Consider the following 54,511-nt stretch of genomic DNA (forward strand, 5'->3'; position numbering starts at 1 on the left):
GGCTCCGCGGGCGGGTCGAATCCTCCCTGTCGCCAAGCCGGGCGAAACCCGCCGTCGTCGCCTTGCTCGTCCTCTCGACGGTCGTCTTCGGTGGCGTAACCGCGGCGGTGGCGACGTCGCCGTACCGGGCGAACGCGACCGTCACCGACCAGTATCGCGCGGCGTACTCGCCCGTCGAGAACCGGTCGTTCGACGACGCGCTCGTCTTCGTGCCGACGACGTACGGAAACTGGCTGAACCACCCGTTCCAGGCGTTCCGCAACGACCCGGACTTCGGCGGCCCCGTCGTCTACGCGCTCGACGGTCCGAACCGCTTCGACGTCGTGGACGCGTACCCGAACCGCACGCTGTACCGATACGTCTATCGCGGGCAGTGGGCACCCGACGGCGGCGAAGCGGTCGAGCCGCGACTCCAACGAGTCCGGGAGGTTCGCGGGGGGTCGGTGTCGCTGACGACGACCGCCGGACTTCCGCGGTCGGTCGGGTCGGCGTCGATTCGCCTCGCGTCCGACTCGGGAAGCGGCTACTACGTCGTCGAGGGCGACCGCTCGGCCCGCTTCCGACTCGTCGTTTCGGACGGACGCGCACGGCTGGTCGGGGCGAACGTCAGCGCCGTCGGCGACGGCGCGGCGGTTCCGGTCGGCGAAACCGATACCGTCGCGGTCGAGATGTACGTGGAAAACGCCGAAGGAACCGGCTTCTCCTATCTCCTTCGACTACCGGTCGAACGACGCGACGGGTCGGTTCGGGCGCTGACTCCGTACGAAGGAGTCTGTCGCGTGGCACGAACCTGCGGCGGCGAGGGGACCGCGTACCTCCCGAACGAGACGGCACCCGGCGTCTCGCTCGAAACGCGGTTGCGCGGGACCGAATAACGGCCCTCGTGGCACGTCGAAATCGCACCGTTCGAACCGATTTTCCTATTTATTTCGAGTCCCCTCCGGAAAGTTATAGGACGAATAAGAACGTACTTTCGACAGAGATGGAGTTCGCACCGAAAGTCACCGTTCTCGCGGTCATTCTCGCGCTCGTCGTCGCCATCATCGCCGACGAGGCGTCCCACAGCGTGCCGCTTGCGATGCTCGTTTTGCTCGCGGTCGGGCTCTTCCTCCCGCTTTTCGTCGCCGAGCGTCTCAAACGAGGCGGGGGATGAACGACCGCTCGTCCAGACACACTTCGACGATGGATTTCGCTATCTCCGCGCCGCCCGATAGCGGGTCGAGTTTCGTTTCCCCCAATCGCTCGTCGTAGTCGATGGGGAGTTCGTGGATCCGATAGCCGCGCATCAGGGGACGGATGAGCAGTTCGGCGGAGAGCCCCGTGTTTTCGGTCCACTCGATTTCTCCGATCACGTCGCGCCGGTAGGCGCGCATCCCCGTCGTCGTATCGTGAACGCGCCTGCCCATCAGAACCGAGGCGAGCGCCGCGAACGCGCGGTTCCCCCAGCGGTTCACCGTCGGCATCTCCGCCGCGCCGTGGTAGAGTCGGTCGCCGCTCACCACGTCGTAGCCCTCGTTGATAAGAGAGAGAAATTCCGGCAGTTGCTCCATGGGATAGGTGCCGTCACAGTCGGTCGTAACGACGACCGGCCGGTCCGGCGCGAGCAAGGCGGCCCTCACCGCGACGCCGTATCCTCGCGGTCGCTGTCGAATGACGCGAGCGCCGTGCTCCTCGGCGATCTCCGGCGTTCGGTCGGACGACCCATCGACGCACACGACCTCCGCCTTCCCGTACGTCGCGCGCTCGATGTCGGAAAGCACCGACCCGACGGCGGCCTCCTCGTTGTACGTCCCCATGACGACGCTCACGTCCTCGAAGGTGAAGCCGTCGTTCCGCGATTCGCGTTGCATCTACGTCCCGCTAAACGGGGGTCGAACTTGAGTTTTTAGGTTTGCCAAAATATCGGGGTCGTCCGAACGTTCGGTTCGGCGAAAACGTATAAACCTCGGTACACCGGTTGTGCGCGTATGGTCGACGTCAGCGGTCACTTGGCGATGGCACTGTTGTTCGCCGCCCCTGCGTGGCTTCTCTGGGGTCGGCGGGGAAGTCTCACGTTCGCCGGGTTTACGCTCGTGACCGCGATGCTCCCCGACACCGACCTCGTGCTTCGGCGCGTGTTCCCGACAGTGCACCACCACGGCGTGACGCACACGATACTCTTCATCACCGTCGCCAGCGTCGTCACCGGTGCACTCGCGGCACGGTTGCTCACCGACCACTTCGAAGCCAATCGATGGGTGCGAAGCGACACCATCCGGGAGGAAACCGTGTTCGTGTTCGCGACAGCCGGATTTCTGACGGGCGGGATGAGTCACATCTTCGCCGACCTCCTCTCGGCACCGGACATCGCCCCACCGCTAACGCCGCTCTGGCCGCTGTACGCCGAGCCGATTATCGTCGACGTCATCTACTACGACTCGGTGGTGTGGAACTTCGGACTGCTGGCTGTCGCGCTCGCCGTCCACTTCGCGCTTTTTCGCTCCGAGCGCTCGCCCATCGAGACGGCCTATAGAATCGGCGACGCGTAGAGACGAACGGTCGAATTCCGTTGACTGGCGACGGGGGCACCCGCACGGTTATGTCCCTCGCTACCGTCCCTTCCTGTGGTATGGATGGCAAGAAACTGCTGATGATAGTCGGCGATTTCGGCGAGGATTACGAGATAATGGTACCGTTTCAAGCCCTGCAGGCGGTCGGCCACGAGGTCGATGCGGTGTGTCCCAAAAAGGAAGAGGGAGACACGGTAAAGACGGCCGTTCACGACTTCCGCGGCGACCAGACCTACATGGAGAGTCGCGGCCACAACTTCGCGCTCACGGCGTCGTTCGACGACATCGACCCGACGGAGTACGACGGACTCGTCCTACCGGGCGGTCGAGCGCCGGAGTACCTCAGGACGTACGACGAGGTTCTCGAAGCGGTTCGACACTTCACCGACGAGGACAAGCCCATCGCCGCCATCTGCCACGCGGCCCAGATTCTCGCGGCGGCGGACGTCATCGAAGGGCGGACGTGTGCCGCGTACTCCGCGCTGGAAGCCGACGTCGAGGGCGCGGGTGGCGAGTACTACGACGGCGTGACGACCGACGGTAACCTCGTTTCTGGGCGCGATTGGGGCGACCACGTGGAGTGGTTGTCACAGTTCCTCGACGTCCTCGGAACGAACGTCGAGCACGGCGAACCGGTCACAGCCGACGACTGAAGTCACGACTGGCGGTTCTCTTCGCAAAAATTCGACAAGTGGTCGATTTTCGTAACGCTCGTACTGAAAAATGGCGATTCGTGGGAGAGGAGCTTATGACGATGAGTTGCCGCCGCCGGTCGTCGTCGTCCCTCCACCACCACCACTACCTCCGAGGTTAGTGCTGAGCAGGTTGAGCGTGCTGCTGAAGACGGACGCGCCACCACTGAGTCGGCGCGTGTCGCCTTGGCTCAGCGAGAGTCCATCTCCGAAGAGGAAGGTGGTGATCTGTGCGTCGCTTCCGCCGTCCTGCCCGAGCAGGTAGCGGATGACGTAGCCGTTGTAGTTGTCCGGCTGACTGATTTCCGGCACGTTGCCACCGCCTGGGCGTTGGAGCAACCGAACCGTCGTCGCCTTCTCCAGTGAGTTCTCGACCCGGAACTGGACGTTCGGGTGGTAATCGTAAGTGTAGACCAACACGTTCTGGTTCTGTGCCGCGGCGGTCCCGGCACTCCCCAATCCCAGCGCGAGCGCACCTGTCGCGAGTGCGCCTTTCTTCATGAACGAGCGTCGGTCTTCCGATTCGACGTGTTCTTGTGTGTCACTTTCGGTCATCTCTACCTCGCATCCAGTCTATGCCGGACTCGCTGATAAAGGGCAGAGACGTTTCAGTTTGCCAATCATATCCTACTGGCCGCCTGTCGGTGAGGTTCTACGTTATCGCGGCGATAGTGTAGGTTACGGGGCGTTTGGGAGGCCCTGAATCGAGTCTCGCTCGGTGGCGACCGGCGGAAAGTGACGAGAAAGAGAGGGATTCGGACGTCGAACGCTCGGGCCGTAACTGGTCGTGTCGATTCACGTAGCCAGCAGGCCTAAGTGAAATCTCGTGATACGCGTATGGGGTGTGTTATTCAATGTGTCGTCGCACTATTCGCCATAAGGAAACGGCCGTAGAGGACCACAGTTCGGGGGACGTATGAGCACCGACCCCATCTGGGAGAACTCACGCGACGAGGGCGGACCGGACCTTCCGCTGAACGAGTACATCGAGACGGGGACGGCGAACGACCCGGACGTCGGTTCGGCCGACCGCGCCGCCATCACCGTCGATGGCGAGACGGTGACGGTCGAGGAAGGGGCGACGCTGCTCGATGCGGTCGAAGCGGCCGAGACGGACGGCTACGTCCCGGCGCTCTGTTCCTACGACGAGGACGAACGAATCGGACCGCGTTCGGAATGCCGAACGTGCGTAGTCGAGACGGACGAACACGGCGTCGTTCCGTCCTGTAGTTTCCCCGCGGAGGACGGCCTGACGGTCCGAACCGACGCCGAGGAAGCGGCGAACGCCCGCGACGTCAACCTCGATTTGGTGCTCTCGGACCACAACCTCCGCTGTACGACCTGCGGGAAGAACGGTCGCTGTGACCTGCAAGACGTCTCCATCGAGAACGACGTGGTGGAACCCCGCTACGGCGTGTTCGACGACCGCGACCAGTACGAACCCATCGACGAATCCTCGCCGTTCATCCAGATAGACCGGAACAAGTGTATCCTCTGTAACCGCTGTGTCGAGGCCTGCAACGACGTGCAGGTCGAGGGCGTCCTCCGCATGGAGGGCAACGCAGGCGAGACGCGAATCGGCTTCCAGAACGGGGCCGAGACGATGATGGAATCCACGTGCGTCTCCTGTGGCCACTGCGCCACCGTCTGCCCGACGGGAGCGCTCGTCGAACAGGACATGACCGACATCGCCACGATTCCGGTGCCCGGGTTCAACCAGCACAACAGCATCGGCAAGAGCGTCGGCGGGGACTACGAGCACCAACCTCGGCAGATGACGCCGATGAAGGAGGAACGAAAGGGGCGCAAAGGAGGTGCGGAATCCGACGATGACTAACGAAACACCGGGAACGAAAGGCGCGGAGGACGACACCGAAAAGGAAGGCGTCGCGGGCTTCATGGCCCGAGCGAAAGAACAGGCCCAAACCGCGGGGGAGAAGATGGGTAAAAGCGACGCGTTCGAACCGCTCGAACACGTCGCCGAGAGTTTCGCCGCGAACACCATGTCGGAGGGTCGGCTGTTCGACATGGCCGACGCGTTGAGCGACTACCGCCTGAACGAGGTGGACGTCACCGACACGACGTGTGGCTACTGCGCCGTCGGCTGTCGGTTCGACATCTACTCGAAGGACGGCGAAGTGCTCGGCGTGCGTCCGAACCCCGAGAAAGCGCCGATAAACGGCATCTCGACGTGCGTGAAGGGCAAGTTCGGATACAAGTACGCCGACAGCGAGGACAGGCTGACGCAACCCCTCGTCAAGGAGGACGGCGGGTTCCGGGAAGCGTCGTGGGAGGAAGCGCTCGACCGGGTGGCGGACGGGCTGAAGGAGATTCAGGACGAGCACGGGCGAAACGGACTGAGCCTCGTCTCGTCGTCGAAGACGACGAACGAGGCGAACTACCTGATGCAGAAGTTCGCCCGGCAGGTGCTCCGGACGAACAACATCGACAACTGCAACCGGCTCTGTCACTCCCCGACCGTCTCGGGCCTGTCGCAAACGGTCGGGTTCGGTGCCGGGTCGGTCGGTACCGACGCCTTCGAAAACACGGACTGCTATCTCATCACAGGGTCGAACACGACGGAGGCCCACCCCGTATTGGCGACCCGCATCAAGCAGAACGTCAGGGACAACGACGCGGACATGTTCGTCTTCGACCCGCGCAAAATCCAGATGGCGCAGTTCGCCACGCAGTACACCCGAATCAAACCGGGCTACGATACCGTCTGGATAAACGGGCTGATCCGACACATCATCGAGAACGACCTCCACGACGAGGAATTCATCGAGGAGCGAACTGTCGGGTTCGCGGAGGTCAAGGAGGGCGTCGAGAAGTTCACGCCCGAGTACGTCGAGGAGAAAGCGGGCGTCCCGCCCGAGGAACTGAAACGCGCGGCCGAAACCATCGCCGAGGCGGATTCGTGTACGTTCTGCTGGACGCTCGGCCTGACCGAGCACAGCCACGGCACGGAGAACATCATCTCGATGGCGAACCTCGCGCTCGTGACCGGTCACGTCGGAACCGAAAAGTCCGGCCTCGCGCCGTTCCGCGGCCAGAACAACGTGCAGGGCGGCGGCGGCGACATGGGACCGGTTCCCGGGAACTTCCCGGGGTATCAGAAGGTGACGAACGACGACGCGCGCGAGAAGTTCGAGGAAGCCTACGGAGTGGACCACCTCCCCGATCACGAGGGGCACACCATAACCGAACAGTTCCTCGCCGCCGACCGCGGCGAGATTCGGGGGATGTTCATCCAAGGCGAGAACGTGGTGTACTCGGAACCGAACGTCAGCCACGCGGGGGAAATCCTCGACGACTTGGAGTTCCTCGCAGTCCAAGACATCTTCCTCACGGACTCCGCGAAGCACGCGGACGTCGTGTTGCCCGCGAACTCCCCGGTCGAAACGAACGGGACGTACACGAGTTCGACGCGCCACGTCCAACTCGTCAAGCGGGCCATCGATCCGCCCGGAAACGCGAAACCCGACTGGGTTATCACGCAGGAACTCGCCGAGCGGTTCGGCTACGAGTGGGGCTTTCGCAACCCGAGCGAGATAATGGACGAAATCAACGACCTGACACCGATTTACGGCGGCATCACGCACGAGCGCCTCGAAACCGAGGGGAGCATCCCGTGGCCGTGCTGGGACGAGGACCATCCCGGGACGCCCCACCTGTACATGGAGGAGTTCAACACCGACGACGGGAAGGCCCACATGTTCCCGACCGATTCATCGGGACCGGTCGAGTCGGACATGGAGGACGAGGCGTTCCCGCTGGCAATGACGACCGGCCGCGTCCTCTACCAGTATCACACCGGGACGATGACCAACCGGGAGTCCGGAATCCGGTCGTACACGGACGAGTTGTTCGTCGAAATCCACCCCGATACCGCGGACGAACTCGGCATCTCGGACGGACAGGAGGTCGAAGTCACGTCCCGGAAGGGGTCGATAACCGCCCTCGCACAGGTCACGGAGCGAACCGGCGGCGACGTCGTTTTCGTTCCGATGCACTACTTCGGCAAGGGCGACGTCGCGAACGAACTCACCGACGAGGAGCACCTCGACCCGCAAGCCCACGTGCCGGAGTACAAGGTTACCGACGTTCGGGTGTCACCGACGGGCGAGGGTGAACGAACGGAGGCGCAGAAAGCCGCGGCGGAAGGGGACGACTGACCGAAACGACGACAACCAACACACCATGCCAGACAATCCAACCGCGACCGACCACGAGTGCCAGTTCTGTCACGAAACGTTCGACAGCGAGAGAGAGCTCCGCGAACACATCAGCGAACACCATTCCACGACATGAAACGCTCGTACACCGTCAAACGGCTGCTCGGCATCGACAACGGTCTCGTCGGGGTCGAAAACGACCGCGAACACGACGTTCACGAGTGTACCGTCTGCGGGGCGCAGTTCGAGACGACTGCGCTCAGGTGTCCGGAGTGTGGCAGTCACCTCTTCCGGACGAAAACCGTCGTTCCGAACGCGCTGGTCACCCTGCTCGTCATCGTGGCGCTCGCGGGAGTGGGTGCCGCGTACAACGTCCTCGAAGGCGACGTCCCGAAGGGATGAGCGGAACGGACCCCGAGGAGACGGTCGAGAGCGTCTGTCCGTGCTGTTCGGTCGGCTGTCGCGTCCGATACAGCGACCGGCGGGACGGCGCTGTGGGGTGCGACGGCGCGCCCGTCAACGAGGAGGGGCGGCTCTGTCGAAACGGAATCGACGCCTTCGACGGGCTGAACGCCGACGACCGACTTACCGACCCGCTGGTTCGAGAGGGGGGAACACTCGTATCCGCGACGTGGGAGGAGGCGTTCGACCGAATCGAAGCCGAGTTCGAAACCGTTCTCGACGACCGCGGACCGGACGCGCTCGCGTTCTTCGGCGCGCCGCGCTGTACCAACGAGGAGAACTACCTCCTCCAGAAACTCGCTCGCGTCCTCGGCACGAACAACGTCGATAACCGGGCGCGAATCTGCCACGGGTCGGTGGTCTCGGCGATGGTCGAGCGGTTGGGGTCGCCGGGCATGACCAACACGCTCTCGGATTTGACCGAGGCGGACCTGTTCCTCGTCGTCGGCGCGAACCCGGCCGCCCAGCAACCCATCGCCTTCAACTCGTATCTTCGCCCGGCGGTCAACGACGGCGCGACGTTGATTCACGTCGAACCGGACGCCAACGAGACGACGCGACTCGCCGACGCGCACGTCGCGCCGACCCCCGGTACCGATGCGCTGTTCGTGAACGCCGTCACCGCCGAACTCCTCGGCCGGGGGTTACAAGACGAGGCGTTCATCGCCGAGCGGACGACGAACTTCGAGTCGTTCGCCGAATCGCTGGCGTCGCTCTCTCCCGACGAGTGCGCCGAGCGAACCGGCGTCGATGCCGAGCGGATTCGCCACATCGCGGAACGATTCGGCCGCGCCGACCGCGCCGCCGTCCTCGTCGGAACGGGAGCGGAGGAAGACGACCACGAGGGAACCGAGACGGCGGATGCGCTCATCGACCTCCTCCTCGTGACGGGCAACATCGGCAGGCGCGGGACGGGGATGAACCCCCTGCGCGGCCTCACCAACGAACAGGGGGCGAACGACGTCGGCTGTCGTCCCTCGACGCTTCCGGGCTTTCGTCCCGTGACCGACGCCGACGCGCGGTCGGCGGTGGCCGAGGAGTGGGGCGCGGCCCCACCCTTGCGTCCCGGCCGCTCGGAACTCGACGCGGTTCGCGCGTTCGGCGACGCGATTCGCGGCGCGTACGTCGTCGGCGAGAATCCCGCCGTGAGCAAACGGGCCACGCAGTCGGTCGCCCGGTCGCTCGAGTCGCTCGACTTCCTGCTCGTGCAGGAGGCGTTCCCGACCGAGACGGCCGAACACGCGGACGTCGTGCTTCCGGCGAGCCTCTGGGCCGAAAAGGGCGGAACGGTGACGAACCTCGACCGGCAGGTACAGCGGATGCGTCCGATGACCGCGCCGCCGGAGGGCGTTCGACGCGACCTCGACATCCTCCTCGAAATCGGCCGACGGCTGACAGACGTTCGGTTCGACTACGACGACCGAGAGGAGGTGTTCGACGAACTCACGCGCGTCAATCCACTGTACGCGGGGATGTCGTACGAGGGAATCGGTCACGAAAGTCAGCGCTGGCCGTTACCCGACGATGCGGAGGAAGGGACCGGGATTCTGCACGAGGAGCGGTTTCGAACGGGCGAGCGGCGAACGGCGTTCGTGCCGGTCGAAGCCGTCCCGACTCGCGTCTCCGCGCACCGCGACTGACGACCGGTTACGCCCGTTTTCGTTCCCGCCACTCCTCGCGGAGGAGACCGTACTGAACGATGTCGCGGTGCTCGCCGTCGACGAATATGTACTTGCGCTGGCGGCCCTCCTCGGTGAACCCGAGCGACTCCAGTAGACCGCGGGAAGCGTCGTTGAAAGGGTACGCACCCGCACCGACGGCGGGAGTGGCGTAGGTCCGAAACACGTAGTCGATGACCAGCGAGACGGCCGCTTTGCCGTAGCCGTTGCCGTGCGCCTCCGGGACGAGCCAGTAGACGAGTTCCGGGCGTTTCCAGTCGGCGTCCTCCACGCCCACGCACCCGATTCGTCGGACCGCTCCTTCCTCGGGAGTCCCCGGACCCGCGTCGTCACCGTCGAGGCAGACGAGAAACCGGTCGGCGTGTTCCTCCTCCAGATGCGCTTCGACTTCCGCGCGGGTCCTGAGCTGTTTCCCCATCGGATAGCGGATTTCGGGGTTCGTTGCCTCGCGCTGGACGAACGGAACGTCCTCTTCTTCGACCGTCCTGAGCGTGATTCGTTCGTCGCCGTTGATACGTGCGCCGGGCATTGGACCAGCGTTTTCGAAGCGAGGTAATATGTTTTCCGTGATGTATTTTCGAGGTGAACGGATGCCATCGGTGCGGGCGACGATTCCTCGCCTTCGAATCCCTCACGGTGAATCGAGATTCGGACAAGGAAGTTGTCGCACGACAACCTTGTCGTGCGACAACCGAATTCGTATTTCACTCCCGTTCGGAGTATCGCCCACAGTGAGCGATACCGTTTCCCCCTCCGAACACCTGTGGCGTTGGTGGACGAGTCTCGAAAACGACTGGCAGGCGGTTTGTCTCGGGCTTCTACTACTGGTCGCCGTCTCTCTCGGCGTCTCGATTCCATGGTGACGATGCGACGGACCGTTCCGGGATTGGCGGTCCTCCTCGCGGTCGGCCTCCTCGCTCGTCTCGTCGCGTCGGCCGTTCCCGGTCTCAACTACCTCATCGTGACGATACTCCTCGGCCTGCTCGTCGGTAATCTCTACGGAATCCCCGACTGGGCGCGCCCCGGCGTCCAAACCCACAAGGTCTGGCTCGAAGCCGGAATCGTCGTCATGGGCGCGAGCGTCGCGCTCGACCGGGTCATCGCCGCCGGGCCGACGATACTGTTCCTCGTCGTCGCTACCGTCACGACCACGATTCTGGTGGTCGAACTGCTCGCCCGGGCGGTCTTCTCGATTCACGAGGAGACGGGCTCCTTGCTGGCCGCCGGGTCGGGCATCTGCGGCGTGTCTGCCGTCGTCGCCATCGCCGAGAGCATCGACGTGGACGAGACGCGAATCGCGTACGCGGCGGCGACGGTTCTCCTGTTCGACTCGACGACTCTCTTCGTCTACCCGGTCGTCGGCCACGCGCTCGGGCTTTCGAGCACCGTCTTCGGAATCTGGGCCGGGCTGACCATGTTCAGCACCGGTCCCGTGACGGCCGCCGGGTTCGCGTTCTCGGAGACCGCCGGACAGTGGGCGCTCCTCGTGAAGCTCACTCGGAACTCGATGATAGGCCTCGCCGCCATCGCGTACGCGGTGTACTACGCTCGCCGTACCGACGGCGACGCGCACCGCGGCGACGACGCCCACCGTAACCGTACCGACGGCGGTTCGAATCACGAATCCGCCGACGGCGTGCCCGGCGGGTGGCGGTTCCTCTGGAACACGTTTCCGAAGTTCGTGTTCGGGTTTCTGGTCGTCCTCCTCGTCGCCAATCTCGGATTCCTCTCTGAGGCGCAGATCACCTCCCTCTCGAACGCCTCCGATTGGGCGTTCCTCCTCGCGTTCGCCGGGTTGGGACTCGAAACGCGACTCGACGAACTCCGCTCGACGGGATACAAGCCGATACTCGTCGTCCTCCTCGCCCTGCTCGTCGTCGCCACGGCGATGCTGGCCGTCGTGCAGGCGCTGTTCTGACCCGCTTCGCCAATGAGAGTCTTTTTCCCCGCCCGACGACCTCATCGAGGTGAATGCGGGAGTTCACGTTTGCCATCGAGTACGAGGTCGGTTCGGACCCCATCATGGACGTCTTCATCGACCATCCGTCCGTCGTGGCCCACTCGCTAGATGGATTCGTGACCGAAGACCGGTTCTGGCGAATCGAACGAATTTCGGGGCCGCGGTCCGCGCTCGACCGCATCGAGGAGATTCGGTTCGACGATACGCGTTGCGGCGAGTCGGTCACCGAGCGAGATTGCGATGCGACCCGATTTCACGACGTGCTCGAACGGTCCTCGAACGAACTCGTCCTGTACACGTATCTGACCGACATTCGCGGCTGCGAATCCGTCCACACCCTCGCCGGAAAGCACCTCCCGAGGGGATTGATATTCGAAACCCGCCGCCGCGAATCGACCCACTGGTGGCGGATTCTGATGCGCTCGGACGAGAAGGTCGGCGTCTTCTACGACGCCCTCGGCGCGCGGCTCGCCGCGGGCCTCACGTTTCGAATGGGCCACCTCCGCGACGCGAGGGGGTGGCGACAGGATTCGCTGGCGACCGTCGCAATGCCGGAAGAACAGGAGGTTGCGCTCCGCGCCGCGCTCGAAGCGGGGTACTACGAGACGCCGCGCGAGGCGACGCTGGACGAAATCGCCGCGGAACTCTCGATACCTCGTTCGACGCTTTCCTATCGGCTTCGACAGGCAGAAGCCCAACTCGCCCGGCGCTACGCGGGCGGCGACGAGGGCAACCGATGGCTCGAATGAGTCTACCGCGGACGGCGGGGTATTAATGCGACTCCCCCCACAAGGTTCAGCAATGACCAGCGATACCACCGACGCACTGGTTTCCGTCGGCTGGGTGGTCGACCGACTCGACGAGTTCCAACGCGACGACCCCTCGTTTCGGCTGTTGGAGGTCGATATCGACCCGAGCAACTACGACGAAGCGCACGTTCCGGGCGCGACGAAAGTGGACTGGCGGACCGAACTGCAGGATTCGACGACGTTCGACGTGCCGACGAAGGACGACTTCGAGGCCTTGCTCGGGGGACACGGCATAACGGAAGATTCGACGGTCGTCCTGTACGGCGACATGATGAACTGGTTCGCCGCCTACGCCTACTGGCTTCTCACGTACTACGGTCACTCCGACGTGCGGTTGCTGAACGGCGGCCGCGACAGCTGGTTGGGCCGCGACGCGCCGGTCACGGACGAGGTTCCGGGGTTCACGGCGCGCTCGTACAGCGCGGCGGAACCGAACGCGGACGTTCGCGCCGACCAACCGGACGTGCTGGACGCGATACCGCGGGAAACCTCTCTCATCGACGTTCGAACGCCGGAGGAGTACCGTGGCGAAATCCTCGCGCCGCCGGGATGGAACGAGGGCGTCCAGCGCGGCGGTCACATCCCCGGCGCGGTCAACATCCCGTGGAGTCAAGTCGTCGATGGCGAAGGCCGTTTCAAATCCGAGGACGAACTTCGAGCCATCTACGAGGCGGCGGGCATCGACGAAACGGGCGAAATCATCACCTACTGTCGTATCGGAGAGCGTTCCGCCCTGACGTGGTTCGTCCTCCACGAACTGCTGGGCTTCGAGGACGTGCGAAACTACTACGGGTCGTGGGTGGAGTGGGGCAACACGGTCGGCGCGCCGATAGAGAAGGGACAGCGCGCGGAAATTCGACGGGAGTGACGGTGGTCGAAATCCAGGCGTGGAGCCGAGAAAATCTCTGCGGAAGTGGAAAATCGTTCTAGCTGTGCACCGAACCCTCAAAAGATTCTATATAGCGAAATAGAATTCATGGCTCCAAAACGGGACACCCATACCACCGATAAATAGAATAGTTCTGTCATTTTTGGCGGTTCAAATCACTCACACCCAACTCACGAATCGGTCCGCGAGCGAGTGTGGAAGGGACAGCCGACCGCTTCTCCAAGAAGTCACGAACCTATCGACTCACGATGGTCAGCGTCGTTTGGTCGGCGGCGACTCGAATCCGTTCCCAACGACAGTTCGCGCCCGTAGTACCTCGACAAACGAGAGACCCGACTCACAGCAGCGAGTAGATGTTCGCCTCGTACACTTCTCGCACCCTGTCCCCCCAGTTGTGCGTGTAGGTGTCGATGATGTCGCTCGCCACGTCGCCGCGGAGGTACTTCACGATACCGCGGTCTCCGGTTCGGTCGCGGAGATGCGTGGTGAAGAAGTGCCGGAAGTAGTGGGGCGTGACGTTTTCTTCCGCACCGCCGCCGGTTCGGTGCCACCCCGCATCGCGGGCGTGGCGTTCGACCACGTTCCGAATCATCTTCGGCGTGAGCCGTCGCCCCCAGTCGCCGCTCGTGCTGACGAACAGCGGCTCCGCGGGCGACGGCGAATCCGGCCGAATCGCCAGCCATCGGACGAGCACCCGCCGGAGTTCGTCATCCACGGGAACGACGGTGTCGCGCTTTCGCTTGTTCGAGGCGGTGCGTTCCTCGCCGTTGACGACCTGCCCGCGAACCGCGTCGGTGCCGACGAAAATCGAGTCGGGTCGGCCGTCGAGTCGCGGACGCGCTCCGAGGGTGTAGGCCGACCGAACGTCCTCGTCGGCGAGGTTCACGTCCCGCAAATCGAGGTTACTCACTTCGCCGACACGCATCCCTGTCTTCAACAGCGTGCAGACGACGGCGCGCTCCAACGGGTGACCGATTCCGGCGACGAATTCGCGCATCGCTTCGACGGAAATCTCGCGGCGGGTCGGGTCCTTGTCGATGGACTCGTGCATCTCCTCGACCACGAGCGCCATCGGATTGGATTCGAACGCGCCGACTTGCGTCATGTAGGCGTAAAACCGGTGAAGATAGGACGCGTAGGTTGCTATCGTACTTTCGGCGTTGTTTCCACGAAGCGTGTGAATCCACGCCATGCAGTCCCGTTGGGTCGCCTCCCCCGGCGTGACGCTTCGACCCGACGGGTTTCGGTCGGGGTCGGAAAGAAATCCCTCGAACCGTCGCAACACGCGTTCGTAGGCGTCACGAGTGCGCTCGCTCTTCCCGTGATAGAGCAGGTCCTGGAGGAAGTATCCCACCGGGTCGTCCGGGTTCGGATTGGCGGGACTACTCGTCGCCATCGACACCCTCGACGAGGACGTACCCGCCGTGACGCCCGCTGTACTGGACGCGGTTTTTCGCCTGCAGTTCGTTCAACACCTCGTCGAGTCGGTCCTCGAAGTTACCGGCGAGCCGTTCGACCAGTTCGTCCCACGACATGTTGTCCTCTCTGGCGAGCGATTCGAGCACCCGTGTTTCGAGGTCGTTATCCCCGGGGTTCGACCCCTCAGGATGGTCCTCCACCGGATTCATCTCGAACCCCCGTCGTCCGGCCTGCACCATGGTCCTGACGAACTCGCTCTGGCTCATATCGAGTTTGTCGGCGTGCACCTGCCACTCCTCTTTCTGATATTTCGGAATGTACGTCTTTACGACAGTTCGTTCCGTCCCGTCATCGGCCATGGTTTCCCGTCTCACCCTGAGTACATTAAGTTGACCCACAAAGAGTGATAAGCGAACTTATCTGTGAATATAGGTCCCCAAATCCCGGCCCAATAGAAGAATATCTCGCCAGAAGGACCCTCACCAGCACCCATTTTGGGTACACAAATGTCGATATTATTTTGAGCGGCGACATCGGAAAGTCATTGATTAACCGATAAATTCCAATGGCGCGGGCAGAACACCCAGTAGTATATTCAGAACGATTGCCACGATCGTCGTTTCGTAGCCATTTCCTACTATAGACGAAGACAACTTCCGACGGAAATCGTGGTGGTCTCGGAGGGAGTTTCCATCTCGAAGGAAGCAAAAAAGAGAGATTATTCACAGTTTGTGTTCGGTGGCGCGGTCGAAAAACACCCTTCGATTTCGCGACTTCGGCATCCATTCGATGCCCCTCGAATATCGTTCCGGAAGAAATTGCATCGGTTCTCGTCCCGGTTTTGTGAAGAGTCACGATATCTGGATGATGCCGTGCTCGTTTGCCTGTATGGAGTCAACGTCGGCGACGTTCGTGTTGACTAACACACCAATAAATCGTATGTCGCGATATTATCTAGAGGAATACAGCAGGCACGGGGAGGCAAAAACACGGGAATCGAAACGATGGGTCGATTCCTCGCGTCGTCGATATCACACCCGTCGAAACGCGGTTCCAGCCCTCCGGGCCGTTTCCGCGTCGCTGTCCGAATCGCCGACGAACAGGGTACGTTCCGGCGTCGCACCGAGTTCCTGCAGGACCGTGAGCAGCGGTTGGGGATGGGGTTTCCGTTCCGGGACGGAATCCCTGCCGACGATGACGTCGGTCGCGTTCGGGACGCCGTGGGCGTCCAGGGCGAGGCGACACGCGGCCTCGCAGTTGAGCGAACAGATGCCGACCGGACCGTCGGCGTCGGCCAACTCGTCCAACAGCGGAAGCCGCTCCGAGTCGCGGGCACCCGCACGCTCGGCCGCCGCGAGGTGCGGTTCGACCCGCTCGGCGAGGCCCATCGATTCCGCGACCGGTAACAAATCGAGCGCGTCATCCGCGTCCGCGTCAGCGCCGTGGTCCCGTAGAATCGGTTTGATGGGGTCCGCGGCGGCGGCCCAATCCACGGCGAGTCGAACGAGCGTTCCGTCGAGGTCGTACACGACCGCATCGTAGTCGTCGGTCACTTCGTACGATGCGACGTTCGGGGAGATAAACGCTCTCCCTCGGTCGGGATTGCGACGAGCGTGACCGCCCTCGTCGCCGACGTGCCCGCCTCGTCGTTCAACTGTCCGCCGCCGTGTTCCGCGCCGTGACTCACATGAAGCCGAGGGACGACGCAACCGCGTCCATCGCTTCGTCCGCCGCGGTCACCTCGCCGGTGAGACTCAAAAAGCCGTGGGCCATGCCGGGATAGTGGTCGTGCCCGACTGATACGCCGTCCTCCACGAGTCGCTCGGCGTACGCGATGCCCTCGTCTCGAAGCGGGTCGTGGCCGCACGTGACGACGGTCGCTGGCGGGAGGTCGGCAAGGTCGCGCGCGCGAAGCGGTGACGCGAAGGGATTCCGGCCATCGACCGGGCTCCGGAGGTAGTGGTTCCAGAACCACCCCATGTCGGCACGGGTGAGCAGCGGTCCGTCACCGTTCTCCTCGTAGGAATCCGTATCGAAGGCGTGGTTCGTGATGGGATAGAGGAGGCTCTGGTGGGAGAGCGTCGGCCCACCGAATTCGCGGGCGTAGAGCGCGGTCACGGCCGCGAGGTTGCCCCCCGCGCTGGTCCCCGCGACGCCAAGGCGGGCGGGGTCGCCGCCGAACGCGGCCGCGTGGTCGGCCGTCCATTCGAGCGCGGCAACGGCGTCGTCCACCCCCGCCGGAAACGGGTGCTCCGGCGCGAGTCGGTAGTCCACGGAGACGACGACGCATTCGGCGCGGTTCGCCAACTCCCGGCACACGCCGTCGATGGAGTCGAGCGTCCCGAGCGTCCACCCGCCGCCGTGATAGAACACGACGACCGGGGCGTCTCGCACGTCGGGACGGTAGACACGAATCGGAATTTTTCCGCGGGGGCCGGGAATCGAGAGGTTGCGAACGAACGCGACCGGCGCGCGGTCGTCCGCGGTGAACACGTCGTCCTCGACGCGTCGCGCGCTCTCGACGGACAGGGCGTGCCACGGCGGAACGCCCATCGCTTCGATTCGCGCCACCGCATCGGCCATTTCGTCGTCCATACCGACTTCACCGCGGCAGGAGAGTTATAGTTTCAGCCTTCCAACGTCGAATCATGTCACTCGAAGCGCGAACCCGTGACGCCACGACGGAGAGCCTCCGTCGGCTTCGAAACGCATACGGGATGTTTCCCGTCCACGACGAGCGGGTCAAGAACGACGCCGACTACTTCGAACACGGACGACGAAAAGCAGCGGACGGGTGGCTCGGCGACGCCGCTGTCTGGGTGACCGACGCGAAGGACCGGGTAGCGATGATTCGCCATCCGAACGCGGCGAACGAGCGGGGCGTCCCCGGGGGCGGCCACGAACCCGGCGAAACCCTCTCCGAGACGGCCCGGCGCGAGGTACACGAGGAGACGGAACTCCGCTGTCGCCTGACGGACGTCCTCGACGTTCAGCGGAAGGAGATATTTCTCGAAACGAACCCGACCGAGCGGATCTTCGCGCTCTCGGTACTCTTTTCGGGTGTCTGTGTCGGCGGCGAGTTGACGGCGGGAGACGACGTTCTCGACGCCCGGTGGTTCGACTCGCCGCCGGAGCGCGTCCTCGATTTCATCGAGCCACAGGTCGAACGCTGGCGCGAAGGGTGAGGTGGGTCGGCAGAGACGGAGACGTGTGACGGGATGACGAGATAGGGACAAGCTGACGACCCGCCAAAACGGAGTTCGGGAATCACGACCGACTGACCGGGGCGCGTACAGTGAAGTAGCCGTGCCCGAAACGATACGTATGGATACGGGTGCGGACGACGCGAAACGACGTGACGAGGCCGACCCGCTCGCTTCCGTTCGGGACCGGTTTTCTATTCCGGAGGGCGAACTGTACATGGACGGCAACTCGCTCGGCGTACACTCGTCGGACGCGGAGCGGGCGCTCTCGAACGCGGTCGAGGAGTGGAAGGAACTGGGAATCCGAGGCTGGACGGACGCCGACCCGGACTGGTTCCACTACGGGGAGCGCCTCGGTGACCGACTCGCACCGCTCGTCGGCGCGGACGAGGCGGAGGTCGTCGTCGGAAACTCCACGACGGTCAACATCCACGCGCTCTTCTCGACGTTCTACGACGGCGGGGAGGTCGTCGTCAACGAACTCGACTTCCCGACGGACCACTACGCCATCCGCGCACAGATGCGACGGCTGGGTCTCGACCCTGACGACCACCTCGTCGTCGTCGAAAGCCGCGACGGGCGCACCATCGAAGAAGAGGACGTCATCGACGCGTTGTCCCCCGAGACGTCGATTCTGTTCATGCCGTCCGTCCTCTACCGGAGCGGGCAGTTGCTCGATCTGAAGCGACTGACGGACGCGGCACACGCTCGCGGCGCGCTGGCCGGGTTCGACCTCGCCCACTCGGTCGGCGCGGTGCCCCATCGACTCTCGGAGTGGGGCGTGGATTTCGCCGTTTGGTGTAGCTACAAGTACCTGAACGCCGGACCGGGTGCGGTCGCCGGTCTGTACGTCAACGAACGCCACTTCGGCACCGAACCCGGACTCGCCGGGTGGTGGGGACACGACAAGGAAACCCAGTTCGAGATGGAGACGACGTTCACGCCCGCCGCGGACGCCGGAGCGTGGCAGATCGGCACGGTACCCGTCTTCAGCGCCGCCCCGCTCTCGGGGTCGCTCGAACCGTTCGAGGAGGTTGGAATCGACCCGGTGCGGGAGAAATCGCTGTCGCTCACCGACTTTCTCATCGAGATAGTGGACGAGTTGCCGGAGTATCGGGTCGGCACCCCGCGCGACCCCGAACGACGGGGCGGACACGTCGCCGTCGAACACGAAGAGGCGTACCGAATCGGCGAGGCGCTGAAGGAGAGAGGCGTCGTCGTGGACTTCCGGCCGCCGAACGTCGTTCGTGTCTGTCCGGCACCGCTGTACGTCGGCTTTCACGACGTGTGGCGGGTCGGAGAGCACCTGCGCGAAATCGTCGAGACGCGAGAGTACGAGTCGTTCGACCGTCGCGGTGGCGGAGTGACGTAGCCGTAGCACGTATTACAGTCGCTGGCATTCGTTGTCGTATGAGTACTATCGCCGAAATAGAACTCCCGGCGAAGGAGTTTGCGCTCAGAACCGCCTTGGAGCGTGCGCCGAACGCCGAGTTCGATGTCGTTCGCGTGGCGGCACACGACGCGAATCACGTCATGCCCTACCTCTGGGTGACGGCGGACGACCTGGAGAAGTTGGATTCCGCCCTTCGTGCGGACAACAGCATCGACAAATTGAATCTCATCGAGGACCTCGGCGACGAGCGACTGTACCGGATGCACTGGGTGGACCAGATACACGTCGTCATTCACATCCTCGTCGAGGAGGAAGCGACCATCCTGAACCTCCACGGCAAGGAGGACCGCTGGCGACTTCGCATCCTCTTTCCCGACCGCGACTCGCTGTCGGCGACGTACGACTTCTGTCAGGACACCGGCCTCTCGCTCGACGTGCGCAACATCTACGAGATAAGCGACACGCGCCACGGCCTGTACGGACTGACCGAAGAACAGCACGAAACGCTGATGATGGCGCTCGAAGCCGGGTACTACGACGTCCCGCGAGACTCGACGGCGGACGACCTCGCCGGGGACCTCAGCATCTCCCATCAGGCGGTGTCCGAACGACTTCGACGCGGGCATCGGAGTCTCGTGAAAAACGCGCTCGCGCTCTCCCCGAACGACGGGCGCGAGTAATCAGGCGTCGTTCATCCGGCGGACAGTCTCCTCGCCGCATTCGACGCAGATGCTGACCCGGTACGGTTCGCGGGAAAACGAACTGTGTTTTGCCTGCTCGTTTTCCGTTCGAATCTCGATAGTGACGCGGTGTGGCGTCTCCGCCGCACAGGTCGAACACTCCTCCGTCCTGTCCGCTTGCTCTCCCTCACTTTCGCTCCGTGCCGCGTTCGCGTTCTCCTTTTCGTTCCGCGCGTTTCCATCGTCCGGCGTTCGTGGTGGTTTTGCTTTCACTGGGAACCATCCTCGCATTGGACGCTCTTTCTGAAGGCGAAACAGTCGAGCCAGAACCGCTCGACGTCGGTCGTCGGCGGTCCCCCCTCGTGTTGCGGCGTCCCGTACAACCGCTCGGGGTTGTCGTCAACAGTAACCTCGTGCTGTGGGTCGCCGTACAGACGACGTTCGTCGTCCGAACTGTCCGATTCGTCCGGCGCGTGACCCACTCGTGTCGTGCTCATAGGTTTCCCCCTCTAACAAAACGAAGCGTCTCCGGCGTCAGGTGACTCGTGCCTGCACCCGCAAGCGGATGAAAAGGAGTTGTTTCCGTCCGGTTGTAGGACGTCGAAGGTCAGTTCCCGCCGAAGACCGAGCCGAGTTGGTCGCGCCACTCGTGGAGTTCCTTCAGTTCGCTCTCGACGTCCCCGATGTCGGAACGGAGCGTGTCGAGTTTTTCGTCCATGCGCGTCTCCGTCGCCTCGACGGAATCCGAGAGGTCGGAAACGTCCTCGGAAAGCGCCTCGATTTTTCCTTCGAGCGAATCGACCGTCTCGAAGTCGTCTCGCAGGTCTTCGAGTTCGTCGTCCAACGCGGACGCCTCTTGGGTGTTCGTCGCAACGAGGTCCTCCAAGTCGTCGAGCTGTGACGTGAGTCCGTCGAGGTTGGAGTCCAGTTCGCCCAACTCGTCGAGGTCGTTTTCGAGCTCTGCGAGGTCGCTTTCGAGCCCCGATTCGAGGCTGTCGATACTCGTTTCGAGACCGTCGAGGTTCGTTTCGAGGTCGGCGACGCGCGCGCGCGCCTGTGCACCCTCGTCCTTCGCGTTCTCTATCTCCGAACCCATCTCGTCGAGGTCGGCGCGAACCGACTCGACTTCGGATTCGAAGCCGTCGATGAGGGTTTTCGCCGTCCCGCTCTCGTCGATGAACTCCTCTAACGCCTCGGTGTAGGCCGCGAGGTCGTCCACCCGGGACTGGAGGTGACGGATGCGGACGTTCGTGCTCTCGGGCGTGTCCAAATCGAGTTCCTGCTGGATGCGTTTGAGGTCATCGTCGTTCACCTCCCCGGCGCGAATCTCGTCGGCGAGAGCGGCGGCGACGCTTCCGGGCCGCGGGGGTGACGCCGGGGGTTCGTCCGCGGTCTCGACGGGCGCTTCGAGGATGTCGTCGCTCGACTCGTCCGCGCCGATGGTGTCGTCTGCCGACCCAGCGAACGGACCGTCTTCGGTATCCGAACCGCCGGGGTTCGATTCGTCGAGTGCGGAGTCCGCGTCCGTGGAGTCGGCCGACGCGCTCGCCGCGTCCGCGGGCGGGTCCGTGGCACCGTCGTCCGCGTCGGTACTCGACCCGAGCGGGTCGGAGAGGGGGTCGTTTCCGACGTCGGCGAGCGGGTCATCGGGGTCGTCGCCCGTTTCGGCGTCCTCGTCCAGTCCCGGCAGTCCGCTGTCGCCCGCGATGACGTCGCGGACGACCTGACTGCTGTCCTCGGAAACGATGTCGGTGATGGTGTGTTCCTCCATGCGCTCCTCGCCCTGCCCGCCGTCGTCCGTGACCGGCGTGACCTCTTCGAGTTCCGGTTCGATGAGGAACTTCTCGGCGTCGGACCAGTCGGACAGTCGAATTCCGTACACCGTCGTCAGCGACTCGTTCGGTTCGAGCGTCCGCTCGAACTGCACGCGGTGGTCCTTGTAGGCCGTCCAGTTCTCGTTCTCGTATTCGGGGTGAAATCCCACGTTGTCCATCGGAAAGTCGTCGGGAATTCGGTCCGTGATGCGGACCGTTACCGCGTCGTCGTGGTCCGATCGAAGTTCGAACCGAATCGCCGGGACCGCGAACGCCTCCCCGTCGAACGATTTTTCGATCGTAACCCCGCTCTCCGAACTCGAAATCACTTCGTCCCCGCTACTGAAATCACTCATACTGTGCACATCCGAGAAGGGATATATAAATCATGCGCCGATAGAATTATCGGATTGATTTTATTATCCGAGACGTACCACTCCATCGTAACGTTCGAATATTCCCATATACTCCTAATTACGGGAGATGAGTGGAGTTTTCGGGCATCGAATCCGAATTTTTCGATTGTCGTATGCAATATCAATCATTAACAGTGAGGCGAAGGGAAATAGCATCAGAATCAGACACATCGAATCCGTTCTCCCTCGAAGTCGTCTCGACGCCGCGCGCGGCGAACCGTTGTCGGGCCTCGTCGAGCGCCGCCCGGTCGGGGACGACGAGTTCGAACCACAGCAACCCGCGCCCCGCGGTCGGTTCCGTGCGGTCGTTCCACGTGTTCAGGCCGATGTGATGGTGATAGTCGTCTGCCGCGAGGAAGAGCGCGGACGGGCCGAACCGCTGGCGGATGCGGGTTCCCAGCGTCTCGACGTAGAACTCCCGGGCGGCGGAGAGTGACGAAACTTCGAGGTGGACGTGCCCGACGACCGTTCCCGACGGGACCGTTTCGGCGTTCGTCCCCCGTTCCCGGAGTTCGTCGGTGCCGAGCGGCAGCGTCTCCATCCGAACGCGCCCGTCCTCGTCGACGGGCCACTCCTCGCGGGGGCGGTCACGGTAGATTTCGACGCCGTTCCCTTCGGGGTCCGTGAGGTAGAGCGCCTCGCTGACGCGGTGGTCGGACGCACCGGACAGCTCCCAGTTATTCTCGATGCGCACGAGCGCATCCGCCACGGCGCTCCGCGAGGGGACGAGAAACGCCGTGTGAAACAGTCCCGTTTCGGTTCGTCTCCGCACGGGAGCGTCGGCGTCCGCGACCAGTTCCAGAAGCGGAACGCCACCAGCGCCGAGGACGGCGGTTTCGCCGTCTTCCCGCAGGCGTTCGAGTCCGACGACGGTTTCGTAGAAGCGACGCACTCGGTCGAGGTCGTTGACTCGAAGGGCGACACGACCGACGGTCGTTTCGGGAGAAATTGTGGACTCCATGATAGTCGGTACGGTCGGTACCGTGTGGACAGTCGGGTGAGAAGACCGTGTATCTTTCCGAAGGGGAGGATTACTCCTCGTCCGCTTCGCCGTCCGTTTCGGTACCGTCGTCGTCTACATCGTCGGCCACGTCCGCCGTGTCCTCGTCCACGTCGTCGGAGATGTCCTCGACTTCGATACTGACCGGTTCGGTTTCGGACACCTCGTCGTTCAGGTGGCTGTCGAGGTTGAACACCGTGTTCAGTTCCTGTTGTACCTGGTCCACGATACCGCCGACGAGTTCGCTCGGCGCGATGGCCGTGTACTCGTACGGGTTGTTTCCGGCACCCGAACTCTCGCGTTTCTCGCGGAAGACGTTCTCCTCCTCGTGGAGTTCGGCGAGCGATTCGCGGACCGTGCTCGGATACAGCCCCGTCCCTTCGGCGATTTCCTCGCTCGTACTCCCCGGATTCTGCCGGAGGTAAACGTAGATTCGCGCGCGCGTCTCGGTGTCGAGCACCCACGAAAGCAGGTCCACGATACCTTGGTCGAATCCTTCAACCGCACGGTCCGCCTCCTCCCCGAGCCGTTTCCGACCGCGCGACAGCGGTTTTTCGTCTTCCACCTCGTCCGCATCCAATTCGTCTCCGACGGCCTCCGCGTCGTCCGCACCGCTCGTATCGACGGGTATCTCGTCACCGGTATCCTCGGAGTCGTTTCGTTCGTTGTCAGCGTCGTCCCCAGTCATGTCGTTCTCAGAAGGACAAAAGTCAGTAGCGCGTAAAAAACTTGCCTACAGCAAAAGGGATTCACACAGCGTCTCGAAGCCGTCTTCCTCGTGGAGTCGCCGTTGACACTCGGCACCGCTCTCCGCATCGTAGATGTCGCCGATGCCGCTGACGCCGAGGCGGTCGCACTCGCGGTCGACTACCTCTCCGAGCGAGATTTCGCCGTCACAGTCCTGGTCGATGAAGGAAGCGTCGTGGCCGTAGCGTATCGCACGCCACTTGTTCTCGTCCAGCAGTTCACGGCGGTGGCAGTAGCCGGACTCGCCGTCCTCGTAGCGCTCCACGAGGTCGGTCACGAGGGCGTGGGTGTACTCCACGAACGCGAGCACGCGCTCCGGGTCGGCCTGCCCGTCGGGGGTTCGAACCTCGACCGTCCCGTGGCCGGAGTGGGGTCGAACGTCGTACCAGAGTTCGCCGCGGTCGTTTATCGACCCCGTTTCGACCATCGTCCGCTCGAACTCGGCGAACGCCTCGTAATCCTCGAAATCGGTCGGCATGCCGGTGTTCGGTAGCGCCTCGAATATCTTCGCCCGGGCCGACTGCAGGCCGGTGTCGTAGCCGTCCCAGTACGGCGAGTTGGCTGACAGCGCCAACATGACGGGGAGGTACCAGCGAATCTCGTTCGCCACCCAGACCGCCGCGTCCGCGTCGTCCACGCCGACGTGGACGTGTAGCCCGGCGGTCGTGTTGCGGTGTTGTGGGTACTGAATTCGGTCGAGTTGCGCTCGATAGCGCGGCTTTTCGGCGTGGTCCAGTTCCCGCCACTTCGCGCCGGGGTGGAGACCCGCCGCCGCGATGCCGAATCCCTGCGACCGAGCGTGCTCGACGAGAGCTTCGCGTACCCGCCTCACATCGTCGTTAACGTCCGAAAGCGTCGTTTTCGGCGTTTGCGTCTCGATGACGCATTTGAACAGTTCGTGGTCCAATCGACCGTCGAGTATCTCCGGTGGGTCGGTCTGGTAGACGAGTTCGTCTGTCCCTGCGGTCGGGACGCCTCGCTCGTCGACGACGTAGAACTCCTCTTCGACGCCGAGCGTCCCTAGGTCGGTGAAATTCTCGGCCGAACCCAAATCCATTTTTCGAGATTTAGCCACCCGACACGTAAATACTTCCGGTGACGGTCACACCTTCCGGGGAACGGCCACGACGCCGAGATGGTCCACGTGGAACGGTTCGAGCCGTCGGGTTTCGACGATTTCGTACCCCTCCCGGAGCGTGTCGAGCGCGTGCTCGAACACGGTTTCCGGGTCGCTCGCCACGTCCTCGCTTCGGGCTTTGATGGCGAGAAGTAGCCGACCGTCCTCCCGAAGGAACCGCGCGTTTTCACAGGCCACGCGGGCCTGTCCTCGCGTCGCCACGTCCTGAACGAGCACCTCGACGTCAGATTCGACGACGTGCGCGTACGTCTCTGGTTTTCGCGCGTCCTTCAGCAGCGGAAAGAGGTTTTCGCGGGGTTCCACCGCGTCGAGCAGGTCGCGGGTCGGTCGCGGTGCGAACTCGACCGCGTACGTCGGCCCGGAGAAGTCGGCGACGTGGCTCACCGTCGTTCCGCTCGCCGCTCCGAGGTAGAGCACCGTCTCGCCGCCCTTCAAACCGGTGTCCATCCCGTGTTCCAGCATGGCGGCCAACTTCGAGCGACGGGCGTCCCAACAGCGCCAGTCCCCGTCGGTCGGTTCTCCGTAGACCGGGCGGCCCTTCGTCGCCAGTCGGTCGTCGCCGCCGAACGCCCGCCGTTCGACGCCATCGGGGAGCGTCATTCGTCACCCCGTGACTGTATCGCGTCCATTCGTCGGTCGAGTTCCGCCTTCAGTTCCGGGTTGTGTTCGCCCGAGTAGTGGTCGATTCGCGCCGCGATGACGAGTTTCCCGGACAGCGTGCGCGCCGCCGACCCGCGCTGGTCCGGCGGGGCCGCCCGAACCGCTTCGTGCGTGTAGATGATACCGTGTTTCGGCGAGGAGGCGTGTCCGCGGAGGTGGGCGAACAGCGCGTTCTCCGCGCCGAGCACCTGCACCGTTCCGCCAGGCATCTTCGCCAGCGATTCGAGGCCCCCGGCCAGCGCGATGAGTCGCGCGGCGAGCACCGGGTCGGCGAGCGTGGCGAGATTCGGCGCGACCGCCGGTGCCTGTCGCTCCACGAACGACCGGAGTGTATCGCGCTCGTCGGCGAGGTCCGTGACCCGCTCCGCCAGCGACACCACCCGCTCCTCGACCGGCGTTTCGGGGTCGCTCTCGGCGAGTTCGCGGGCGTATCCGACGCCCGTTCCGGCGTCGGAATACAGCGTTCCCGCCCACTCCGAAACGCGTTCGGCGAGTTCGTTCGCCTCCGATTCACAGTCGTCCATCGCGCGCACCGCGTGCACGAGTTGGCGGTCGTCCGCCCGTTCGCGTTCCGTCACCGCGTCCCGCGTCGCTCGGATGGTAGCTTCTCGAAGCTTCGCGTAGTAGTCCGCGTCGTCCTCGGCGAACCCGGCCTCGACGGCTCGCTCGGACCAGTCCGCCGGTGCGTCGGCGCTCCCCTCCCGGATGGCGCGCGCGCCGCCCTCCACGTCGTCCGGTTCGACGCCCGCGAACCACCCCGGTTCGCCACCCGCCGTCTCGGCGTCCGATTCGGTCATGGCCGAGGGTTGTGCGCCTTCTCGTTTAAACCTACGTTTACGCGCTCTCCGGTGACCGTCACGGGGGTGCGTGCGGCGGTGGCCGCATCGCGCGTCGTCGGATTTCGTCTTCCCGGTGTGCGAAGCGATTTCAGTGTATAGTAGTAAGAAATAGTATTTTTTAGTATAGATTAGTAGTTTCACGGACGGTTTGGGAGGTTCACGAGGCGAGTTAGTACACCGGTTTCATCGAACTTCGCAGGAACTCACCGCCGACAATCGTAGTATCGCGTATCGGAAAGCGAAGTGAATTCGGCACGTTGCCACCGGACCGTACCACGGTGGAGTCCGGTCACGAGGGACCGGACGGATGAAGCCATCTCGTCACAACAGACGAACCGTTTCAGCCGTTCATTCAACCCTTTTCGTCCCGATACGAGCAGTTAAGACCCGTCCGCAGAGTTGGAAGTTATGGCCGGTCTCTACGCGCATCCCGACTACTACGAGATTGCCTTCGATTTCCGCGATGTGGCGGCCGAAGTAGGCTTCTTCGAAGCCTGTATCGACCGATTCGGCGAGCGGTCGAATCGCCCGAATTCCGTCCTCGAAATCGCCTGTGGCCCGTCCCCGTATCTGCTCGAATTCGACGCGCGCGGCTACGAGTTCACCGGCTTGGACAACTCCTCGGAGATGATTTCCCACTCCATCGAGAAGGCCCGCGAACACGACATCGAAGCGACGTTCCTCCGGCGAGACATGGCCGACTTCGTTCTGCCGAGCGACGTGAATTTCGCGTTCTGTGCGCTCGGGTCGCTGTATCTCGATTCGAACGAGGCCCTGCTGTCGCATCTCGATTCGATGGCCGATGCGATGACGCCGGGGGCGCTCTACTGCATCGACGGCTCCATCGATTTCGCCGGTGGCACGTCCTCCCAAAGCGAGTGGGAGACGACGCGCGGGGACACGACGGTTCGGTTCGGCATCGAACAGGAACCGATACACACGACGAAGCAGTTGGTTCGACAGACGCTGACGACGCGCGTCGAGACGCCCGAGGGAACGCGGCACTTCCGCGAGGAGTACGTACGCAAGACGTTCGCGCCCCAAGAGTTCCGCATGCTCCTCGAACGGACCGAGTTCGACCACGTGGGATGGTTCGACAGCTTCGACCTCTCGACCCCCGTCGGGGACTGTGAACCGGGCACGCTCCACCGACCCGTAACGGTCCTCCGGAGGCGCTGATGTTCGTCTCCGTCTGGGACTGGCAGGTCGAAATCGACGACGCGCTGGTCGCCGAATCCCCCGACGAAATCCGCCAACAGGTCGGCGGGTACGCGGCGGGCGAACGGCGGTCGTTCGACCTCACCGTGGACTACCCTGACTCTTTCACCGGACGGGTCATGGCCGCGATGGCCGACGTGCCGCGCGGCGAGACGCGAACGTACGGTGACATCGCCGACGAACTCGACACCGCGCCGATAGCGGTCGGACAGGCCTGTGGTCGGAATCCAGTGCCGCTGGTCGTGCCGTGCCATCGCATCGTTGGCGCGAACGGTTTAGGCGGGTACTCCGGCGGACGAGGGGAGCGCCTCGGACTGAAAAAACGGCTGCTCGACCTCGAATCCGACTGATTACTCGTCCGGTGCGATGCGTTTGACGCGTCCGGTAATCCCGGACTCTAACTCGACTTTCACGCCGCCGGGTTCGCTGTGTTCCTTCGAGAGAATCTTCGCGATATCGCCCCGGAGCGGTTCGGCTTCGTCCGCGTTCTCGGCGTTGGTCTGTTCGATTTCGACGGTCATTCCGCGACGCAACTCCTCTCGCGTCGGTCGATTTGCGGACATACGACGGACTGCAACGGACGGCGGAAAAAACGTGTCGGCCAACTCCATTTGTGTATGGAATCAGACCCATTTATTTACCCTACAAAAGAACTATGTTTACTTTCTCCATAGCTGTTGGTGCGGTCCCATCAACACGTCCCTTCGTCGGGACACAAAACCCCTACTCGAACTTCTCGAACGGCTGTTCACAGCCGTTACAGTAGTGCATCGACCGACAGAGCGACGGCCCTTTCGGGTGCTCACGGTGGGTGTCCGTCGAACCGCAGTAGGGACACTCCGCGCCCGTTTCCTCGCCACTCGTCGTGACGCTGGGGTCGAGTCGTCTCATATGCTCAGTCCGAACTCCCTGAGGTCGTCTTTGCCCTGTTCGGTCACCATCTCGATAGACCACGGCGGATTCCAGACGAGTTCGAGGTCCGCATCCTCGACGCCTTCGACCGCCGCGACGTCGTTCACTATCTCCTCGGTCAGCATCTTGCGGGCGGGACACCCTGTGTAGGTCAGCGTCATGATGACGGTGACGCTCGCTCCGGCGACGTTGCCGTCGTCACGGGACTCCTCGGGAGTCTCGCACTCGACTCCGTATATCAGCCCCAAATCGACGATGCTGATGGGCATCTCGGGGTCTTCGATGTCGTACAGCGCGTCCCAGACGCGCCGTTCGAGGCCGGTCGCTCCCTCGCCCGTCGCGGGCAGTTCGTCGGGGGACCGTCCGCTTTTCGTGTAGTCGGTGTACGCACACGCGGTCGGTTCGGAGTCGATGTCGAACTCCTGTGGGTCACTACTCATTATCTGGATCCGGCATGATTCGGTGGGCTTCGGTTCGCCCGAGGTCCCGGTACGTCCGCGTCATGTCGTCGTGAAGGTCGGCCCAGTCGTCGGTGTGGTTTCCGTCTCGTCCGATGCGCTCGGGGAGCAGTTCGTCTACGTCGTCCTCGGATTCGGCGGGCACGTCCACGCCGAGCGACGCGAGGAACGGGACCACGATGTCGAGCCACTGCTCGCGCATCGAGTCGAGCGACTCGGTTCGGATTCCGAGTTCGTCGATGTCCTCGCTGGCGTCGCCCGCTTCGAACAGCGTCAGCGCGTACGGGAACAGCCGGTCGACGGCCGCCTGCACACGTTCCGTGCCCTCGTCGTCGCTCGTCAACCGTTCGAGCCAGTTCTGTGCGTGTTCGCGGTGGTAGTTCTCCTCGCTCAGAATCTTCGCCACGCGGTCCGCGATTCGCGGATACGACGTGTCTTCGAGGGCTTCGAGTCGGAGTTCTTCGGCAACGTCGTAGAAGTATCCGCGCACGATGGCGTCGGCCCAGTCGCCGGTTTCGAACGGGCGTTCGACGAGCGTCGAGTGGCGGAAGTCCGCGGGGTCGCGTTCGAAGATGAGTTCGGCTTCCGTGTAGCCGAAGTCCTGCAACAGGTCGTACCAGAGCCGGGCGTGGCCGAGTTCGTCCTGTGCGATGTTCGAGATGGCGAGGTCGGATTCCAGCGTCGGTGCGCGAACCTGCCACTCGGTGTAGCGCTCCGCGAGGACGAGTTCGTCGTCGGCGAGTCGGCGGAGCAGGCTTTCGACGGCCGCTCGCTCCGCATCGCCCAGTTCGTCGGGTCCGGCGAGTTGTGCCGACATTATGCCTCACTCCGTCGTCGGTCCGCGTCTTCCTGTTCGCTCTCGGAGTCCTCGATTTCCTGTGCGAAACTGGAGTCGATGGTGTTGTACGCCATCACCCAGCGATAGGATTTGTTCGTCGTGCCGCCGAAGGCGGTTTCGTCGGCATCGACTTCGCCGATTTCGTCCTTCGGGACGACCCAGAGGCTGTTGGTCGGTTTGCGCCGCCCGTGTTGGACTTGAGCGAACATGAGCGCCATGTCGCGGTCCGGCGCGTGGACGTTTCCGCAATGGGTGTGATACTTGCCCGCTTCCTCCTGTCGGAACACTTCCCAGATCATGTTAATCAGCCGCCACCGGTGTGTTCGAACCGCTCGATTCCCAGTCGTCCAGTACGTCACGAACCCATTCCGCCGCGTCCTGTGCGTGTTTGCGACCGTTTATCTGATCGACGCCGGGTTCGTAGCTGTTCTTCGCGATTTGGAAGAATTCGTCCCAGTCGAGGTCGTCCTCGCGCACTTTGTACGTCCCCGTCTCCTCGTCACGCTCGATGCGGGGTTCGTCGGGAATCTCCAATCCGTACTTCTTCGCCTTCGGGATGTAGGCGTTGAGGAAGGCGTTGCGGAGGTCGTCGTTCGTCATCGTCTTCAACCCGACTTCGGCGGAGAAGTCGTGGTGGGTACTCTTCTCGTTGGTCGGCCCGAAGAACTGGATGATGCGCGGCCACCACTCCTCGAAGGCCTCCTGCATGAGTTCCTGTTCCTTCTTCGACCCCATCGAGAGTTCGCGCATGATATCCTCGCCGTGTTTGACGTGGAAGCCCTCCTCGAAACACACCTTGTCCATGGCGTGCGCGTAGGGTTCCCAACTCGTGCGCTTCAGGGTCGCCTGTCGGCGCATCGCTGCGCCGTCAACGAAGAAGGCGATCATCGGCGTCTCCCACCAGTTTTCCATCTCGTAGTGGAAACAGTTCAGGAACTTCCCTTCGCCGTTCGCCAGCTCGTCCAACATCTGGTCGCGGGTCTTGATACCGAGCGATTCGGCGGCGCGATAGAGCAGTTGCCCGTGACCGATTTCGTCCTGCACCTTCGCGCTGAACGCCAGTTTACGGTCGAGGCTCGGTGCCTGTCGAATGAACGGGCGTTCCAGATACGCCCCCATGATTTCGGAGTTTGCGTGGAACTGGATCATCCGGGTCGCCGCCTTGCGGTACTCCTCCGGCATGTCGTCCTTCGGACTGAACTGCCGGGGGGCGGCCCGCTCTTTGACGGTTGCTATGTCCATGGTCGATAGTTATGGAGCCCAACCCATACCGATTCGCCCGTTCATGTACGGGGTTTAAGTATACTGCGCGCATACAATCGCGGCATGATTGACGAGTGCCTCGTCGTCGAATTCGCCGTAACGGGCGACGACTGCCCGTTGGCCGAGGCGTCGCGCGAGACGGGGGTTCGTATCGACTGCCAACCGCCACAGCATCGGGACGATGGTTACGCCCTGCTTCGGTTCAGTGCTCCCGCGGAAAACGACGGCCTCGCCGCCTTTCTCGACGAAGACGACCGAATCCGATATCTCCACGTCTCCACGACCGACGGCAGACAGAACTTCCGCTGTCTCTCGAAGCACGCGTGCGTCGTCCACGAACTGACCAACGTCGGGTTCATGGCCGAGTCGCTCCGCTACCGCGACGGCGATGCGAAGTTCACGGGTGCGGTCGTCGGCCACGACGTTCTCCAAGGCGTGCTCGAAGCCGCCGGTGAAACGGTCGGGATGCGACTCGAGCGTGTCCATCAACTCGGGTCCGAGGACGAGAACGTCGTCGCCCAGCAGTGGGACGTGACACCCGCGCAGGAACGTGCCCTCCGAACCGCGCTGGAATCGGGCTATTTCAGCGTCCCGCGGGGGGCGACCGCGAGCGACGTCGCCGACGAACTCGGCATCAGTAAATCGGCGTTTTTAGAGCGCCTCCACCGCGCCGAGCGGTCGATGTTCGCACAGATATTCGCGTAGCTGTCGCGGGCGGAAACCCGACGCAAGGTTCTTGTTCCGGTGCCAGATATTCCCACCCGTGTCCACGCCCGACGTCCCCTGGCGGCCGGAGATTATCCTCCTCGTCTTCGGCTATCTTTCCATCTCGCAAGCCCACGTTCTCCCGGACGGAGCGGCCGTTCTCGGCTACGCAACCGGATTCCTCCTGTTCGTGTTGATTCCGTTGCTCGTTTTGGACGAGACTGACTCCCGTTCGGAATCCAGTAGTTCGAAATAGCGTCCGTTCGATTTGCTCACATGGACCTCGTTACGGCACTCTCGGCGGATTCCGGGCTCCTCTGTGTCGTTGGAGCGGGTGGGAAGAAATCGACGCTGTACACGCTGGCGTCCCATCTCGACAGGGCCGTCGTCACGGCGACGGTCCGAATCCCCATTTTCGATAGTCACGTTCGGGAAGTCGTCGTCACTGACGCACCGGGGGAAACACTCCAGCGGGTCGAGGAATGGCCCGTTGGGGTCGTGCCGGAACAGGAGCGACCCGACCGCTATCGAGGATACGATACCGAGACGGTGGTGTCGCTTCGGGACCGGACCGACGCGCCGGTTCTCGTGAAGGCGGACGGCGCGCGGACGCGGCTTCTGAAGGCACCGAATGACCGCGAACCGCAGCTCCCGTCGAACGCCGACGTCGTCGTTCCGATTGCGAGCGCCCGCGTCGTCGGCAAGCCGCTGACCGAGGAGTTCGTCCATCGACCGGAGCGAGTGGCGTCGCTCACGGGGTGCGAAGCGGGCAAAGAACTGCGTGCGTCAGACGTGGCTACCGTGCTGTCGAGCGAGCGCGGCGGGATGAAGGACGTTCCCGAGGGGGCGACGGTGGTTCCGGTCGTGAACATGGTCGACGACGGGGAGTTGGAAGCAGTGGGACGAGACATTGCGGAGCAAGTGCTGGCAAGTGCGGACGTTTCCCGCGTCGTCCTCACGAGGATGACGGCGGACGAACCCGTGGTTGCGGTCGTCGAACGAGAGCACGAGTAGGTTGAGATACAGGAAACCCGTATGGCGAACAGACGGCACGGCCGGACGTGAAGCGGTGTGCCGTACTCCCGCGGGTCGCTTCACGGCGCTTTGTGGCGGATAGCGGGTGTAGCCGCGCTCTCCGATATAAACCTCAGGGCGATTCGAGTCGAGTTTCGGCGCGTTCGAACTCCTCGCGCGTGTTGACGTTCTCGAAGGAGTCGAGCGAGCCGTGTTCCCGGAGTTCGTCCTCCTCGACCACGACGTATTCGAGTTCGAACAGCGGTTCGACGATTCGTCGCTCGCCGCGGGCGAGGGCGGCGGCGCACGCCTCGACCATGGGGTCCGGGCGGTACACGGCGTGCGTGGGGTGGAACCAGCCGTCGTCGAGCCGGGGGACGGCGGCGTCGTAGCCGTCCGCTCGATTCAACAGGTACGAGACGATTGCCGGGTCCACGAAGGGCATGTCACAGGCGACGACGACGGCGTAGTCGTGGTCGCACGCCGCGAGTCCGGTACGGATTCCGGCCATCGGTCCGGTGTCGGGGTCGGTGTCGATGGCAAAGCGAACGGGTAGCGGGTAGTCGCTCATGGCGTCGTCGATCGCCGCGCGCTGGTCTTCCCGACAGTTGACGACGAGTTCGTCGACGACATCGACGAGTTCGTCGGCGACGCGGCGAATCATCGCAACTCCCGCGAGCGGAGCGACCGCTTTGTCCGATTCCCCGAATCGAGTCGAGCGACCTCCGGCGATGACGACACCTGCGGGCATGGTTTTTCGTACGTGGCGAGCGGGTAAGTTTCTGTGGCCGAGGGGATTTTCCGCATGCAATCCCTCGGTTCGAAACGAATGGCGTCTCCATCTTCCGCTTGGCTTCTCCGAATCGATCTCTCGTCTCGCCGAGTCGAAAGCGAACCGGTCCCCGCCTCGTGGTCGCGGCGGTTCGTCGGCGGAAAGGGGCTTGCGGCGCGATATCTCTACGACGAATTGGATGCGGGTATCGACCCGCTCGGACCCGAAAACGCCCTGCTGTTCATGCTCGGGCCGTTGACGGGCACCGAACCCGGCGAGCCGCGCTACGCGGTGGTCACGAAATCGCCGCTCACCGGAACGTTTCTGGATTCCTACTCCGGGGGGTCGTTTCCGGACCACCTCGCCGCCGCGTTGGGGAACCACGTCGGCGTGCTGTTTACGGGCGCGTCCGCCGACCCCGTTTCCGTTCGAATCGAGGACGGGGACGCGACGGTCGCACCGGCCGACGAACTGTGGGGTTCGACGGTCGGGGAAACGTGCGACGCGTTCGACCGACCGACGGCCTGCATCGGTCCCGCGGGAGAGAGGGAGGTTCGATACGCAACGGTCGCGTCCGACGGCGGGGACCACCACGCGGGGCGCGGCGGTGCCGGTGCCGTCATGGGGTCGAAAGGGATGAAAGCCGTCGTCGCGGTCGGCGAACCGCGGCGTGGCGAGGCGGAGTCGAACTACGGGAGCACCGACATCGGTCGGTGGCAGGCGTCGAGCGAAACGCTCGAAACGGTCGATTTCGCCGATGAAGTCGGCGTCCTCCCGACGAGAGGGTGGCAGGAAGGGTCCTTCGAGGGCGCGGACGGCATCGGCATCGAGAGCGCGCGCGAACGGGCCGTCGGGCGGGAGAATCCGGACGACGAGGTGGCTGGTGGGTTCCGCGTCGAGAGTAGCGAGGGCGAAACGGTACCCCGTGGCGCAACCGCCATCTCGCTCGGGTCCGGGTTGGGCATCGACGATTTCGACGCGGTAGCGGTGCTCGGCGCGGCGTGCGACGACCTCGGGATCGACCTCATCAGCGCGGGCAACGCCGTCGCGTGGACGATTCGCGCGGCGACGGAAGACGTCCTTTCCCGCGACATCGAGTTCGGCGACGACGAGGCGGCGCGCGACCTCTTGGAGGAAATCGCGTATCGCTCGTCCGAACTCGGCGACGTGCTCGCAGAGGGGGTGGACTCGGCGGCGGCGCGGTACGGCGGTGAAACCCTCGTTCCGACGGTGAAGGCGATGGATTTGCCGACCTACGACCCCCGCGGCGCTCCCGCGATGGCGCTCGCGTACGCAACCAGCGACCGTGGGGCCTGCCACCGCCGGGCGCGTCCCGTCCTCGAAGAGGTGTTCGCGGCCGGGTCGTGGACCCACGAGCGCCGGGCGGAAGCGGTCATCGAGGAGCAGGACTTGCGGTCGCTGCTCTGGAGTCTCGTCGTGGACGACTTCGCTGGCGAAGCGCTGTGGAACGAGGGCGGGGTCGAGTGGTTGCACGGGTTGGGAATCGGTCTGTCGGCGGACGAGCTTCGTCGGGTCGGCGAGCGGGTCTGGGCGCTGACTCGATTGTTCAACGCCCGCGAAGGATTCGACCGGGAGGACGACGCGCTCCCGGCGATGCTCGCAGAACCGTTGCGGGGCGGCCCGAACGACGGGGCGCGACTCGACCCCGAGGAGTTCGAGCGGTTGCTGTCGGTCTACTACGAAAAACGCGGCTGGGACGAAACGGGGCGGCCCACCCGTTCGCTACTCTCCCGGTTGGGACTCGATTCGGTCGTGGACGACGAAACCCCCGTCGGGAAGGAGTAGGTCCGTTTTTGCGCTCGGTGGTCGTTTCCGGTGGTGTGTCCCTCGATTCAGTCGTCGCCCGTCGTCTGCTCTCCGGGCCTTCCTTCGAGCGTTCCCGTCGGCGGTTCGACGGGGAGGGGGTCCTCGTCGGTGTCCGGGCCGAGCGGTTCGATTCGAACGCTCGTCACCTTGTACTCGGGGATGTAGGACGTCGGGTCGAGCGCGTGCTGGGTGAGTTCGTTGATGGCCCCGTGCGCGAAGTGCATCGGAATGAAGACGACGCCGGGGTCCGAGGTTTCCTCCACGTTGGCCTTCGTCACGATGTCCCCGCGACGGGACGTGACGCGGACGTACTCGCCGTCCTTCACGCCGAGTCGGTCGGCCATCTCCGGGTGGACGGTGACGAAACTCTCGGGCACGTGGTCCATCAGTACCTCGACGCGGCGGGTCATGGTGCCGGTGTGCCAGTGGTAGAGCACTCGCCCGGACGTGAGCATCAGCGGGTACTCCTCGTCCGGGAGTTCGACCGGGCCGCCGTAGTCCGCCGGGACGAACCGGGCCTTGCCGTCGTCGAAGTTGAACTCGTCCTCGTACAGGAACGGCGTTCCGGGGTCGTCCTCGTCCTCACAGGGCCACTGAAGTCCTTCCGGCGTGGATTCGAGACGGTCGTAGGTGACGCCGCCGTAAATCGGCACGAGGTCGTTGATTTCGTCCATCACGTCCGCCGGGCCGTCGTAGTCCCAGTCGAAGCCGAACCGACCGGCGAGGTCCGCGAGGATGTCCGAATCGGTTCTCGCCTCTCCCGGCGGTTCGACGGCGGGACGGACGCGCTGGACGCGCCGTTCCGTGTTCGTGAACGTTCCGGACTTCTCGGCGTTCGACGCCGCTGGGAGCACCACGTCGGCGAACTCGGCCGTCTCGGTGAGGAAGATGTCCTGTACGACGAGGAAGTCGAGTTCCTCGATTGCGTTCTCGGCCTCGCGGATGTCGGGTTCCGAGAGCACGGGGTTCTCGCCCATGATGAACATGCCCTTGATGTGACCCTCGGTGATGGCCTCGTACTGTTCGGGCAACCGGAGACCGATTTCGTCCGGCGGTCTGACGCCCCACGCGTCCTCGAACTTGTCGAGCGCGTCGTCGTCCGAGAGGTCCTGATAGCCCGGCAGGGTGTGCGGTGCCGGACCCATGTCGCCGCCGCCGCCCTGCACGTTGTTTTGGCCGCGGAAGGGAGACACACCGGCGCGCGGTTTCCCGAGGTTGCCCGTCACCAGCGCGAGGTTCGTCAGCGCGATGACGTTCCGCGTTCCGTGGGCGTGCTGGGTCATCCCCATCGCCCAGCCGAAGATGCAGGTGTCGGCCTCGGCGATGGTTTCGGCCGCGTTCGTGAGTTCCTCCGGGGGAACGCCCGCGAGTTCTTCGACCTTCTCGGGAGTGAACGGCTGAACCTTCTCCTTCAGTTCGTCGAAGTGCTTGGTGCGCTCCTCGATGAACGCCTCGTCGTGGAGGTCGTTCTCGATAATGTATCGCACCATGCCGTTTATCCACGCGATGTCCTCGCCGGGTTTGGTCTGCGTGTACTGGCTCGCGTGCTCGGACAGACCGATTTTGCGCGGGTCGAAGACGAACAGGTCCGCGCCGTCGTCGACGTTCTGCTTGATTCGCGTCGCCAGCACGGGGTGGCTTCCCGTGGTGTTCGACCCGGTGATGAGATAGCAGTCGGTCTTCCCGATGTCCTCGTTGATGCGGTTCGACATCGCGCCGTAGCCGAGCGTCTGTTGGAGTCCGGCCACGGTCGAGGAGTGACAGAGCCGGGCGCAGTTGTCCACGTGCTTCGTGTGCAACACCTGTCGGGCGAACTTCTGAGCGAGGTAATTCTCCTCGTTCGTACACTTCGAGGAGGAGGTGACGGCGATGGCGTCGTCGCCCGTCTCCTCGCGTATCTTCGACAACCCCTCGTACACCTTGTTGAGGGCTTCCTCCCACGTCGCCTCGCGGAACTCGTCGCCTTCGCGGATGAGCGGCGCGGTCAGGCGGTTCGGGCTGTTCACGAAGTCGTATCCGAACTTGCCCTTCACGCACGTCGAGAAGTCGTTCGCGGGGGTCGCGTCCTCGTCCGCCGGTCGGACGCCGAGCACTTCGCCGTCCTTGCCGTACAGGTCGAACCGACAGCCGACAGCGCAGTAGTTACAGGTCGTCTCGGCTTTCGTCACGCCGGAGAGGCGCGGGCCGCTGACGAGTTCGGCCACATCGAACATCTGCCCGATGTTCAGCGTCTCGGAGGCGGATTTTTCGGCGACGTGTTCGGCCTCTTCGAGCAGTTCGTTCTTCGCGCGCTCGCCGGTTCCCCGCGCTTTCCCCTTCGCCTTCGCCATGAACCGCGCGACGCCGGAGAGCTCTTCCTCGTCGCGCTCGCCGGGCACGTTCCGGTTCGGCGCGGAGGACGTATCGGACGTTTCGGCGTGGTCCACCTCGATGGTCTTCCCGATGGAGTTCTTCTGATTGAATCCGGGGAGCGGGATGGTCGCCGAGTCGGTCAGCCCCTGTTCGACGAGCGAACCCGTCGGGCAGACGGTGGCGCAGTGACCGCAGGAGACGCACGTCGAATCGCTCATCGTTTCGGCGTCGCTCTGGAAGCCGATTCGGGTATCTTGCCCTTGCCCCTCGATTCGGAGGACGCCCTCGACCTGCACGTCGTTACAGGCCTCGACACAGCGGTTACAGAGGATACACTTGTTCCGGTCTATCTGGATGGCGGCCGACGTGTCGTCGATGGGTTCGTACTCGTCGCGGTCCTCGAATACGCCGTACCGCGGCTCCTCGACGCCGTTCTCGATGGAGGTGTCCTGTAGCTCACAGCGACCGTTCTTCCCGCAGGTCGTACAGCGGAGGTTGTGATTCGAGAGCACCAAATCGAGGTTGACGTCGCGGGCGTTCGCCGCTTCTTCGGCGTCGGTTCGGACCGTCAGGCCGTCCTCCGCGGGGAAACTACAGGACGGAACCAAACCGTGCTCGTCCGTCTCCACCATGCACGTCCGGCATTCCGAGCGCGGACCAATGTTGTCGCCCTGCTCGGTGTCCCGGTCGTAATGACAGAGCGCCGGGACGTGGCCGTCCGTCTCCACCGCGTCGATGGCGTCGATGAGCGTCGAACCCGGCGGAACGGCTATCGGGTGGCCGTCCACCGTCACGTGATTCATTCCATCGCCGTCCGAACCGAGGTCGGGGTCGTTCGCCGTCCCGGTGACGAAATCCTCGGTCAGCGGCGTGCTCGGTCGCGGGTCTTCGATGTCCGGCACACCGGGTTTGGGTGTGGCCGGAGCAGTGTCTTCGATTCCTGATTGCTCGTCTGAACTCATTTTGTGGTGTCGCCTCTCGTCGTCCGCGCTGCGTTTGCAACGCTCGTGTCGCTCTCACGATTACTGTACTTCCTCGCACGTGCCGGTCGGACAACGGCCCTCGGCGTGTGCGTGAAACTCCGGTTCGAATTCGTCCATTGCAGTCGTTACGGGCCGCGACGCCGACCGTCCGAAATAGCAGATGCTCGTCTCGCGCATCGTCCGGGCGAGTTCGCGGAGCATGTCGTCCTTGAACTCGCCGGAATAGATATCCCGAAGCAGGTTTGTCAACTGCTTCGAGCCTTCGCGGCAGGGAACGCAGCGCCCGCAGTTTTCCTCCTCGGCGAACCGCGCTCGCGTTCCGGCGGTCGCCACGGCGCACCGTGACTGGTCGAAGAGTTCGACAACGCCGTCGGTTCCGAGGCGTGCGCCGGTCAGTGCCGGGGCGCTCGGCGTGTGGTCGAGCGAGCGCGTGACGCCGCCGAACCGCCCGCCGACGCACGCCATCTTGAACTCGCTATCGACCGAGACGGCCTCCCGAATCGTTTCGAGGCTGCCGCCGGTCGGCAGTTCGAGGGTCGTGGAGGCGGTTACGTCACCCGTCACGGTCAGGAGTCGCGTTCCGGGGTCGGCGTCGTCCGAGTCGAACGCGTCCGAGTCGCGCAGGATTCGTCGAACCTGTGCGAACGTGCGGGGCGTGTGGACGATGGTCGGCCGACCGTACAATCCGTGCTCGCCGGGAGATGGCGGGCGGAGGCGGGCCTCCAACCGGTCGTTACCCTCCAGTGCTTCGAGGGCCATCGTCGGCTCCGCCGCGATGTACATGTCCGGGGCGGCGAAGGTGCGAATCGTCACACCCTCGGCGGCGTCGGTGTCGCTAAACGCGGTCATCGCCTCACGAACGCGTTCACGGGTTCCAAGGGCGGATTCCGGGCAGTAGACAACGATATCCTCCGCACCGATGGCCGTAGCGACCGCCGTCGCGCCGTCGAGCACCGCCACGGGGTCGGCCTCCAACAGTGTCCGGTCAGTGGCGTTTCTGTCGTCTGTTTCCCCGGCGTTCACGACGACGACCGGGTCGCCGTCGGTTTCGCGGGCCGTCCGCCACTCCTCGGCGACCGGTTCGTCCATCCGCGCATCCCCGCGCCCCCGCCCGAGCAAGCCGACGGTTTCGACCCGTGAGATAACCGCTTCCGGGGCTGCACCGGCCTCCGCCGCGACGAACTCCTCGTAGCCCTCCGCGGTCGTCGGGTCCACCCAGCCGCACCGTTCGAGGACGTCCCGGCGACCGACCGACAGCGGCCCGTCGTCCGGCACCGGGAAGGTCGCCTGCTCCTCGTCGTGGGTCACGACCGCGTGTGCGCCCTCCTTGACGACGGTGCCGTCCTCCAGCGATTCGACGAGGGTTCGGGCTCGCTCGGGGGTGCAGTTCGCGTGAAGCGCGGTGGTTCCGTCGGCCGTGGTCACCACGAGCGGCGTCAACTCCTCGATTCCGACCGGACCGACGTTCGCAACCGCAACCGTTTCCGCCGCGTCACGTGCACTGTCGAGCACCGCTTCCGCGTCCTCGCGCCCCGCCCCAGCCGAAACGCGAAGAATCGGTGCATCGAGTGCGGGCGAATCAGAAGTTCCCATTCCCGATGTACTATTACAGCCAGCCGATAAAAGATTATGACCGGCAGGCCGACACGACGATACGAACGACCGCGTTAGAACGGCGGTTCGAGTTGTGTGCGCGACTGCCTTCGTCGGCGGAGCGCGAGCGCGACGGTCGCGATTGCGAGCATGATGACGAGGAGAGAGCGGCATCGCTTCATCGTTTCACCCCGTTTTGTAGACGCCGCGCGCTTCCGCGACGTGTTCGTCGTCCTCGTCGTAGACGCTCACGTCGACGGCTCCCACGTTGCTCCCGTTTCGAACCACGTCGGCCTCGGCGTAGAGGTCGCCCGTGCCAGCGCTCAGATAGTCGATTCGCATGTCGATGGTCGGCACCGGTTGGTCGTTGAGCGAGACGAGCGCCGCGCCGCCGACGGTATCGGCGAGGGTGAACGTGACGCCGCCGTGGGCCACGAGTCGGTCCTGGTTCCACGACAGTTCCTCGCGCATCTCGAGTCGCCCCTCGGCGTGTCCGTCCGCCGCTTCCGTCACCTCGACGCCGAGCAGGTCCGCGAACGGCATGCCTTCGAAGAACGCTTCGATGTCCATACCACGACTGGACGCGGGGAGTAATTAAATGTACGTGGGGAGACCCTCTCAGGTATGCACGTTTCCGACGACGACGGAATCAGGACCATCACGTTCGACCGCCCGGAGGTTCGGAACGCCTTCACGCCCGACGCGGCGGGCGAACTCGCCGAAATCCTCGCCCAAAGCGACCCGAAAGAACAGGACGCTATCGTACTGACCGGCGAAGGGAAAGCGTTCAGCGCGGGCGGCGACATCGAGTCGATGGCCGAACGCGAGGAGAACGTCCGGGAAGCCTACGAGCGCGTTCGTGACACCCTTTCCCGCGTGGTCCACGAGGTGCTGACCGCACCGGTGCCGGTCGTGGCGAAGGTCAACGGGGACGCGGTGGGTGCGGGGATGGCGCTCGTTACGGCGGCCGACTTCGCCTACGCGACGGAATCGGCGCGGTTCGCGGCGTCGTTCATCAACGTCGGCCTCATTCCCGACATGGGCGGTACATTCCTCCTCCCGCGACTCGTCGGCCTCCGAAAGGCGAAAGAGCTCGCCTTCACCGGCGAACTCATCTCGGCCGAGGAGGCGGACGAACTGGACGTGGTGAACGAAGTCGTCCCGGACGAACAGCTCGATATCCGGGTCATGGAGTTGACCGACACGCTGGCGGACCAGCCGACCCACACCATCGCGCTGGGCAAACAAGCCCTGCACGAGAACCTGGGCAAGGACTGGCGCGAAGCGCTGGACTACGAAACGATGGTGCAGTCGCAAGCCTACGACATGCCCGCCCACATCGAGGGTGTCGCCGCGTTTTTGGAAGGACGGGAACCGGAGTTCGAATAGCGGAGAGGTGTCGGGTCGCCGTGTGGTATTCGGGAATTTTTCGGTGCTTTTTGACGAATCGATTCTCATTTCGTCGGACGAGCGTGCCGAATTTCGAACGGATAAATCATATTTCGCTCTATAGAAACGGAGTCTCCGCGGTTGGAATAGCCGGGGCGAATACCGCGTCGATGACTGCGACGGTGCATCGCCAGCGGCAGGGTGGGTAGTGAACAGAATCCCTGCGCGTCTGATGGTGTTTTTCCCGGGCGACGACGGCGAGTGCGCCTCGTCGTGCGGGATGTCGGTAGAATGAAAGGGCGAACGGCGGGTCTGCGGTATTACCACTCCGACTGCTTTTCTACTAGTTCGACGATCCCGTTCGTTCCATCGACACGAATCCGCTGCCCCGACCGTATTTGCTGGGTTGCGTTACGGACGGAGACGACCGCCGGAATCCCGTACTCTCGTGCGACGAGGGAACCGTGACTCATCTGCCCACCCACCTCCACGACGACGCCCGCTGCATTCAGAAAGAGGGGCGTCCAACCGGGGTCGGAAGATGGTGCGACGAGAATCTCACCCTTTTCGATCGTCTCGTCACTGGGATTCCGCACGACCGTAGCGACTCCTTCGACGGCACCGTCCGAAACACCAGTTCCGACGAGCGCTCCTTCTGGAACCTCCTCGCGTGTGACCTCACCTCTCAGAGCTTCACCCTCGCTCGTCAACACGGGCGGTGCGTCCATCGAGGCGTGACGTCGAAACTCGGCGCGTCGGGCGGCGACATCGACGTCGACGGATTCACCGTCGATCAAGTCGAATAGTTCCTCCTTCCGAAGAAACCACACATCCTCGAGGGTAGATAGCGCTCCGTTCGAAGCCAACATCTGGCCCGCATCCCGTATCACCTCGTGCCACGCCGTCAGAAAGTAGGCCACACCGTATTTTGGATACTCCCTGGTCTGGATGCCACCGCGATACGTACGGATGAGTTGCCGCACCAGTCGTGAGCGGAACGAACCGAGGAATCGCTGACCGGCCCGTCGTTCGAGGCGTTCAGCCGCCGCGTTTGCCTCCCGTTCCAATTCTCTGAAGTGGTCGCGGTGGTCACGCTTTTCACTCGAAGTAACCGTCGATTGAACGATGGCGAGCAACACGGAGGGGTCGTCCTGCCACCGGGGACGGCTAATATCCAGTTCTCCCGTCGCGCGGTGGCCGAAGGTGTCGAGGAACGCGGTAACGGCGGACCGGAACGTTTCACCACCCTCCACCGATTCGATTTCATCGAGTGACGCGCGCCGATTCAGTGCGTCAACCACGTGAGGGTACTGGCGCGCAACGTCCGCGAGGTCGCTAATCCCGAGATTGATTTTCGTCAGCATCTCGTGCGGCAACCCTCGTCCGAGGGCATTGACGTCCGCAGGAGCGTCGGTGAATCGTTCTTCGAGCATTCCCTGTGCCACCGTCCCCGCGATGAGCCCTCCCATCGGTGGGAACCGCGTGGCCGCTCTCGGGACGTCGAAGATGGCACGAACTCGCCCAGCAGTGTCGTCGGGTCTCCGTACCCGAGAGGCGACGTTCTTCCCCCACGTCTCCCATCTCGCTCGCTCTCGCTCCGGGGATACCGGTTCACCGATGAACGCGCTGAACGACCCATCGAACACCGTTCTCATTTGTGGAAGGAGTTTCTTCAGAAGGGAACCCGCCGAACTCGCGGCGGTGGGTACTGAAGCGACTCGTTCCGAGAGGGTCCGGTCTCGCTGAAACTCCTCACTCCGTCTGTCGAGGAGGTCACCGATAGCGGCACCCATCTGTTCGTTCGCCTCACCCATTCTCTCGGGAAACCGTTTGCGCATCGGCCCGAACCGGAGCGGACTCGTGACGTCGATGTAGATGCGCCCGCCCGCCTCGACTGCCCACCGCGTATCGGGGTCGAACCCGTACTCGGTGAACATCGTTCGAACGTACGATTTCCAGACGTCCAAAACGAGCGGCGGCATCGCTTCGGCGAACGATTGTCCGTGCCCCATGCTGATGTAGACGTGAAGACGGTCGTCGGCGGGAGCGGGAGAGGGAAGCGGAAACAACGACGTTATCGGCCTGGCCTGAAGGATAGTGACGTCGCCGTCCGCCAACGACCACTCGACGTCCTGCGGTCGGTCGAAGAGTGCTTCGATATCTCTTCCGACCTCGACCAACGCCCGTACCTGTTCGTCGGTGAGCACCGGACTCGACTGGTCGGCGCTCGGGAGTTCGACCGTCTCCGTGCCTCCGCTGGGTTGGGGACGAACCGAAATCCGCTGGTCTCCTGCCTCGTAGGAGAGGATTTCGCCCGTGCGAGCATCGACTTTGATGCCGTCCGCATTCACCTCCCCGGAGACGAGGGGTTCGCCGAGACCGCGACAGGCTTCGACGGACGAAACGTGACGGTTTCCCGTCATCGGGTTAGCCGTAAACAGCACCCCCGAGACGTCCGGAGAAACCATCTGCTGGACGACGACGGCGAGCGAGACCTCCTCGTGCGAGATTCCGTTCTCCGCTCGATACGCGATTGCCCGGTCAGTGAACAGACTCACCATACAGGCACGGACGCGGTCGATGACCGCATCCTCACCCCGTACGTTCAGGAACGTCTCCTGTTGCCCGGCGAACGAGGCCTCGGGGAGGTCTTCGGCGGTCGCACTCGACCGTACCGCGTACGTCGAGGACGTTTCGTCCGTCGTGAGCATTCTCCTGATGGAGTTCCGAACTTCGTCCGGGAACTCCAACGCCCGTATCTTCCTCCGCACGGTCGCACCGGCGTCTGCAATCGCTTCTGAATTCGTCGGCTCGAATTCGGAGAGCGAAGCAATCGCCGCTCTCGTCGGTGTATCGATGAGCCGTTGATATGCGGCGGTCGTTACACAGAACCCATCCGGAATCGGAAACCCCGACGTCGCTAGCCGGGCGAGATTCGCTCCTTTCCCGCCGACGAGTTCACGGTCAGTCGCTTCGGGGTCGGTCAACGAGACGACGGTCGGGTCGTCCACCCGTTCTCCGCCGAGTTCACTCATGGGAGTCCTCCACGGAGTCCTGCCTTCGTGACGGAGGGTTCCCCACGGAGTCCTGTTCTCGCGTCAGTCCGGCCGCGACGGCCGCGATGAGCGTCTCTCGAACCGCGGGATATCGTTCTTCCCCGATTCGCTCTCTCTGTTGGGCCAACCGAACGACAGCCCTGATCGTATGGGCGATCGTTTCCGGGTCCGGTCCGATAACTTTCCCTTCGTCGTACCATCCCTCGATGTGAGGAAGGAAGAAGTCGATAGCGCCCTCTCGTTTCTCGGACACTTCTTCGTCCGGAATCCGTTCGCGTACACGGGTCAGTTCCTGTTCTTCGACGAGGACTCGGTGGAATATCGGATTGGACTCCATCTCGCTGAGAGACTGTTCGAGTAGTGCCGCGATGGCAGTCTCCGGGTCGTCGTGTGCCCGAAACGATTTCCCCAACAATCGGGGGATTACTTCTTTGCTCTCTTGCTCTAAGATATCGATGTAGAGCGCTTCTTTGGAGTCGAAATACTGGTAGAAGGTACCGGTGCCGATGTCCGCCGGTTCAGTGAGTTCCGCTATCGTCGTCTTGCGTATTCCCTGTCGGGTGAACAGTTCTCGACCGGTATCACGGAGCGATTCTCGGACTCGTTCTCGTTTTTCCGCTGAAAATGAAGGCATAGTTTGTGGTGGGCTTCGATGGGACGACCTGGTTCGTGACGATTGGATATGTGCTATCTGAATATTTGAGTATTTCGTTCAAATATTCATATCGGGTCGTCCCCGTCTCGGAGGCCGGTGATAGAATGCATCTCGTAGCGCTGGCCGGGAGCGAGGATGAAAGTCCGCGTGGAGAAATCCCGTTTAGCAATTCCGGCATCCGTTCCCACAGGAGGTGTCCGCGAACGATTCAGCGTCACAGAATTTTCGGAGAAGACTCCGCCTGTCGCCATCTTCGGTCGGTATCGGTTCGAACGATGGCACGGACTGACGAATAGCCGACGAGCGACACTTCGACGAATACATCCCGACGAGCGACATTTCGACGAATTTCCACCGAGTGATTTAACGGAATGGAGGCCCACGGTACGAAATACGAAAACCGATGGTCCCAGATTTCTTTACCGCTACCGTCGTGGCGCTGGCAGTCGGGGTCGGGTTCGCGTTCACCTACTTCGGCTACTCCTTCGTGACGCAACTCACCTCGCTCGTCGGCGGTCTCGGCGGTGCCCTGTTCGGCAGTTTCGCCGCTCGAACCCTCGCCCCCGCATTCGGCATCGCGTCGCCGAACCTGTTGTTCGTGTCGCTAGTCGGTGCCCTCCTCGGCGGCCTCATCGGAAGTCGGGTGGCACACTCCGCCCAGCGGTTCGCCATCGTCGGGGGGAGCGCCCTCGCCGCCGCCTCGGCGGCGTACGCGTCGTTCGGTTCGGGCGGAGTCGGAACGATAGCCCTCCCGGTGCTCGACGGGGCCGCGGACCCGCTCGTCGGGTCGCTGCTCGTCGGCGGCGTCACGGGGATTCTCGTCTGGCGATTCTACCTGCCGTTCCTGACCGTCGTGACGAGCCTCCTCGGGGCGACCATCCTCCAAGAACTCGCGCGCCAGTGGGGGAACGTCCTCCCGGTGTTTCAGGCAGACGTGTGGGCGATGCTCGGGACGAACGAGGTGCTCTGGCTCCTCCTCGTCGGGTCGGGCGTCCTGATCCAGTATCGCCGCCATCGCCGCCTGAAATCCCACGTTCGGTTGCGGCGGCTCTCCCCCGGACGGTCGCGGTAAATCGGTCTTTATTCCCGTATTATTACTATTCGACAATTTTCAGTTCATCGCACTGTCGGACACCACAAAGCTTTCACCAGACGTGGTGGAAACTATTGGTGAGTCCACATGTCCCCCTGGTTGGTCACCTACACGTTCAGAGACGGGAGCACCGTCCGCCGCACCCTCGATGCTCCGACGATAGACGACGCGTACGAAGCGTCCACCCTCCCGAAGACTATCGGCGACCGCGTTCTCGACGGGATAACTATCGAGGAACGAGCGCAGCGGTCCGACGGCCATCACACGTCGATACGGTTCGGCGAAGAGGAACGGTGTACGGAACCCACGCCGCAACCGCGAATGGCTGAGTCCGGCGAACGAGTGCGGAAAGTCGCGGGAGATACGTCGTAAGCGACCCGTCCACGTGAACCGGCCGCTGAAGATGTCATTCGAAACGAACCGGTATTTCAACCGTCACGATACGACGACTGACTCCTTTCGGACGCTACCGATTCTGGCGTCCCGAGTGATTCTCCGCCGACATCCACGAGGAACGCGCACCTACTCGACGTCCTCGAACGCTTTCAACACGACTTTGCTCAGCGACGGGTGGATGTGAATCGTCTCGGTCACGTCGCCGACGGTTCCGGACCCGCTCGCCAGCGCGAGAAGGACCTCGTGAATCAGCGTCGAGGCGTCCGTACCGATGATGTGACAGCCGAGAACGCCCCCGTCGGGGTCGGCGAGCACCTTGACGAAGCCGTCCCGGTCCTTGAGCGCGTTACCCATCACCGTTTCCCGGTAGGCACACCGACCGACGGCGTACTCCCGCCCCGCATCCGCCAACTCTTGTTCCGTTTTTCCCGTTCCGGCGATCTGCGGTGACGTGAAAATCGCGTGGCCCATGCTCGTATACTCGACCGCCTCTCGCTCTCCGTCGAGGGCGTTTTTCACGACGTACTTCGTCTCGTGGTCGGCGGCGTGTTTGAACTCGTAGGTCCCGATGACGTCGCCCTGCGCCCAGACGTTTTCTGCGCTCGTCTCCAGAAACTCGTTCGTCTCGACGTAGCCCCGGTCGTCGAGTTCGATTCCCGCTCGTTCCGGGTCGAGTCGGTCGGTGTTCGGCCGTCGCCCGGTCGCGACCAGCATCTTGTCGGCCGTGACCGCGACGGGTTCGCCGTCCTCGGCGGTCGCCGTGACGGTCACGCGTCCATCCGCTTGGGAGACCGCAGTCGCCTCGTAGCCCGCGTGAACCGTGTGGCGGCGACGGGCGATTTCGGTGAACGTCTCCGCGACGTCGCGGTCCTCGTTCGGGACGAGCACGTCGCTCCGGCCGATGATGGTGACGGCCGTCCCCAGCGCCTCGTAGAAGTAGCCGAGTTCCGCGGCGATGTAGCCGCCCCCGACGATGACCAGTCGGTCGGGTTGACTGTCGAGTCGGAGCGCGTCGGCGCTCGTGAGGTAGTCAACGTCCTCGATGCCGTCAATGGGCGGAATCGACGGGCGCGCTCCGGCGGCCACGACGACTTTTTCGCCACGGATGCGCTTCTCGCCGACGTCGAGGGTTCGCTCGCCGACGAACCGCGCGTCGTCGCGGAACAGCGTGACGTTCTCGCGCTCCTCGTCGGTTCGTTCCATTCCGCGCGATTTTCCGTCCACCGCTCGGGTCACCTCGTGGACGATGCGGGGAAAATCGATTCGTTCGAGGTCGGCGTCGATGCCAAACTCGCCCGCGCGCCCGACGGTTTCCGCCACGTCCGCCCGGTGAATCAACGTCTTCGACGGGTTACAGCCGCGGTTGACGCACGTTCCGCCGATAGACCCTCGTTCGACGAGCGCCACGTCCAGTCCGCGGTTCGCGGCCGCGAGCACCACTTTGTTTCCGGTTCCCCCACCGATAACGACGACATCGAACTCTTCCATTCCGTTCACCCGAACTCCGTACGACGAGGAGGGTCAAGAATCCCCGAGGCGTTCCCTAGAGGAGCCGGTCGCCGCCGACCGTCACGGACACCGAATCGACCGTCTTCCCGTCGAAATCGACGGCGGTGAGCGTGGATTTTCCGACGGGCAGGAAGACGCTCTTCGACGTTTGGCCGCTGTAGACGCTCCCTGTATCGAACTCGCTTCCGCTCGAACTGATAACCACGAGGGTCCGAACGCCGTATTCCGTCGTCGCTGGCGGCGTGAGGCTCACTTTTGCGCTCACGCGACCGCTGGCCCACGGTTCGCTGACGGAGACCGTTTTGAACACGGTCGAATCCTCGATGCCCGTGACGCGGACCGTCGGGCTGAGGGTCAGACACCCGCTCGTTCCGACGACTCCCGCGGCGGCCGCCGCACCGAGGAACGCTCGACGTGAGCGTCGGTTCTCCCCTTCGTTCGTGTCGTCGTTCCCCGTCATCGCTGTGAATCCCGTAGGATGAGCGGCCCGATGGCGAGGGTTCGTTTGGCGACCGTGGCGATACGGAGGATGTACGAGACGAGGAGCATGAACGGAACCAGCGTGACGCTGAACGCCGCACCGACGATCAGCAGGATGTCCGAAAACCCGAACGTCGTTCCCGTGAACGTCCCGCTGCCGACGAACGCGAGCATCGCACCCGCCACGAACAGCGCGGGAATCGCGGCGTACAGTATCATCTGCGAGAGGTCGATGAGCGCCCACTGGAAGTAGAGCGTCTTGATGTGTTCGCGTGCGGGACCGAACATGGCCAGCGAGGTCTTCAACCGCTCGAAGAGTCGATACTGGTCGTCCGTGAGGTCGTCCCGATACTCGTCGCGCATCCGTTCGACGTGGAATATCTTCCACGAGTAGTTGAAGTTGAGCGCCGCGAACAGCACGTCGAACGTGCCGAACGTCGCGCCGTCGAGTTGTTCTTTGACGGTATCCGCGTTGCCCGTGAGACTGTCGATGAACTCGTCGAGTTCGCCGCGCAGTTCCTCGTTTCCGTCCCGTTCGACGGAGTTCCGGAGTTCGTTCGCTCGTTCCTCGGTCGTGTCGATAATCTCGCTCAAGAACGCGGACGGGTCGGACGGTGTGGTGTGGCCCAGCATCTCGCCGACGAAGTTCCGGAAGTCCATCGCGTCGCTCATCCGTCCGCGCTGGTCGCCGAGCGGACCGTTCTCCTGTGAGATAACCAACTGCGTGATAGTGACGACGAGCGTCGTCGCGGTGATGTTCGCGCCGAGCATGGTCGAGAACATCGTCTCGATGGTGTCCGCTTTCGCTATCTCGGACCGCAGGGGCGGGTAGAGGAACGTCCCGGTGATGACGAACGCGACGAAAAAGAGCAGGACTATGGCGCCCGTTACGAACAGTCGTTTCGCGCCGAGAACGACCCAAAGCTTTGCTCTGCTCTCGCCCGCCCGCTCGCGCATCGTGTTCGCGGTGCTGATTTGGTCGCCGTTGTCGTCTCGGTCACTCATTCTCGTTGTCGTCATCCCTCCATGCCGGTCGCTTGAAGACGAGATACTTCGTCCCGCCGCCGACGTATTCGATGGTCGTCACCAACTCCCAGCCGTCTTCGCCGAGGTCGTTCAGGTCGTTTTCGGGGTCGATGGATTCCTTTTTCGTGCTTCCCCGCGGCGGCCTGATGGTGTGGTATTCCCACCGCTCGGTCGCTCGTTTCGCCATGGATGGTTTTCTTCGGGGGAGGGAAGGAATAGAATTGTGGCCCCGAACTGTCGGGTAGCGGTCCGCGGGACTACAGGTCGAGGAATTCCTCTGCGTTCTCCCAGAGTATCTTCCGCTGGACCTCCTCGGGGAAGTCGAGGTCCTCGAACTGGTCCAACCACTGCCCGGGTCGAATCATCGGGTAGTCCGTCCCGAACATCACTTTGTCCTGCAGGAGCGTCTTCGCGTAGTGGAGCACTTGGTCGTCGATGTACTTCGGAAGCCACCCGGAGAGGTCCATGTAGACGTTGCCTTTCTGCTGACAGATGGCGAGTTGCTCCTGTTCCCACGGGAACGCGGGATGTGCGAGCAGAATCTGGAGGTTCGGGTGCTCGGCGGCCACGTCGTCGATGAGCATCGGGTTTCCGTACTTGATTTTGAGGCCCCTGCCGCCGGGTGCACCCGCGCCGAGCGTCGAGTTACCGCCGTGAAAGACGACGGGGACGCCGAGGTCTTCGATGGTCGAGAACAGTTCCTCGTGTTCGGGAGCGCTCGGGTCGAAGCCCTGCGCTATCTGCTGGAACTTGAACCCGGAGAGGTCGAGGTCGTTGACGACGCGTTCGGCTTCCTCCACGCAGTCGTCCTTCAGGGGGTCGACGCTACCGAAGCCGATGAAGAAGTCGTCGTACTCGTCGCGGATTTCGGCGACGTAATCGTTCGGAACCGGCGGGTTTCCGGTGTTGGTCTCGGCGTCCCAGCCGAGCAGAATCGTCCGACCGATTCCGGCCTCGTGGTACTCCTCGACGAGCGACTCGTAGGTGTCCGTCTCCATCTTCGCACCGAACTTGTTCGCGGCGTCCTCCATCATCTGCCCACCCGCGTCCTCCAAGAATTCCTTCGTCGGCTGATGGGCGTGGGTGTCGATAATCCGCGGTTCGTCCTCCGCTTCGAGTACGTCGAGCGTCATACGCGATAATTCGCCGGAGAGGTGAAAAAGATGAACGACCCGGAGTCGCCCCTCGTCACATCGCGTCGGCGTACCGTTCGGATATTCATGAGCGATATTTTTAGTAATTTGACCACGAATTGATTTTATGAATTATAATCGCGTTTCTGCTGAAGATGCCCGAGAATCCAGATACACCGAACGAGCGAACGACACTCGACCGACGGTCGTATCTCAAAATCGCAAGCGGCGCGCTGGTTGCGGGAGGAACCATCGCTTCCGTCACTCCGACGACGGCGACCCCGGACGACTTCCAGTACGACGAGGTGTACGACGTCGTGGACGACCTCGGGATGGACCCGAGCGGTGAGGAACCCATCGACGACATACTCCGCGAGAACCTCCAGAGCAACACGAAACTGGAGTTTCCGGACGGGACCTATCGCGTCACCGAGTTGGTGTATAACTACGGAAAGGGACTCCACGACTTCGGCATGGTCGGCGTCGAGGAGGGGGCAACGATGCTCCTCGATACGCCGGACAGCGCCACGCAAAATCCCGGTGCGATGTGGCTGTCCGTGGGCGGCGCGAGCGATTCGTACAACATCCAGTACGAGGGACTTCGGCACGACGTCACCGACGCCCCGGAAGCGCCGGGGATGCAGATAAACGTGGACGACGGCCTCCTCGTCCGGGACGTGGACCACCACGGCGTCCACGACGGGTCGAAAGGACCGTTCATCTTCGGCGTGCTCACCGACGACGGGTCCGGGTTGGTCGAGGGACTCCGCGCCCCCGACGGCGCGCCGGACGGAAGCGGCGCGGTCGGCGTCTTCGTCCACCAGTACACGAAGGGGGCCCTCGAATTCAGGGACTGCCACGTCGGAGGATTCCCGAACAACGGCCTGTACGAGTCGAGCAAGAGCACCGGTACCGTCACCGTCAACGGCGGCGAGTACAGGAACAACAACATCGCGAACGTCCGTCTGGCCGGGTCCGGCGGCACGGTTCGTGACTGCTGTGTCGTCATCGACGACGCGCACTCGTCCTCCTCGTTCCCGACGAACATGCGGGGTATCTGGCTGTTCGCCGACGACGCGACGGTCGAAAACTGCGACGTCAGCCTGACCGCCGACGCGGCGAGCGACGGGGCGATAGTCGCCGCCGGTGCGGGAACGACCGCGATTCGAGACACCCGAATTCGAATCGGCACCGACGACACGGCGGCGATGTACGCGGTGAAGCCGGAGTCCACGCCCGCGCCGGTCGTCTGTTCCGGCGTGCAGGTGACGGGCGACGCAAACCACACGGGAAGCGGCAATCCCGGCAGCGCACCGCTCCGTGCCTTCGGCCGCCCGAACTCCGTCTTCGAGTCCTGCTGTGTGAGCCAGACCGGTACCGACCGCGACGGAATCCTCTTGCAGTACTGCGACGGCAGTACGGTTACGGGAAGCGGGTTCGACGTGACCGGAGACGCCGTCGTCCTCGACCACTCGGACGACGTGACCCAACAGTGTAACTCGATCTGCGGGGCGTCCTGTACCTCCCCGTCGTGCTCGTCGGAGGAGTAAGGCCGCCGACCCGCGGTTTCGTTTCGCGTTTCATAGTCCCGCGTCGAGCATGAGCACCGCCACCGCGCTCGTGACGATAGCCACGGGAACGCCCACCGACAGCAACCGCCAGATGGAGATGTCCACCCCGCGGCGGGCGGCCTGCTGAAGCGCGATGAGCGTCGCCGCGCTGGCGATGGGCGTGGCGTTTCCGGCGAGGGTGCTAACCGCCGAGAGGACCAGCCAACCGGACTGGCTCGTGACGCCCGACGAGAGCAGGACGACCGCCGGAACGTTGCTGATGAGGTTCGACAGGACGAACGTCAGTCCGGCGAATCGCCAACTAGCGCCGAATCCGGAAACGAGTCCCATCAGAGACGTCTCCTCCAGACTGCCGACGAGGACGAAGATGCCGACGAACAGGACGATGATGCTCCAGTCCATCCCGTGCAGTATCTCCTCGCCGGGCACTCGACGGAACAACTGGAGCCACGTGATGTGAAGAATCCCCATCGACGCGGCGATGATGCCGGGGTCCGAGTCCGGGAAAACGATGAGGAGGGCGAACGTGGCGAGGAGGAAGACGACGCTCGACAGCGCCCACCGCTCGTCGATGTCGGGGACGGGAATCTCTGGGAGCGTCGTCCCGGCGGCCGTAATCGGCACGAGGACGAGCGCCGCGATGAGCAGGCAGACGAGCGCGACCGGCGCGAGGTGCGCGACGAACTCGACCGACGTCAATCCGCTTCGGTTCAGGATGTAGGCGTTCTGCGGGTTGCCGAGCGGCGTCGCCGCGCTGCCGATGTTCGCCCCGAGGACGACGGCGATGAGCGGCGGCACGGGGTCGATGTCGGCGTTGCGAATCACCTGTACGAGGATGGGCGTCAGCAACAGGACCGTCGCGTCGTTGAGCGCGACGGAGCTGAAGACGGCGGCGACGACGAGCGTTCCCACGGTGAGTCGTCTCGCCGTCCCGGTGAAATCTACGAGGTACGACCCCGCCCAGCCGTAAAAGCCGCTCCGCGAGAGCGCCTCGACGTGGGCGAGCATGCCGAACAACAGGAGGAGAGTGCTCGTATCGACGCTGGCGAGCGCCTCGTCGGGAGAAATCGCCCCGAGCGCGAGGACGACGACGGCACCCGTCGCGCTCGTCAGCGACCGGCTGAGCGGGTAGACGCGAATTTGGTTGAAAAACAGCAGGCCGAAGGTACAGAAGACGACGGCGACGACGAGCGCGTCGGAGACCATGGACTAAATTTCGAAGGGAACGGCATAGAACGTTCGAACGGACCGCGGTTCGGTTAGCCGACGAAAATCGAACGGCGCGTTCAGTCCCGGCGCTTGATGAGGAACTTCATGTCGCCTTCGAAGACGACGGTATCCTCTTGGTTGGTCATCGTGGTGTCGATGACGACGAGACCGGAGTCCTCGCGGCTGGAGAGGTCCTTCGTCTCGATGACCTCCATGTCGAGCGAGATGGTGTCGTCCATCTTGACGGGCGCGGGGATGTCCATGTAGTTCATGCCGAGGAACGCGAGGACGGTGCGCTCCAGGAAGCCACAGCGGTAGACGAACCCGGTCGCCAGCGAGAACGTCATCGGGCCGTGTGCGACGCGTTCGCCGAAGTACTCGTCCTCGGCGTAGTGCTTGTTCGTGTGGAGTTCCGTCCAGTCGCCGGTGAAGGCCGAATGCATCACGAAGTCGTACTCGGTGACCGTCCGGCCGACGCTCTCGAACGTCTGGCCTTCCTCGAAGTCCTCGAAGTAATGCGGCTCGTAGCTGT

The 54,511-nt window shown here is 63.5% G+C and carries 59 protein-coding genes (2 of these 59 cut by a window edge); 25 read left to right on the forward strand and 34 right to left on the reverse strand.

The genetic code is table 11. The annotated features are described in order from the left end of the window. Positions 1 to 875 carry the final stretch of a glycosyltransferase family 39 protein gene (locus tag V5735_RS02750; protein WP_423744964.1) on the forward strand. Its footprint begins 1,180 nt before the window's first position, so only the last 875 of its 2,055 coding nucleotides appear in the window; its start codon lies beyond the left edge, outside the window; its stop codon occupies positions 873 to 875. A gap of 107 nt (positions 876 to 982) precedes the next feature. Further along, positions 983 to 1,153, forward strand: a complete 171-nt coding sequence (locus V5735_RS02755; protein ID WP_423744965.1) for a hypothetical protein — start codon at positions 983 to 985, stop codon at positions 1,151 to 1,153. Here V5735_RS02755 and V5735_RS02760 read toward each other — a convergent pair. Beyond that, positions 1,134 to 1,850 (reverse strand): dolichyl-phosphate hexose transferase, encoded by a 717-nt coding sequence (locus V5735_RS02760; RefSeq protein ID WP_423744966.1) that lies wholly within the window; start codon positions 1,848 to 1,850, stop codon positions 1,134 to 1,136. The genes V5735_RS02755 and V5735_RS02760 overlap by 20 nt on opposite strands. Before the next feature lie 117 nt (positions 1,851 to 1,967). On the opposite strand from V5735_RS02760, the gene V5735_RS02765 reads away from it, so the two are divergent. After that, positions 1,968 to 2,528, forward strand: a complete 561-nt coding sequence (locus V5735_RS02765) for a metal-dependent hydrolase (protein ID WP_423744967.1) — start codon at positions 1,968 to 1,970, stop codon at positions 2,526 to 2,528. 80 nt (positions 2,529 to 2,608) lie between these two features. Next, positions 2,609 to 3,202, forward strand: coding sequence for a DJ-1/PfpI family protein (locus V5735_RS02770; protein ID WP_423744968.1), 594 nt, complete (start codon positions 2,609 to 2,611; stop codon positions 3,200 to 3,202). A gap of 93 nt (positions 3,203 to 3,295) precedes the next feature. On the opposite strand, the gene V5735_RS02775 is transcribed toward V5735_RS02770, so the two are convergent. Then, positions 3,296 to 3,796 (reverse strand): hypothetical protein, encoded by a 501-nt coding sequence (locus V5735_RS02775; RefSeq protein ID WP_423744969.1) that lies wholly within the window; start codon positions 3,794 to 3,796, stop codon positions 3,296 to 3,298. A gap of 361 nt (positions 3,797 to 4,157) precedes the next feature. Here V5735_RS02775 and V5735_RS02780 point away from each other — a divergent pair, with 361 nt between their 5' ends. The 4 genes from V5735_RS02780 to V5735_RS02795 all read left to right on the forward strand — a co-directional run bounded on the left by V5735_RS02780 (position 4,158) and on the right by V5735_RS02795 (position 9,521). After that, positions 4,158 to 5,078, forward strand: coding sequence for a 2Fe-2S iron-sulfur cluster-binding protein (locus V5735_RS02780; protein WP_423744970.1), 921 nt, complete (start codon positions 4,158 to 4,160; stop codon positions 5,076 to 5,078). Continuing rightward, positions 5,071 to 7,419: a formate dehydrogenase subunit alpha gene (fdhF, locus tag V5735_RS02785; RefSeq protein ID WP_423744971.1), complete on the forward strand. Its 2,349-nt coding sequence runs from the start codon at positions 5,071 to 5,073 to the stop codon at positions 7,417 to 7,419. The genes V5735_RS02780 and fdhF (V5735_RS02785) overlap by 8 nt, the downstream gene beginning before the upstream one ends. A 132-nt stretch (positions 7,420 to 7,551) precedes the next feature. Next, positions 7,552 to 7,821, forward strand: a complete 270-nt coding sequence (locus V5735_RS02790) for a hypothetical protein (protein ID WP_423744972.1) — start codon at positions 7,552 to 7,554, stop codon at positions 7,819 to 7,821. Then, a complete protein-coding gene (locus tag V5735_RS02795; RefSeq protein WP_423744973.1) occupies positions 7,818 to 9,521 on the forward strand; it encodes a molybdopterin oxidoreductase family protein in 1,704 nt (567 codons plus the stop codon). The genes V5735_RS02790 and V5735_RS02795 overlap by 4 nt, the downstream gene beginning before the upstream one ends. A 7-nt stretch (positions 9,522 to 9,528) precedes the next feature. Here V5735_RS02795 and V5735_RS02800 read toward each other — a convergent pair whose 3' ends face one another. Next, positions 9,529 to 10,089, reverse strand: a complete 561-nt coding sequence (locus V5735_RS02800) for a GNAT family N-acetyltransferase (RefSeq protein ID WP_423744974.1) — start codon at positions 10,087 to 10,089, stop codon at positions 9,529 to 9,531. A gap of 202 nt (positions 10,090 to 10,291) precedes the next feature. On the opposite strand from V5735_RS02800, the gene V5735_RS02805 reads away from it, so the two are divergent. From V5735_RS02805 to V5735_RS02820, 4 genes are read left to right on the forward strand one after another with little or no spacing between them, the layout of a single operon-like run. Next, on the forward strand, positions 10,292 to 10,423 hold the full coding sequence (locus tag V5735_RS02805; protein ID WP_423744975.1) for a hypothetical protein: 132 nt from the start codon (positions 10,292 to 10,294) through the stop codon (positions 10,421 to 10,423). Continuing rightward, positions 10,417 to 11,478 (forward strand): YeiH family protein, encoded by a 1,062-nt coding sequence (locus V5735_RS02810; protein WP_423744976.1) that lies wholly within the window; start codon positions 10,417 to 10,419, stop codon positions 11,476 to 11,478. Before V5735_RS02805 ends, V5735_RS02810 begins: the two co-directional genes overlap by 7 nt. Before the next feature lie 53 nt (positions 11,479 to 11,531). After that, the gene (locus V5735_RS02815; protein WP_423744977.1) at positions 11,532 to 12,269 is read left to right on the forward strand and encodes a helix-turn-helix domain-containing protein; all 738 of its coding nucleotides are present in this window, start codon (positions 11,532 to 11,534) and stop codon (positions 12,267 to 12,269) included. A gap of 52 nt (positions 12,270 to 12,321) precedes the next feature. Then, positions 12,322 to 13,197 (forward strand): sulfurtransferase, encoded by an 876-nt coding sequence (locus V5735_RS02820; RefSeq protein WP_423744978.1) that lies wholly within the window; start codon positions 12,322 to 12,324, stop codon positions 13,195 to 13,197. 358 nt (positions 13,198 to 13,555) lie between these two features. On the opposite strand, the gene V5735_RS02825 is transcribed toward V5735_RS02820, so the two are convergent. The 4 genes from V5735_RS02825 to V5735_RS02840 form a co-directional block, all read right to left on the reverse strand. Next, positions 13,556 to 14,614 carry a tyrosine-type recombinase/integrase gene (locus V5735_RS02825; RefSeq protein WP_423744979.1) on the reverse strand — a complete coding sequence of 353 codons (1,059 nt, stop codon included), beginning with the start codon at positions 14,612 to 14,614 and terminating at the stop codon, positions 13,556 to 13,558. Next, positions 14,601 to 14,996, reverse strand: coding sequence for a DUF5805 domain-containing protein (locus V5735_RS02830; RefSeq protein ID WP_423744980.1), 396 nt, complete (start codon positions 14,994 to 14,996; stop codon positions 14,601 to 14,603). The genes V5735_RS02825 and V5735_RS02830 overlap by 14 nt, the downstream gene beginning before the upstream one ends. A gap of 672 nt (positions 14,997 to 15,668) precedes the next feature. Next, the gene (locus V5735_RS02835) at positions 15,669 to 16,190 is read right to left on the reverse strand and encodes an HAD family hydrolase (RefSeq protein ID WP_423744981.1); all 522 of its coding nucleotides are present in this window, start codon (positions 16,188 to 16,190) and stop codon (positions 15,669 to 15,671) included. A 130-nt stretch (positions 16,191 to 16,320) separates the two neighbouring features. Continuing rightward, positions 16,321 to 17,232, reverse strand: a complete 912-nt coding sequence (locus V5735_RS02840) for an alpha/beta hydrolase (protein WP_423744982.1) — start codon at positions 17,230 to 17,232, stop codon at positions 16,321 to 16,323. A 53-nt stretch (positions 17,233 to 17,285) separates the two neighbouring features. Here V5735_RS02840 and V5735_RS02845 point away from each other — a divergent pair, with 53 nt between their 5' ends. From V5735_RS02845 to V5735_RS02855, 3 genes are all read left to right on the forward strand, one after another. Beyond that, positions 17,286 to 17,822: an NUDIX hydrolase gene (locus tag V5735_RS02845; protein WP_423744983.1), complete on the forward strand. Its 537-nt coding sequence runs from the start codon at positions 17,286 to 17,288 to the stop codon at positions 17,820 to 17,822. Positions 17,823 to 17,961: 139 nt separating this feature from the next. Next, positions 17,962 to 19,212, forward strand: a complete 1,251-nt coding sequence (gene kynU / locus V5735_RS02850) for a kynureninase (protein WP_423744984.1) — start codon at positions 17,962 to 17,964, stop codon at positions 19,210 to 19,212. Positions 19,213 to 19,250: 38 nt separating this feature from the next. Next, positions 19,251 to 19,913, forward strand: a complete 663-nt coding sequence (locus tag V5735_RS02855; protein ID WP_423744985.1) for a helix-turn-helix domain-containing protein — start codon at positions 19,251 to 19,253, stop codon at positions 19,911 to 19,913. Here V5735_RS02855 and V5735_RS02860 read toward each other — a convergent pair whose 3' ends face one another. From V5735_RS02860 to V5735_RS02895, 8 genes are all read right to left on the reverse strand, one after another. Continuing rightward, the gene (locus V5735_RS02860; RefSeq protein ID WP_423744986.1) at positions 19,914 to 20,186 is read right to left on the reverse strand and encodes a hypothetical protein; all 273 of its coding nucleotides are present in this window, start codon (positions 20,184 to 20,186) and stop codon (positions 19,914 to 19,916) included. Beyond that, positions 20,183 to 20,410, reverse strand: coding sequence for a hypothetical protein (locus V5735_RS02865; RefSeq protein WP_423744987.1), 228 nt, complete (start codon positions 20,408 to 20,410; stop codon positions 20,183 to 20,185). Before V5735_RS02865 ends, V5735_RS02860 begins: the two co-directional genes overlap by 4 nt. 110 nt (positions 20,411 to 20,520) lie before the next feature. Then, positions 20,521 to 22,083 carry an AAA family ATPase gene (locus V5735_RS02870; protein WP_423744988.1) on the reverse strand — a complete coding sequence of 521 codons (1,563 nt, stop codon included), beginning with the start codon at positions 22,081 to 22,083 and terminating at the stop codon, positions 20,521 to 20,523. 181 nt (positions 22,084 to 22,264) lie between these two features. Next, positions 22,265 to 23,104 (reverse strand): VOC family protein, encoded by an 840-nt coding sequence (locus tag V5735_RS02875; protein WP_423744989.1) that lies wholly within the window; start codon positions 23,102 to 23,104, stop codon positions 22,265 to 22,267. Positions 23,105 to 23,174: 70 nt separating this feature from the next. Further along, positions 23,175 to 23,831, reverse strand: a complete 657-nt coding sequence (locus V5735_RS02880) for a winged helix-turn-helix transcriptional regulator (RefSeq protein WP_423744990.1) — start codon at positions 23,829 to 23,831, stop codon at positions 23,175 to 23,177. 45 nt (positions 23,832 to 23,876) lie between these two features. Then, positions 23,877 to 24,947 carry a glutamate--cysteine ligase gene (locus V5735_RS02885; protein ID WP_423744991.1) on the reverse strand — a complete coding sequence of 357 codons (1,071 nt, stop codon included), beginning with the start codon at positions 24,945 to 24,947 and terminating at the stop codon, positions 23,877 to 23,879. Between the two features lie 45 nt (positions 24,948 to 24,992). Beyond that, positions 24,993 to 25,628 (reverse strand): fibrillarin-like rRNA/tRNA 2'-O-methyltransferase, encoded by a 636-nt coding sequence (locus V5735_RS02890; RefSeq protein WP_423744992.1) that lies wholly within the window; start codon positions 25,626 to 25,628, stop codon positions 24,993 to 24,995. Further along, positions 25,625 to 26,485 carry an NOP5/NOP56 family protein gene (locus tag V5735_RS02895; RefSeq protein WP_423744993.1) on the reverse strand — a complete coding sequence of 287 codons (861 nt, stop codon included), beginning with the start codon at positions 26,483 to 26,485 and terminating at the stop codon, positions 25,625 to 25,627. The genes V5735_RS02890 and V5735_RS02895 overlap by 4 nt, the downstream gene beginning before the upstream one ends. Positions 26,486 to 26,935: 450 nt before the next feature. Here V5735_RS02895 and V5735_RS02900 point away from each other — a divergent pair, with 450 nt between their 5' ends. After that, the gene (locus V5735_RS02900) at positions 26,936 to 27,706 is read left to right on the forward strand and encodes a class I SAM-dependent methyltransferase (RefSeq protein WP_423744994.1); all 771 of its coding nucleotides are present in this window, start codon (positions 26,936 to 26,938) and stop codon (positions 27,704 to 27,706) included. Continuing rightward, entirely contained in the window at positions 27,706 to 28,095 is a 390-nt protein-coding gene (locus V5735_RS02905) for a methylated-DNA--[protein]-cysteine S-methyltransferase (RefSeq protein ID WP_423744995.1), read from the forward strand. Before V5735_RS02900 ends, V5735_RS02905 begins: the two co-directional genes overlap by 1 nt. Here V5735_RS02905 and V5735_RS02910 read toward each other — a convergent pair whose 3' ends face one another. The 6 genes from V5735_RS02910 to paaA all read right to left on the reverse strand — a co-directional run bounded on the left by V5735_RS02910 (position 28,096) and on the right by paaA (position 31,195). Beyond that, complete coding sequence (locus tag V5735_RS02910; protein ID WP_423744996.1) at positions 28,096 to 28,308, reverse strand: DUF2196 domain-containing protein; 213 nt, start codon at positions 28,306 to 28,308, stop codon at positions 28,096 to 28,098. A gap of 160 nt (positions 28,309 to 28,468) precedes the next feature. Further along, positions 28,469 to 28,636 (reverse strand): 1,2-phenylacetyl-CoA epoxidase subunit PaaE, encoded by a 168-nt coding sequence (paaE, locus tag V5735_RS02915; protein ID WP_007978952.1) that lies wholly within the window; start codon positions 28,634 to 28,636, stop codon positions 28,469 to 28,471. Further along, entirely contained in the window at positions 28,633 to 29,097 is a 465-nt protein-coding gene (gene paaD, locus V5735_RS02920; protein ID WP_423744997.1) for a 1,2-phenylacetyl-CoA epoxidase subunit PaaD, read from the reverse strand. The genes paaE and paaD overlap by 4 nt, the downstream gene beginning before the upstream one ends. Beyond that, positions 29,090 to 29,932, reverse strand: coding sequence for a 1,2-phenylacetyl-CoA epoxidase subunit PaaC (gene paaC, locus V5735_RS02925; RefSeq protein WP_423744998.1), 843 nt, complete (start codon positions 29,930 to 29,932; stop codon positions 29,090 to 29,092). The genes paaD and paaC overlap by 8 nt, the downstream gene beginning before the upstream one ends. Then, positions 29,932 to 30,252 (reverse strand): 1,2-phenylacetyl-CoA epoxidase subunit PaaB, encoded by a 321-nt coding sequence (gene paaB / locus V5735_RS02930; protein WP_007978955.1) that lies wholly within the window; start codon positions 30,250 to 30,252, stop codon positions 29,932 to 29,934. The genes paaC and paaB overlap by 1 nt, the downstream gene beginning before the upstream one ends. Before the next feature lies 1 nt (position 30,253). Further along, positions 30,254 to 31,195, reverse strand: a complete 942-nt coding sequence (paaA, locus tag V5735_RS02935) for a 1,2-phenylacetyl-CoA epoxidase subunit PaaA (RefSeq protein ID WP_423744999.1) — start codon at positions 31,193 to 31,195, stop codon at positions 30,254 to 30,256. An 84-nt stretch (positions 31,196 to 31,279) separates the two neighbouring features. Here paaA and V5735_RS02940 point away from each other — a divergent pair, with 84 nt between their 5' ends. From V5735_RS02940 to yqeC, 3 genes are read left to right on the forward strand one after another with little or no spacing between them, the layout of a single operon-like run. After that, positions 31,280 to 31,921 (forward strand): helix-turn-helix domain-containing protein, encoded by a 642-nt coding sequence (locus V5735_RS02940; RefSeq protein WP_423745000.1) that lies wholly within the window; start codon positions 31,280 to 31,282, stop codon positions 31,919 to 31,921. A 58-nt stretch (positions 31,922 to 31,979) separates the two neighbouring features. Further along, positions 31,980 to 32,177, forward strand: coding sequence for a hypothetical protein (locus tag V5735_RS02945; protein WP_423745001.1), 198 nt, complete (start codon positions 31,980 to 31,982; stop codon positions 32,175 to 32,177). Positions 32,178 to 32,197: 20 nt separating this feature from the next. Continuing rightward, on the forward strand, positions 32,198 to 32,935 hold the full coding sequence (gene yqeC, locus V5735_RS02950; protein ID WP_423745002.1) for a selenium cofactor biosynthesis protein YqeC: 738 nt from the start codon (positions 32,198 to 32,200) through the stop codon (positions 32,933 to 32,935). Between the two features lie 133 nt (positions 32,936 to 33,068). Here yqeC and V5735_RS02955 read toward each other — a convergent pair whose 3' ends face one another. Then, positions 33,069 to 33,686 (reverse strand): molybdenum cofactor guanylyltransferase, encoded by a 618-nt coding sequence (locus V5735_RS02955; protein ID WP_423745003.1) that lies wholly within the window; start codon positions 33,684 to 33,686, stop codon positions 33,069 to 33,071. 78 nt (positions 33,687 to 33,764) lie between these two features. Here V5735_RS02955 and V5735_RS02960 point away from each other — a divergent pair, with 78 nt between their 5' ends. Then, positions 33,765 to 35,513 carry an aldehyde ferredoxin oxidoreductase family protein gene (locus V5735_RS02960; protein ID WP_423745004.1) on the forward strand — a complete coding sequence of 583 codons (1,749 nt, stop codon included), beginning with the start codon at positions 33,765 to 33,767 and terminating at the stop codon, positions 35,511 to 35,513. Positions 35,514 to 35,560: 47 nt separating this feature from the next. Here the strand turns inward: V5735_RS02960 and fdhF (V5735_RS02965) are convergent, their stop codons facing one another. The 3 genes from fdhF (V5735_RS02965) to V5735_RS02975 all read right to left on the reverse strand — a co-directional run bounded on the left by fdhF (V5735_RS02965) (position 35,561) and on the right by V5735_RS02975 (position 41,032). Further along, a complete protein-coding gene (fdhF, locus tag V5735_RS02965; protein WP_423745005.1) occupies positions 35,561 to 38,848 on the reverse strand; it encodes a formate dehydrogenase subunit alpha in 3,288 nt (1,095 codons plus the stop codon). 60 nt (positions 38,849 to 38,908) lie between these two features. Further along, positions 38,909 to 40,462, reverse strand: a complete 1,554-nt coding sequence (locus V5735_RS02970) for an NADH-ubiquinone oxidoreductase-F iron-sulfur binding region domain-containing protein (protein WP_423745006.1) — start codon at positions 40,460 to 40,462, stop codon at positions 38,909 to 38,911. A 186-nt stretch (positions 40,463 to 40,648) separates the two neighbouring features. After that, positions 40,649 to 41,032 carry a PaaI family thioesterase gene (locus V5735_RS02975; RefSeq protein ID WP_423745007.1) on the reverse strand — a complete coding sequence of 128 codons (384 nt, stop codon included), beginning with the start codon at positions 41,030 to 41,032 and terminating at the stop codon, positions 40,649 to 40,651. Positions 41,033 to 41,086: 54 nt separating this feature from the next. Here V5735_RS02975 and V5735_RS02980 point away from each other — a divergent pair, with 54 nt between their 5' ends. Then, positions 41,087 to 41,851, forward strand: a complete 765-nt coding sequence (locus V5735_RS02980) for an enoyl-CoA hydratase/isomerase family protein (RefSeq protein WP_423745008.1) — start codon at positions 41,087 to 41,089, stop codon at positions 41,849 to 41,851. Between the two features lie 320 nt (positions 41,852 to 42,171). Here the strand turns inward: V5735_RS02980 and V5735_RS02985 are convergent, their stop codons facing one another. After that, positions 42,172 to 44,886 carry a phosphoenolpyruvate synthase gene (locus V5735_RS02985; RefSeq protein WP_423745009.1) on the reverse strand — a complete coding sequence of 905 codons (2,715 nt, stop codon included), beginning with the start codon at positions 44,884 to 44,886 and terminating at the stop codon, positions 42,172 to 42,174. Then, positions 44,879 to 45,541, reverse strand: a complete 663-nt coding sequence (locus tag V5735_RS02990; RefSeq protein ID WP_423745011.1) for a TetR/AcrR family transcriptional regulator — start codon at positions 45,539 to 45,541, stop codon at positions 44,879 to 44,881. Before V5735_RS02990 ends, V5735_RS02985 begins: the two co-directional genes overlap by 8 nt. 424 nt (positions 45,542 to 45,965) lie before the next feature. On the opposite strand from V5735_RS02990, the gene V5735_RS02995 reads away from it, so the two are divergent. Beyond that, positions 45,966 to 46,634: a hypothetical protein gene (locus tag V5735_RS02995; protein WP_423745012.1), complete on the forward strand. Its 669-nt coding sequence runs from the start codon at positions 45,966 to 45,968 to the stop codon at positions 46,632 to 46,634. Between the two features lie 108 nt (positions 46,635 to 46,742). After that, positions 46,743 to 47,027, forward strand: coding sequence for a hypothetical protein (locus tag V5735_RS03000; RefSeq protein WP_423745013.1), 285 nt, complete (start codon positions 46,743 to 46,745; stop codon positions 47,025 to 47,027). 150 nt (positions 47,028 to 47,177) lie between these two features. Here the strand turns inward: V5735_RS03000 and V5735_RS03005 are convergent, their stop codons facing one another. The 5 genes from V5735_RS03005 to V5735_RS03025 all read right to left on the reverse strand — a co-directional run bounded on the left by V5735_RS03005 (position 47,178) and on the right by V5735_RS03025 (position 51,199). Then, positions 47,178 to 48,539 carry a dihydrolipoyl dehydrogenase gene (locus tag V5735_RS03005; protein ID WP_423745014.1) on the reverse strand — a complete coding sequence of 454 codons (1,362 nt, stop codon included), beginning with the start codon at positions 48,537 to 48,539 and terminating at the stop codon, positions 47,178 to 47,180. A 55-nt stretch (positions 48,540 to 48,594) separates the two neighbouring features. Further along, the gene (locus V5735_RS03010) at positions 48,595 to 49,020 is read right to left on the reverse strand and encodes a twin-arginine translocation signal domain-containing protein (RefSeq protein ID WP_423745015.1); all 426 of its coding nucleotides are present in this window, start codon (positions 49,018 to 49,020) and stop codon (positions 48,595 to 48,597) included. After that, a complete protein-coding gene (locus tag V5735_RS03015) occupies positions 49,017 to 50,045 on the reverse strand; it encodes a hypothetical protein (protein ID WP_423745016.1) in 1,029 nt (342 codons plus the stop codon). The genes V5735_RS03010 and V5735_RS03015 overlap by 4 nt, the downstream gene beginning before the upstream one ends. Next, entirely contained in the window at positions 50,038 to 50,253 is a 216-nt protein-coding gene (locus tag V5735_RS03020) for a DUF4177 domain-containing protein (protein ID WP_423745018.1), read from the reverse strand. The genes V5735_RS03015 and V5735_RS03020 overlap by 8 nt, the downstream gene beginning before the upstream one ends. Positions 50,254 to 50,323: 70 nt before the next feature. After that, positions 50,324 to 51,199, reverse strand: coding sequence for an amidohydrolase family protein (locus V5735_RS03025; RefSeq protein WP_423745019.1), 876 nt, complete (start codon positions 51,197 to 51,199; stop codon positions 50,324 to 50,326). A 155-nt stretch (positions 51,200 to 51,354) separates the two neighbouring features. On the opposite strand from V5735_RS03025, the gene V5735_RS03030 reads away from it, so the two are divergent. Next, complete coding sequence (locus V5735_RS03030; protein ID WP_423745020.1) at positions 51,355 to 52,749, forward strand: hypothetical protein; 1,395 nt, start codon at positions 51,355 to 51,357, stop codon at positions 52,747 to 52,749. A 30-nt stretch (positions 52,750 to 52,779) separates the two neighbouring features. On the opposite strand, the gene V5735_RS03035 is transcribed toward V5735_RS03030, so the two are convergent. Both V5735_RS03035 and V5735_RS03040 read right to left on the reverse strand, forming a co-directional pair. Continuing rightward, positions 52,780 to 53,976, reverse strand: coding sequence for an SLC13 family permease (locus V5735_RS03035; RefSeq protein ID WP_423745021.1), 1,197 nt, complete (start codon positions 53,974 to 53,976; stop codon positions 52,780 to 52,782). A gap of 80 nt (positions 53,977 to 54,056) precedes the next feature. Next, positions 54,057 to 54,511, reverse strand: the 3' portion of a protein-coding gene (locus V5735_RS03040; RefSeq protein WP_007978987.1) for a MaoC/PaaZ C-terminal domain-containing protein. The gene runs 7 nt beyond the window's last position; the window shows 455 of its 462 coding nt (coding positions 8-462); the start codon falls outside the window, past its right edge — the gene reads right to left on this strand; it ends in the stop codon at positions 54,057 to 54,059.

This window comes from Haladaptatus sp. SPP-AMP-3, assembly GCF_049568665.1.
In the GTDB taxonomy this organism is placed as follows: Archaea; Halobacteriota; Halobacteria; order Halobacteriales; family Haladaptataceae; genus Haladaptatus; species Haladaptatus paucihalophilus.

Bases quoted from the DNA above. Each gene is read 5' to 3' on its own strand.
- V5735_RS02755 (WP_423744965.1), top strand. From the start codon at position 983: ATGGAGTTCGCACCGAAAGTCACCGTTCTCGCGGTCATTCTCGCGCTC.
- V5735_RS02760 (WP_423744966.1), bottom strand. From the start codon at position 1,850: ATGCAACGCGAATCGCGGAACGACGGCTTCACCTTCGAGGACGTGAGC.
- V5735_RS02765 (WP_423744967.1), top strand. From the start codon at position 1,968: ATGGTCGACGTCAGCGGTCACTTGGCGATGGCACTGTTGTTCGCCGCC.
- V5735_RS02770 (WP_423744968.1), top strand. From the start codon at position 2,609: ATGGATGGCAAGAAACTGCTGATGATAGTCGGCGATTTCGGCGAGGAT.
- V5735_RS02775 (WP_423744969.1), bottom strand. From the start codon at position 3,796: ATGACCGAAAGTGACACACAAGAACACGTCGAATCGGAAGACCGACGC.
- V5735_RS02780 (WP_423744970.1), top strand. From the start codon at position 4,158: ATGAGCACCGACCCCATCTGGGAGAACTCACGCGACGAGGGCGGACCG.
- fdhF (WP_423744971.1), top strand. From the start codon at position 5,071: ATGACTAACGAAACACCGGGAACGAAAGGCGCGGAGGACGACACCGAA.
- V5735_RS02790 (WP_423744972.1), top strand. From the start codon at position 7,552: ATGAAACGCTCGTACACCGTCAAACGGCTGCTCGGCATCGACAACGGT.
- V5735_RS02795 (WP_423744973.1), top strand. From the start codon at position 7,818: ATGAGCGGAACGGACCCCGAGGAGACGGTCGAGAGCGTCTGTCCGTGC.
- V5735_RS02800 (WP_423744974.1), bottom strand. From the start codon at position 10,089: ATGCCCGGCGCACGTATCAACGGCGACGAACGAATCACGCTCAGGACG.
- V5735_RS02810 (WP_423744976.1), top strand. From the start codon at position 10,417: ATGGTGACGATGCGACGGACCGTTCCGGGATTGGCGGTCCTCCTCGCG.
- V5735_RS02815 (WP_423744977.1), top strand. From the start codon at position 11,532: ATGCGGGAGTTCACGTTTGCCATCGAGTACGAGGTCGGTTCGGACCCC.
- V5735_RS02820 (WP_423744978.1), top strand. From the start codon at position 12,322: ATGACCAGCGATACCACCGACGCACTGGTTTCCGTCGGCTGGGTGGTC.
- V5735_RS02825 (WP_423744979.1), bottom strand. From the start codon at position 14,614: ATGGCGACGAGTAGTCCCGCCAATCCGAACCCGGACGACCCGGTGGGA.
- V5735_RS02830 (WP_423744980.1), bottom strand. From the start codon at position 14,996: ATGGCCGATGACGGGACGGAACGAACTGTCGTAAAGACGTACATTCCG.
- V5735_RS02840 (WP_423744982.1), bottom strand. From the start codon at position 17,232: ATGGACGACGAAATGGCCGATGCGGTGGCGCGAATCGAAGCGATGGGC.
- V5735_RS02845 (WP_423744983.1), top strand. From the start codon at position 17,286: ATGTCACTCGAAGCGCGAACCCGTGACGCCACGACGGAGAGCCTCCGT.
- kynU (WP_423744984.1), top strand. From the start codon at position 17,962: ATGGATACGGGTGCGGACGACGCGAAACGACGTGACGAGGCCGACCCG.
- V5735_RS02855 (WP_423744985.1), top strand. From the start codon at position 19,251: ATGAGTACTATCGCCGAAATAGAACTCCCGGCGAAGGAGTTTGCGCTC.
- V5735_RS02865 (WP_423744987.1), bottom strand. From the start codon at position 20,410: ATGAGCACGACACGAGTGGGTCACGCGCCGGACGAATCGGACAGTTCG.
- V5735_RS02870 (WP_423744988.1), bottom strand. From the start codon at position 22,083: ATGAGTGATTTCAGTAGCGGGGACGAAGTGATTTCGAGTTCGGAGAGC.
- V5735_RS02875 (WP_423744989.1), bottom strand. From the start codon at position 23,104: ATGGAGTCCACAATTTCTCCCGAAACGACCGTCGGTCGTGTCGCCCTT.
- V5735_RS02880 (WP_423744990.1), bottom strand. From the start codon at position 23,831: ATGACTGGGGACGACGCTGACAACGAACGAAACGACTCCGAGGATACC.
- V5735_RS02885 (WP_423744991.1), bottom strand. From the start codon at position 24,947: ATGGATTTGGGTTCGGCCGAGAATTTCACCGACCTAGGGACGCTCGGC.
- V5735_RS02890 (WP_423744992.1), bottom strand. From the start codon at position 25,628: ATGACGCTCCCCGATGGCGTCGAACGGCGGGCGTTCGGCGGCGACGAC.
- V5735_RS02895 (WP_423744993.1), bottom strand. From the start codon at position 26,485: ATGACCGAATCGGACGCCGAGACGGCGGGTGGCGAACCGGGGTGGTTC.
- V5735_RS02900 (WP_423744994.1), top strand. From the start codon at position 26,936: ATGGCCGGTCTCTACGCGCATCCCGACTACTACGAGATTGCCTTCGAT.
- V5735_RS02905 (WP_423744995.1), top strand. From the start codon at position 27,706: ATGTTCGTCTCCGTCTGGGACTGGCAGGTCGAAATCGACGACGCGCTG.
- V5735_RS02910 (WP_423744996.1), bottom strand. From the start codon at position 28,308: ATGTCCGCAAATCGACCGACGCGAGAGGAGTTGCGTCGCGGAATGACC.
- paaE (WP_007978952.1), bottom strand. From the start codon at position 28,636: ATGAGACGACTCGACCCCAGCGTCACGACGAGTGGCGAGGAAACGGGC.
- paaD (WP_423744997.1), bottom strand. From the start codon at position 29,097: ATGAGTAGTGACCCACAGGAGTTCGACATCGACTCCGAACCGACCGCG.
- paaC (WP_423744998.1), bottom strand. From the start codon at position 29,932: ATGTCGGCACAACTCGCCGGACCCGACGAACTGGGCGATGCGGAGCGA.
- paaB (WP_007978955.1), bottom strand. From the start codon at position 30,252: ATGATCTGGGAAGTGTTCCGACAGGAGGAAGCGGGCAAGTATCACACC.
- paaA (WP_423744999.1), bottom strand. From the start codon at position 31,195: ATGGACATAGCAACCGTCAAAGAGCGGGCCGCCCCCCGGCAGTTCAGT.
- V5735_RS02940 (WP_423745000.1), top strand. From the start codon at position 31,280: ATGATTGACGAGTGCCTCGTCGTCGAATTCGCCGTAACGGGCGACGAC.
- yqeC (WP_423745002.1), top strand. From the start codon at position 32,198: ATGGACCTCGTTACGGCACTCTCGGCGGATTCCGGGCTCCTCTGTGTC.
- V5735_RS02955 (WP_423745003.1), bottom strand. From the start codon at position 33,686: ATGCCCGCAGGTGTCGTCATCGCCGGAGGTCGCTCGACTCGATTCGGG.
- V5735_RS02960 (WP_423745004.1), top strand. From the start codon at position 33,765: ATGGCGTCTCCATCTTCCGCTTGGCTTCTCCGAATCGATCTCTCGTCT.
- fdhF (WP_423745005.1), bottom strand. From the start codon at position 38,848: ATGAGTTCAGACGAGCAATCAGGAATCGAAGACACTGCTCCGGCCACA.
- V5735_RS02970 (WP_423745006.1), bottom strand. From the start codon at position 40,462: ATGGGAACTTCTGATTCGCCCGCACTCGATGCACCGATTCTTCGCGTT.
- V5735_RS02975 (WP_423745007.1), bottom strand. From the start codon at position 41,032: ATGGACATCGAAGCGTTCTTCGAAGGCATGCCGTTCGCGGACCTGCTC.
- V5735_RS02980 (WP_423745008.1), top strand. From the start codon at position 41,087: ATGCACGTTTCCGACGACGACGGAATCAGGACCATCACGTTCGACCGC.
- V5735_RS02985 (WP_423745009.1), bottom strand. From the start codon at position 44,886: ATGAGTGAACTCGGCGGAGAACGGGTGGACGACCCGACCGTCGTCTCG.
- V5735_RS02990 (WP_423745011.1), bottom strand. From the start codon at position 45,541: ATGCCTTCATTTTCAGCGGAAAAACGAGAACGAGTCCGAGAATCGCTC.
- V5735_RS02995 (WP_423745012.1), top strand. From the start codon at position 45,966: ATGGTCCCAGATTTCTTTACCGCTACCGTCGTGGCGCTGGCAGTCGGG.
- V5735_RS03000 (WP_423745013.1), top strand. From the start codon at position 46,743: ATGTCCCCCTGGTTGGTCACCTACACGTTCAGAGACGGGAGCACCGTC.
- V5735_RS03005 (WP_423745014.1), bottom strand. From the start codon at position 48,539: ATGGAAGAGTTCGATGTCGTCGTTATCGGTGGGGGAACCGGAAACAAA.
- V5735_RS03010 (WP_423745015.1), bottom strand. From the start codon at position 49,020: ATGACGGGGAACGACGACACGAACGAAGGGGAGAACCGACGCTCACGT.
- V5735_RS03015 (WP_423745016.1), bottom strand. From the start codon at position 50,045: ATGAGTGACCGAGACGACAACGGCGACCAAATCAGCACCGCGAACACG.
- V5735_RS03020 (WP_423745018.1), bottom strand. From the start codon at position 50,253: ATGGCGAAACGAGCGACCGAGCGGTGGGAATACCACACCATCAGGCCG.
- V5735_RS03025 (WP_423745019.1), bottom strand. From the start codon at position 51,199: ATGACGCTCGACGTACTCGAAGCGGAGGACGAACCGCGGATTATCGAC.
- V5735_RS03030 (WP_423745020.1), top strand. From the start codon at position 51,355: ATGCCCGAGAATCCAGATACACCGAACGAGCGAACGACACTCGACCGA.
- V5735_RS03035 (WP_423745021.1), bottom strand. From the start codon at position 53,976: ATGGTCTCCGACGCGCTCGTCGTCGCCGTCGTCTTCTGTACCTTCGGC.